Raw genomic sequence first — 43,010 nt, forward strand, 5'->3', positions numbered from 1 at the left:
TCGTTGAGCGGCGAGATGATCCGGCCGTCGTACTCGTAGCCGCCGTGACAGAGGTACGCGTGCCCGCCGATGACCTGGCGCAGCCGCTCCGGCCAGTCGACGAACGGCGGAAGTGCTTTGGTGGCGGGAAGTCCGAGCCGCACCGCCGCCGTCTGAGCAAGTCCTCTGCCCTCGACCACGGCGTTGACGAAGTGCGTCGTGCCGATCATGACCGCTTTGATCGCCGCGGCGGCGAACCCGGACGCCTGCCGCAGTCCGCTCACCGCCTCGACGATCCCGGTCGTCACGTCGGCCGTCGTCGCCCTCTTGCACTCGGCCAGAACACGGCGTCCCTCGACGAGAACGGCGTCGGTGTTGGTGCCGCCGACGTCGATGCCGATGTGCATGAGCGAAACCACCCCTCAGGCGGCCTTCGCCTCCCCGACCACCTTACGGTTGGTCGCCCGCCGCGTCCTCATCCGAAGCAGGTCCAATCGGCCGGCTGAGACGTACAGGGCGAACGCCAGCACGAGGGAGTTCAGGCTGGACTGCCCGAACGGCACCAGCTCACCGATGATCGCGGCGGCCGGCCAGATCACCACGGTCGCCGGCACCCACGAGGGCGCCGACCGCGGCACCATCGGCCGCGTGGAGATGATCTCGTTCCGCCAGCGCCGCACCAGGTAGTACTCGGCGATCATGATGCCGGTGACCGGCGGGAACACCACGCCCAGCAACACCAGGAAGTGGCTGAACTGCGCGACGATCCCCGCGGCGGCGAGGAAACTGCCCGCGCACCCGACCATCACGGTCACCTGCGCCCGGCTGATCCGCACCGCGAAGACGGCGTCGAAGAAGTTCACGAGCCCGAGCGACGCGGAGTAGAGGTTCCAGTCGTTGATCTTCAGCACCGCGGTGACCACGATCAGCGCGCCGATCCAGCCGCTCGACCGGCTGATGACGCCCGAGATGTCGGTGGTGCCCAGCCCGTGCGCGATGATCACGCCTGCCAGGCCGATGACGAACTCACCGGCCGTGATGCCCAGAACGGTCTGCTTGACGACGTCCCGCGTGGAGCGGTTGAAGCGCGTCATGTCCGGCGCGATGGCCGCACCGACGATGAAACTCCCGGTGACCAGCGTGACGGCGGTCAGCATCCCGATCGACGGCCCTGGCGCCGGGCTCGTCAAGGTGGCGCCGACATCGTTGACGTTGGTCAGCACGAGCCAGCCGAGCAACCCCAGAAACGCGGGTACGGCCACATAAGCCGTCCACGCCATCCACCGCACCCCGTAGGCCGCGATGATCGTGACGACGATCCCGAAGATCAACGACCACACCGGCGCCGGCAGCACCCCCGCGACGTCGGCGAGCGTGCCGCCCGCCAGCCCGGTCTGCACCCCGAACCACCCGGTGCAGGACAACGCGATGATCAGCCCGAGCACCGCCGATCCCGCGTGCCCGAACCCGGTCCAGCGCGTGAGGATCGCGGTCGACAGCCCTTCCCGCTGCCCGATGACGCCCACCGCGACTGCAACGACGTTGAGCAGTACCGCCCCGATCGTGAGCGCGAGGAAGGCGTCCCAGAACGTCATGCCGAACCCGAGTGTCGCGCCCAGCAGCAACTGGCTCAGCGCGGACGTCTGCCCGAAGCGCTGGGTCGCGACTGACAACCACGGGTGCCGCGCCTGGTCAGGGACACGGCTGAGGGCCTGGTCGTCATGCCCGAGAAGAGCGGCCATGAACGTCCCTCCGCCTGTGATCGACAACTCGGACAGTAATGGCCGACCCACGATCGAGCTACAGACAATGTGCACTGTCGGAGGAATCAACACGTTGCGATTCGCACAGGCCGCCTAATTCATCGCCAGCTTGATTCGCCGCCGAGCCACCAGCCGAGTGTGGTGCACATCGACCCCGACGCCGAGCCCAGGCCGCCGCTCGAACCGGTCGTAACTGCGGCTGAGCAGCCAATGAGCCGCCTCGGCCGTGATCGACTCCAACCGCACCTGCTGCTTGAGCCGCTCCAGCGCCTCGTCGACCTGACGCGTCAAGAACGCGTGCCGGGTGAGGCTGCCACTGATTTCATCGATCATGAAAACCATGGCATGCGGCTGCGCCCCGTAGGAATAGCTGCACAGCAGTGCCAGATATCCCGCGTCGATCGACCGATCGCCGATCCAGCACTCGCCGAACCGCAACGCCCCAAGATCCCACTGCGGCTCTCGTTGTGCTTGCGCCGCCTCCCGCGCCCACTGCGCAGGCCTGCCGGGCAACAAGTGCGCAAGCGCCGTGAGCATCGCCGCACTACGCCGGCTCGGCACCTCCTGGAGGTGCCGCACGACGACTTCCCACAACTCCTCGTTGTCCGCGAACGGACCCACGAACGCACTGACCTGCAACTCGACCTCGAGCGGATCGGTGAGCTGCGGCAACGGACGCCCGGCGTCCACCACCGCCTGCTGCATGGGGGTCAGCCTCGTCCGCACGGGCGCGAGGTTAGACCGAACGGCGCAACACGACCCCGTCCTTGATCCACGCCACTTCCCGGTTCACCACATCGTGATCCGCTGCTAGTGGAACCAGGCCCCGAACATCGAGTTGCGGGTCGTCCCGTTCATGCGTTCCCGCAGATCGATGGCCTGGCCCTCGGTGAGCAGGCAGAGGTAGTCGACGACCGCCCGCGCACACCGCGCCTGCGCATCGGCGTGGATCTCCGGTTCCACGTCCTCGTAGAGCTGGCGCAGCATCACCGGCACTCGCCGGCTGCGCGGGTTCTTCTTCAGACATGCCACCAGCTGGTCGAACAGCTTGCCGATGATCCGCCTCTGCCCCTCCTGCATCATGGCGAGGCCTGGGCGGTCGATGACGTAGAACCAGGTGAGTTCTTTGAGCGCCTCCACGGCGTACTGCGCCTCTTCGTGGATCCTGACGACACCGGAGTCGTCATCGAGGTAGACCGCGTCGACGAGCTGGGTGAGGTGCGTCGTGGTCACCTCGTTGAGCCAGGCGCGGTTCTGCTTGGTCTCCCAGTTCGGGCTGCGTCCCTGTCCGTTCAGCAGCTCCAGCACCTTGACCATGGCCTGCTCGAACAGCTGCTCGTCGAACCCCCGCTTGTTCGCGCGCCGATTCTTGCCCTGCTCGATCAGCTCATCACGATCCCGCCCCAGATCGTGCAACGGGATCATGCCCGCTCGGAAGTAGTCCTCGATGTCGTGCGTGGCGTAGGTGATGTCGTCGGCCCAGTCCATGATCACGGCGTTGGGGCACCGGACGTGCCGCTCGGATCCCTGGCGGGCCCAGGCGAAGTCGTCCCTCTCGCTGGCGTAGGCACCCCACTTGTCACCGCGCGTGCGATCGGTCCAGTGCTCGGGACATCCTTTCTTGCGGTCAGCGAACGTGCCGGGGTACTTGAGAATCGCGTTCAGGCTCGACCTGGTCAGGTCCAGGCCGGCGTGGGAGTCACGTCTGATGGCCAGCTTGGTGACGATGCGGAACGTCTGCGCGTTGCCCTCGAACCCTTCGAGACCCGGGATCGCCTCGACCCTGTCGTTCAACACCTCTTCGGCGATGTGACCGAACGGCGGATGGCCGAGATCATGAGCGAGGCCCGCGGTCTCCACGACGTCGGGATTGACGCCGATCTGCTCGGCCAGGTCCCGTTGGCCCGACGCGACGCATTGCGCGATCCTCCGCCCGAGCTGCGCGACCTTCAGGCTGTGCGTGAGGCGGTTGTGCAGCACGCGCTGCTCGCTCACCGCCGCGACCTGCGTGACGCCGGCCAGCCTGCGGAAGGCCGACGAGTAGAGCACGCGGTCCCGGTCGCGCTCGAACGGCCCGCGGTAGTCCGGTCGTTGGTTGTGTCGGTGCCTGCGATCGACTCCATCGTTTCCTGACATCGGTTCGCCCCTTGATCGTCTCCTTCCGACGTGTCCGAGCTCAGCTGTACTGTCACGTTCGCTGGCCTTTGACTGTCTGTTAGCCCTGATCGCCCTCTTCAACCGATCGGCGCAACACCTAGGTGTGGAAGAACTACGGTGGGTCTGCGCCAGATGGTCAACAGATCAACAAATCCACCAGCTACGGTTGGCCTCGTGACGACGTTCCCACGGGTGCCGGCGGACCTGTTCCGCTTCACCACCACCGAGCACGCGGAGCTGCACACCGCAGTGCTGCGCGCATTCGGCGTGGCGAACGAACGGCTGCAGACCGCTCTCACTCTCGACGACCTGCATCAGCTGCTCAGGGACATCGGCTGGTCCGAGCAGGTGACGGACGACGAGCTGACGGCGTCTCTCACCGCGTTACGCCAGTGGGGCCTGATCGACGCGACGCAGCAGCGGTACGGCCTCACCAAGCCGGGCGAGGCTGCCCAGGCCGGCATCCAGCACGCGCTGAACACCCTGACCAGCAGCGGTGCCCTGCAGACCGCCGTGCTCGACGCCATCGCGGACCGCCTGCGAGAACTCAGCGAACCGGCGGACGACCGCCGTACGTTCACGGCGTTGATGGAGCTCGAAGGCCACCTCGACACCCTCCAGGCCAACACCACGCGGTTCAACGCCGACCTGCAGCGGCTCCTGCGGGACGAGCAGGCCGACCTGGCCACGTTCCAGGACGTCAAGCGCACCACGATCACCTACCTGCGCGACTTCATCGCCGATCTGGACGCCCGCAAGCAGGGCATCCGCGACAAGATCGCCAGCATCGACGCCGGCAAGCTGCACGAACGCGCGCGCAACGGCGCCGACCTGTACCAGGACGAGAACTGGCTCGCCCAGCGCGAAGCTCAGTGGCGCAGTCTCAAGACCTGGTTCCACGACACCCCGGCGCGCGCCGACGAGCTGCAGGACGTGGCGCGGAAGGCGATCGTCCAGCTGCTGCGGGTGCTCGACCGGATCAGCGAGCGCAAGAAGCCGACGAACACCGCAGCCGATTTCAAGGCGCTCGCCCAGTGGTTCGCCAGGACCCAGACCGAGGACGAGGCGCACGAGCTGTTCAACGCCGCGTTCGGGTTGTGGCCCGCGCGGCACGCTCACCTCGCGCACGCCGACGGGGAGCTGATCCCGAGCGGCGAGCCGTGGCACAACACGCCGCCGGTGCCGGTGTCGCCGCAGCTGCGCAAGACCGGCAGGCAGGAGCACATCGGCAGCACCGGCAAGGTCCGCAACGTCGACGAGGTCCGCCGCAACCGCCGTGCACAGGCGGAGAAGGAACGCGCGGAGCTCGAGCACGCGTGGCGGCAGATCCAGACCGACGGAGCGATCCGGATCTCCACGCTCACCAGCCTCGACCACGACACGTTCCACCGGCTGATCGACCTGGTCGGGCGGGCGCTGGGCAGCGATCCGGACAGCACCGGCACGCGCACGGCGGGCACCAGCGACGGGCGGATGCAGATCAACCTGCGCAACGCCCGCGGCTGGGCGACCATCACCACCCAGAAGGGCCGGCTGAGCGGGCCCGACTACGTGATCGACGTGCAGAGCCGATGAGCAAGCTCGGGAACCAGCTCGCCCGGCTGGAAGGTGAGGAGGTGGCGCGCGGTGTGCGGATGCTGCTCGCCCGTCCGTTGCTGACCGCCGTGCACGACCCCGATGACTTCGACCTCATCAGAAGGCGCCGCGAACCGATCGTGAAGTGGTTCGACTACTACTGCGGGTGGCGTGTGCACGTCGAACCACGCGCCGGGTACGCACGCCTCTTCAAGACCACGCAGCGGCCTGACCGCACACGGCCCATGTTCGACCGTCGGCGGTACGTGTTGTTGTGCGTCGTGTGCGCGGAACTGCTGGCTGCACCCACGACCACAGCAGAAGCGCTTGCCGAACGCACGAAGCAGGCGATGGCGCTGGACGGCCTTCCGTCGTTCGACCCGAGCCGGCGCAGCGACCGGAACGCGTTCGCGGACGTGGTGAAGTTCCTCGAAGAACACAGCGTCATCGAGCACAACGAGCCGCAGCTCCGCGCCGATCCGATGCTGATCACCCGCCTGCTCGCCGCGCCGGTCTCGGCGTCCACAGTGGACACGATCGAGGACCTGACCCACGAGACCCGCTACGAGAACGCGCACCGCAGTCTGTGGCAGCGGCACTCCACCATGCGCAGGCTCATCGACGATCCCGTGGTGTACAAGGAAGATCTGACTGCCAGCCAGCTCGCGTTCCTCACGTCACCGAGCGGGCGCAAGATCGTCCAGACGGGTGTCGGGCTCGCCGGCTGCACGCTGGAGGAACGGGCCGAGGGGTTTCTCGTGATCGACGCCGACGCGGTCGCCACGGACACGAGGTTTCCGGACGACGACAGCAACGCGAAGGTTGTCGCGTTGTTGTTGCTCGACCGGTTGGCACAAGGTCCCGCACGGTTCGAGGACCTGGTCGAAGAAACGCGCGAGCTGCTCACGAAGTTCCGCAACTGGGGCAAGGCCTACCAGTCGGACGGCGGCGCGGGCAGGCTCGCGGCGGAAGGGCTCGAGTTGCTGGCAGCGTTCGGGCTCGCACGCACGGAGAACGGCACCGTTCGCAGGCTGCCCGCCGCAGCCAGGTACGCGGTGGAGGAGCTACATGACTGACCGGTGGCAACCCAGCCGCGCAGGGATCATCAACGTCTGGCGCTACTACGACGAGATCTTCTCGTTCTACCAGGGCCGGCTGTTGCTCAGAGGTCCCAACGGCACGGGCAAGTCGAAGGCGCTCGAACTGCTGTTGCCGTACCTGTTCGACGCGAACCTGCGGCCGCACCGGTTGTCGACGTTCGGCAGCGCGGACCGCACCATGCACTGGAACCTCATGGGTGAGGGCAACCAGGGCAGCACGCGCGTCGGGTACGTGTGGCTGGAGTTCGAGCACGGCGAGCAGTGGTTCACGTGCGGTGCGCGGTTGCAGGCCACCACGAACACGTCCAACGTCACGGCCACCTACTTCACGACGTCGTTGCGCGTCGGCGACCTGGCGTTGGTGAACGAGGCCGGCCGGCCGTTGACCAAGACGGATCTCGTTGAGGCGATTGGTGAACACGGCGTTGTGCACGCCTCACCGACCGACTACCGCCACACGGTGCGGACGACGTTGTTCCCCGGCGTGAGCGAGCAACGGTACGACTCGCTGATCACCGCTCTGTTGCAGCTGCGCACGCCGAAGCTGTCCGAGCGCCTCGACCCCAGCGTGCTGTCCTCGTTGCTGTCCAAGGCACTTCCGCCGCTGGACCAGTCCGACCTCACCGAGATCGCCGAGGGCTTCGAACGGCTCGACCGCCAACGCGAGGAGCTGCGGCGGCTCGATGAGGAGATCATCACCGCCGAACGGCTCGCGGACGTCCAACGCGCCTATGCACAACGGGTGCTCGGTGCAGCCGCACGCGCGTTGGAGTCGGCCACTGAACAGCTTGAAGACGCGACGCGTGCCGCGCGGATGAGCGAACGGCGCTATCAGCGCCAGGTCACGCTGACCGACGAGGCCTTCGAGCAGCTCGCGGCGCTGGGGCGGGAGGCGAGCGCGGTCGACGCCGAGATCGCCGGCATCTCCGACCTGCCCGCCTACCAGGAGGGCAAGCAGCTCGACCTGTTGCGGCAACAGCTTTCCGCCGCGAACCTCCGTGCCGCGGAGGCTGCCGCACACGCCGCGAAACTCCGTGCGCTCGCCGTCGCGGACGAGGAACAGGCCGCGCAGGCCAAGTCCGACGCGGCCGCTCGTGCCGACGAGGTGCGACGGTCGACGACGATCGCCAGGGAAGCCGCGGAACTCGCACGGATGCCGTCGGTGTTCGAGGCGATCGAGGCCGGCACCGACGCGCGTGCGGGCCGTCAGCTGCTCACCGCCGCCGTCGACGCACGTGAAGCCGAGATCAGCGCGGTCATGCGTGCCGTTGCCGCGCACGAGAGAGCCGTCGACGCACGGGATGCCGCTCGCCAACGGCTTGAGGAAACCCACGAGGAACTCGACCTCGCCACGGAGGCGGAGGCATCGGCGCAACGGGCGTTCGAGCAAGCGTTTGCGAAGTTCGGCGCGGACTTCGAGACGTGGGCGCACGGATGCTCTGAGCTGCATGTTTCCGCGCACAGCGAGGTCGCGGAAGCCGCCGCCATCGCTCGCGAGGAATTCAGCGGCATCGAGGCACGCCTGCACGAGACGCGCACGGCGTTGAGCGGTGAACTCTCGCAGTACAACGCCATCCGCGAGAAGCTCGCCAACCAGGTCGACGTGCCACCGCCCGCGCCTTACACCCGCGACGTCGAACACCGCGCTTCTGCCGTGGGCGCACCTCTGTGGCGTTTGGTCAACTTCCGCCCCGACACGCCACCGGCCGTGTGCTCGGCAGTAGAGGCGGCGTTGGAAGCGTCCGGGTTGCTGGACGCGTGGATCACGCCGGGCAACTCGTTCGGCCTCACCGACCACGACCGCTTCGCCGAACCGCTGCTCGCCGGCCCGGCCCCTGGCCCGACGCTGCTGGAGGTGCTCGTCACCGACGACGAGCGCTGCTACCGCGTCCTGGAAGGCATCGCGTTCGGTGAGACGGCCCCTCGCCACATCGCCGCCATCGGTGCAGATGGCACGTGGCGCCTGGCCAACTCACACGGCCGTTGGACCAAAGCCTCCCCCACCTATATCGGCTCGGACTCACGCAAACGCGCGCGGGCGGGCCGAATCGCGGAACTCACCGGCCTGATCGAGCAGCTCGCCACCGATCTGTCCGGTGTGGACGCCGCGCTGAACCAGATCGCCGTGCGCCGCGCGACCCTGGCGGGCGAACTCGCCAGGCAGCCGTCCACCGATCCGATCGAGATCGCCGAAGACCAGCGCACCAAGGCTCAGCTGCGGTGCGCGGCGCGGAAAGACGCCGTCGCGGCCGCTACCCGCCGGGTGTCGGACGCGGAAATGGCCGTGGCGGAGACCCTGCGCGGCATCGACACCGACGTCCCCGACGCGGAAGCGGTGTCGGCGTTCCGCACCGCGGGCCACCGCTGGCTGGACGATCGGCACGACGCCTTCGCGGCGGAAGCGCTGTCGCACGACGCCCTGAGCCGGGCCTCGGTGAGCAGCTCGCTCGCCGACGCGGCCGAGGAGACCGCCGGCGCCCGTCAACAGGAGGCCGCCGACCTCGCCATCACGCTGGACACCGTCGAACGGTCCGCGGGCTCCGAGTTCCACGCCCTCGACCAGCAGCTGATCTCGCTGCGCACCAAGGCACTCGATCTCACCGAGCAACGCGAAATGCTGCAAGACAAGCAAACAGGACTGGCGCGCACCCTCGGCACGTTGGAGGAGAAGCGCAAGGTGGACACCGCGCGCGCCACGGAAGCCACCATCGCCCGTGACGCGGCCGACGAGCGCTATCGCCACCTCACCAGCGGCCACCTGCCCGCCGACGCCGGTGACGTGCCGGACGACGTCGTGGACCTGAGGCTGATCCGCGACTCCGAGTCCCGCCTCGGCATGGCCGTGCACGAGGCTCAGCAAAAACTGGCCGGCCGCATCGGCCTCTCGCTGGACCCCGCCGACGACGTCATGGTCCTGAGCGCGACCCTCGACGGCGTGAAGATGGGCGCGCACGCGCTGTTGGAGACGTTGCAAGCCGAACGCGACCGCATGCGCACGCACATCACCGACGGCGAGCGCGACCTCTTCGACCAGACCCTCACCGGCGACACCAGAAGGCACATCGCGCAACGCATCCAGGGCGCCTCCGAACTCGTCGGCACGATGAACCAACGCTTGGAGCGCGTCCAAACCGCGTCCGGCATCCGCGTGCAACTCGACTGGCAGGTAGACCCTCAACTACCACCGGGCACCCGTGAAGCGCGCGATCTCCTCCTGCGCTCAGACCTTGATGCGGCAGAACGCGCGTTGCTGCACCAGTTCTTCCGCGAGCGCGTAGAAGAAGCGCGAGTCCACGACACCGCTACGGGCTGGGAACAACAACTCGCGCAGGTGCTGGACTACACGACGTGGCACCAGTTCGTCGTGAAGGTGGACCGCGGCGAAGGCTGGGTCCCCGTCACCAAACGCGTCCACGGCGCCCTGTCCGGCGGCGAGAAGGCCATCGTGCTGCACCTCCCGCTGTTCGCCGCGGCGGCCGCGCACTACCAGGCCACCCCGCACGCACCCCGCCTGATCCTGCTGGACGAGGTCTTCGTCGGCGTCGACGCCACCAACCGCGGCCAGCTGCTGGAGCTGCTGGTCAACTTCGACCTGGACCTGGTGCTCACGTCGGACCACGAGTGGTGCGACTACCAGGAGCTGACCGGCATCGCCATCCACCAGCTCACCACCGGCACCGACGGCGACGACGCCGTGACGACGGTCCGCTTCACCTGGGACGGCCACAGCCTCAAGGCTGATGACTGAACAACGACAGCAGCTCCCGCTGCTCCTCGGTGAGGACGAACGCCGGGTTGTGGCGGGGGTAGATCTCCGCGTCCTCCCACAACTGCCCGGCCACGCTGGACGCGGTGCCGATCTTGAGCCCACGAGCGCGCAGCTCGGCCTTCAGAGCCGCGGCGTCGAAGAGGTACACCGCGTCGATCACCATCGGCCTGGCCGTGCCGAGTGAGCTCTCGGCGGGGACTTTCGGACCGGTCAGCACGAGGTAGCGGTCCGGCCCGTCCTCGTGCAGGTCCACCAGGTTCTCGCGCTTCAGGTACCACCTGATGTTCACGGTCCGGCCGTCCGCGAACAGGCCGTCGACGGACTTGGCCGCGTGCACGTCCAACTCGATCCCGAAGACCTGCGCCGCGATCCAGTCGCCGATGTGTCCGGACAGCGCGGGCCGTCTGATGCACGCCGACAGCGCGGCGTCGATGCGGTTGCGCTCCCGGATCAACCCGGCCACCCACCTCACGTCGTTCATCGCACTCCTCCCACGAACTCACCGAGCAGCCCCGCGAACAGGTCCTCGGACACGATCGGGATCCCGTACGTGCGCGCCTTGTCCGCCTTCCCCGACATGGAGTCCGGATCCGCCGCGATCACCAGCGCGGTCTTCTTGGTGACCCCGCCCTTCACCGCCAGCCCCGCCGACAACGCCCTGCTCTCCCACACGTCCCGCGGCTCACGCATCTCACCGGTGAAGACGACGAGATCCCCCGACGAAAGCCGGACCTCACGCCGCCGCAGCACGTCGGTCACGTCAACGCCGAGCAGCGACGCGACCAGCCGGAGATCAGCCTGCTCGTCCGCGGACACCACGCCGTCCTCCCGCGCCACCTCGGCCAGCGCGCCGAGATAGCCGCGGTGCAGCCCCATCACCTCGGGCAGGCCCAGGCCGAGCGCGCAGGCGACGTCGAGCAGTTCCTCCTGCTCCTCCACGGAAAGGTGCCGATCGACCAACGCCCGGTCCAGCACGGCGAGGTAGTCGTCACCGCCGGGCGTCTCCACGCGCGGGAGCAGTCGCACGAGCTTGGCCAGGAAGTGCTGCTCAGCCGAATGACCATGACTGCGTTGCACGGCGAAAGCGCTGGTCCGCGGCACGTCCAGGCGCACCGGCGGAACGTCCCCGACGCGGTCCAGGCAGCGCGACAGCAGACCCGCGGACGCCCGTGCGTCGTGCAACGCGGAGTGCGCGGTGCCCATCGGCACACCGGCCGCCGAGCAGCACGCGGCGAGCGAGCGTGACGAGGCGCCGAGGAACCTGCCGGCGAGGTCCATCGTGCACAACCCCGTGGCCGCGAACTCGTGTCCCAGCGGGGCGAACTCCGCGTGCAGGAACCGCAGGTCGAACGACAGGTTGTGCGCCACGATCACCCGGCCAGAGAGGCGTGCGGCGAGTTCGCCGGCGATCCCCGCGAAGTCGGGCGCGCGGCGGACGTCCGCGGCCCTGATGCCGTGCACATGCTGGGCGCCGAGGTCGCGTCGTGGGTTGACCAGCGTGCACCACTCGTCGGTGCGGCGGCCGGAGGAGTCGACGTGGACGACCGCGACCTCGATCACGCGGTGGTGCTGACCTGGTGACAGCCCGGTGGTCTCGACGTCGACGACCGCGTACCCGTTTCCCATGCCGGGGCTGTCGTTCGGACCCGTGTCGTCCGTTATCCGTTGTCATCCGATAGGACTAACGCGAGGTCGCCACGGGTCGTGATGCCGAGCTTCGCGTAAGCGTTCGACAGGTGGTTGTCGACGGTCCGCACCGCGATCTCGCGTTCACGACAGGCCAGCGGTGCCGCGGTGATGCGAACCAACGCGGGCGTGCGCGCGCCCTCGCAGAAGCTGACCAACCGGCCGTACAGCCCACGACTGCCAGACGCCGCAACAGCTTCCGCCGCGAGCAGCATGAACCCGGCCTCCTCGAACCGCGCGGCCACGTTTTCCAACCCCGCGAAGTCGTTGCGCACCAACGCGTCCGCATGCGCAGCGAACACCGGTACCAGCAACCCCGTGGTCGTTGAGGCAAGCTCACGCAATCGTTCCAGAGCATCAGACGCGTGCCCGAGTCGTACGGCCTCGTCCAACAGCCGTGTCTCGCCCACGCCGGCAGGGCCCGCCACGATCAGCCCGGAACCACGCACCGCACGCCGGACCGTCGTGGATGATCAGCCGCTACGACGACGTCGTGCAGGCGCTCAGCCACCTCGGCCTCAGCAGCGCGATCATCCCGGGCGGCATGCTCAACCGCACCGACCCGCCGGAGCACACGCAGCTGCGCAAACCGATCGCGCGCGCGTTCTCCACACGCGGATGGAGGCGCTACGGCCACGCATCGAGCAGATCGCCAACGACCTCCTGGACGCATGGGAGACCGAGGACGAGGTCGACGTGATCGACACGTTCGCCTACCCGCTGCCCATCACCGTCATCTGTGAACTGCTGGGTGTGCCCGAAAGGGACAGAGAAGAGGTGCGCAACCTCACCGCAGAGCTGCTCGCACCAGCGACCATGGCGGAGGCCTACGGCAGGTTCGCGATGTACGTGCAGCGGCTCGTGGACACCAAGGAGCCCGGTGACGACGTCATCACCGAGCTGCGCGACGAACCGAACCTCGTGAACACCCTTGTGCTGCTCATCACCCGATCCTGACTCCGGAGGCCGTCGAGGAGCTCCTGCGCCACGACGGGCCGTTCGCGTTGGGGATCGCTCGCACCGCCACGTCCGACGCGGTGATCGGAGGGGTCACGATTCCGCGATCTTCGCAGGTCACCGTCTCACTTGGGGCGGCGAACCGGGATCCGTCCCGGTTTCCGGATCCGGACGCGTTGCAGCTGGGTCGAGACCCACACGTCACGTTCGGGCACGGGATCCACTACTGCGTGGGGGCGCGGCTCGCTCGCATCGAGGGGAAGATCGCGTTCGGAACGCTTCTTCGGCGTTTCCCGGAACTCGTGCTCGCCGCTGAGCCCGAGTGGCGGGAGTCATTCATCCGAGGCTTGGCGTCATTTCGCGTGCGACCGAAGCCTTGACGGCGGCACGGGCCGCCGACAGGTCGTCGACGGCGTAAATCTCCGGGCAGGAGGCGATGACGAGGTCCTTGTCTGACGCGACAGTCAGCAAAGAAACTTTCTCCGTCAACGACTTCGCTTGCCGCACAACTCCCTTGGCATCGACGCGGATCAACGTGACCCACGTCTCTGACCAGGGAAAGTCCACGACCGCGCTGGATTTACGCAGGCCTTCCACATCGAACTCGGCAAATCTGGGCATGCCACCAAGATAACGAGTGAAGGTTGCGGAAAGTCAAAGATCACCCTTTCACCGCAATGCCGCCAGCAGATGAGACAGGTTGACACCAACGGCGTCCGCCAACCGGCGCACGACTTCTGGAGCGGGTGCGAGTGGGTGTGTCTCGCGGGTGAACGGCAACCCTTCTCCACCCGAAAACTTCGATTGCGGGGTTACCGGAGCGAGGATCGGGTAGACCCGCCAGCGCGGCACCTTCGAGTCCGCCATCGCGAGCGTGTTCTCGTGCCACAGCATCACGGCGGATTGCCGGATGTTGCGCGCGAGGACACATCCATAGCCCGTGAGAGTGATCGCGCGCGCGGCCGCCCGAACCGGGTTGCGGAACTCCCCCTCCACGACCCACACGCCGTTCATGATCTCCGCGGTGAAACCTTCCGTCTCCAGTGCGGCGATCGTCTCGGCGTACTGGTCGTCCGCGGCGGCCGTGGCCAGTTCGACGACCTCCTGGACCTCCGAGGCCGTCACCACGCGCGCGCCGGCCTCCGTGGAGTGGTGCAGGAGCCGTTCGACGTGACGGTCCTCCGCGTAGGCCGCCCACTCCTGGGCCTTCTCCCACGCCGACCGTGCGATGACATCGGCCTCGGAACCGCCGCGCAGCCGTGCGTCCTGCAGCAGCTGTGCGAGCACCACGGCGATGACAGAGCTCACGAGAGCGTCGTCACGTGACTCGTCGTTCTCGGGCACGAGCGTGGCCACCAGGTCACGCAGATCCGCGCGCCAGCTCTCGTCGCCCGCCCACACGCCGATGGCGAGCAGGTTCAGGTAGTGATCCGCGATGGCCATCCGCACGAGCAACGGCTGAGTGCCCGCCTCACGCGCGTCGCGCCGAGCGGTCACCTTCATCTGCTGCCGTTCCGCGGGATCCGCCACCATGCCGACGCGGATCTTGTCGAGTTCGTCGAGGAAGTCGTCCCACCGGTCATCCGAAAACCGGGCGAAGACGTCGTCCACCTGATACCTCCAGCTCACAGTCGAGCGACGGACTCGAGTACTCGTCTGGTTCGCGCCACTTCATGCGCGCGAAAGACCGCGGCGCCCGCCAACGCCGCGATCGCGGTCGCGACGAGGGTTCCCTCGACGCGCTCGTGCAGTTCCACGCCGAGGGTCTCCCCGACGAAGTCCTTGTTGGACAAGGCCATCAGCACCGGCCACCCGGTCGCCACCAGCTCGTCCGTGTGCCGCACCAGCGCAAGGCTGTGCCATGTGTTCTTGCCGAAGTCGTGTGTGGGGTCGATCAGCACGCTCTTGCGAGGCACACCGAGCGCGACCACCTTCTCCGCGTGCGAGGTCGTCTCCGCGACGACGTCCGCCACCAGGTCCGGATAACTAACCCTATGCGGACGCGTACGGGGCTTCACACCGCCCGTGTGTGAGCAGACGTAGCCGGCGCCGTACTCCGCGGCGACCTCTGCCAGTTTCGGGTCCGCGCCCGCCCACGTGTCGTTGAGCAGGTCGGCACCGGCCTCGCAGGCGAGCCGGCCGACGTCCGCGCGCCACGTGTCGCTGCTGATGATGAGGTCCGGGTAGGCGTCGCGCACGCGTGCGATGAACGGCACGACGCGGCGCACTTCCTCACCGGAGTCGACGAGGTCGCCGGGGCCCGCCTTCACCCCGCCGATGTCGACGATGTCCGCTCCCTCGTCGACGACGCGGTGCACGGCCTCCATCGCGACGTCCTCGGCGTAGGTGGCGCCCTTGTCGTAGAACGAGTCCGGGGTGCGGTTGATGATCGCCATCACCAGTGCGTGGTCACGGACGACGGTCCGGCCGCGGAACTGGAGCTCGATCACATCCCGTGTCTACCAGGTGGTCCCCGACCTGTGCACATGGCGGACGTCTCATACTGCGTGGCGTGGAACTGATGAAAGCGGTCGACGCTCTCTGGCAGCGAGGCTGGCTGCCGTACGACGTCCGCGAGATCGTGTCGCGTTCGCTCGACGAGTCGGCTGCCTCTCTCGTGGTGGACGTGATCGCTTTGTCCTGTTCGCCTCATGTCGAGTCGACGGTGCACCCGCGGTGGCGGCGTCAGCTCGATGAGATCGGCGCCTCCGTGTGGTGGGAAGGCCCGTTGCTGGAGGCGTGGGCAACGCGCCACATCGAGACACGGGCGTATGCGTCTCGCACGGCCGCCGACCTGTTGGCGTTCCTCGGGCGGTTGCCTTCGCTGCCGCTCATCCTGCCGTTGCCGGGCGACAGGTTGATGTCGGCCGTGCGCGCGGGTCTGGACCCGAAGGTGCTCAACCGTGTGCGTGGGCTGCTCGCGAAGGCCGAGTCGACGTCGTTCCCCGAGGAGGCCGAGGCACTGTCGGGCAAGGCGCAGGAGCTGATGAACCGGCACGCCCTGGAACGGGCGATGCTCGACGCGGACCTGCCTGCGTTGGCGACGTCACGGCGGATGTGGCTCGACAAGAGCTACTTCAAGGAGAAATCGCAGCTAGTGCACGTGGTGGCCACGGCGTTCCGGTCACGAGCGGTGGCCTACGACGGGTTCGGGTTCATCGCGCTGGTGGGTGACGAGGTCGATCTGGAAGGCGTGGAACTGCTGTCGACGTCGCTGCTGGTGCAGGCGACGCGGGCGATGGTGGCGGTCGGCGGGAAGTCGGGGAAGGGCAGTGAGGCGCGCTCGCGGCCGTTCCGGAAGTCGTTCCTGGTGGCCTTCGCGTCCCGGATCAGCGAGCGGCTGACCGACACGCCGGACGAGGTCGTCTCGGACGAGCGGTTGCTGCCGGTGCTCGCGGACCGCAAGAAGGCCGTGGACACGTTGTTCGAGGAGATGTTCACCCGCACGCGCACCTCGCGCGTGACGGTGCGTTCGGCGGCCGGGTGGGGTGCGGGCCGTGCTGCCGCGGACGCCGCGGACATCGGAACCGGTCGGAAAACCGTGACATCCGGCTAGGCTGACGACGCCGCCCCGCGACCTAGGGTGGTGCACGTCCATGTTCGGGAAGTCTCTCGCCGTTGCCGCTGTGCTGGTGGTGGGCCTGTCGTCGACCGCGTCCGCGTCGTTCTCCCTGCTCAGACCTCTGACACGGGGCAACGGTGACTCCACGACTCCGGTGATCAGCGCTGACGGGCGCTATGTCGCGTTTCCCTCTCTCGCGTCGAACCTCGTGCACTCCGATCGGAATGGCGTCTCCGACGTCTTCGTGAAGGATCTGCGCACGGGCGTTGTGCGTTCTGCGTCGCACGGTGGCGACGGGCCTTCGTTCGACCCGCCTGCTTTGAGCGCGGACGGGCGCTTCGTGGCATTCGTGTCGTCCGCTACGAATCTCGTGGCCGGTGACACCAACGGCGTTGACGACGTGTTCGTGACCGACATGCGCACCGGACGCGTCTCACGCGCGAGTGGCGGCAACGGGCCTGCGTTCGGTAGTCCGGCGATCAGTGCTGACGGCCGTTATGTGGCGTTCCGGTCCGAGGCCTCGACGTTGGTGGAGGGTGACACCAACGGCGTGGCGGACGTGTTCCTGGCGGATCGGTCGACGGGTTCCGTGACGCGGATCAGCACGTCGGCCGCCGGGGTGCAGGGCGACAAGCTGGTGCACCACGGCCTCGCGATGAGCGCCGACGGGCGGCTCGTCGTGTTTCCTTCCGCCGCGACGAACCTGGTGCCGGACGACACGAACGGCAGCGTGGACATGTTCGCGAAGGACGTCGTTTCCGGTGTGGTGGAACGGGTCAACGTGTCTGCCACTGGTGCGCAGACTTCGTCATACACGCTGATGCCCGCTATCACGCCTGACGGCTCGCGCGTGTTGTTCGTGGCGTGGGGCGACACGTTGGTGCCCGGTGACACCGAGGACACGCCGGACATCTTCATGAAGGACTTGCGCACCAAGGCGATCACGCGCGTGAACACGCGTCCTGATGGGACGGTGTCGGACGCACAGCCGTACCAACCGTCGGTGAGCGCGAACGGCCGTTTCGTCGTGTACTCGTCGCTGGCGTCGAACCTCGTGCGTCGCGACACCAACAACGTCGACGACGTGTTCTTGAAGGACATGTCCACGGGCGCCGTCACGCGGTTGAGCGAGCGATTCGGCAGGCAGGGCAACAACTTCTCGGTGGCGCCGACCATCAGCGCGGACGGCCGCACGGTGGTGTTCGCGACGCTCGCGACGAACCTCTCCCCCGCGGACCCCACCCCTTCGAGTGAACTCCTCCTTCACAACCGCATCTGAAGACCCCCAACGCGAAAAAAGAGTCAGACCCCCTCCCTAACGTCGACCCCATGACATCCACCTTCCACAACGAGATCAAGCTCGGCGAGGTCAACTACCGGCTGAGCGCGACGACGGACTCGGACGAGTCCCTGGTGCTGGACCTGCTGGGGTCGCTCGACTCGGGCGAGGTGATCGCGGACGGCCGCCTTCGGCTACCGGTCGAGGGCGGCGCCACGATCGGCAAACTCCTCTCGCGGGTGCTGGGCGCCCACACGCGCCTGCGCACCCGTCCGTCCCGGCACCGCAACGCCAACCAGCCCTGGACCGAATCCCTCGACACCGACCTGCGCACCGCCTGGCTCGCCCCGGCCACCACCGAGGCCCCCGCACTGATCAGGACCATCGCCGAGACCATGGAACGCTCCGCCACCGCCATCCGGGCCCGTCTGCCCAGAGTCGGCTGCGATCCGGATGTTCCTGGCCGCGAACTCTCCGCGGCGGCGGCCGTCCTGCTAGGGGGAAAGTCAGGGGCCACTCAGGGCAAAACCTGATTCGCCGATCGCCCGCCCGGCGGACCCTGGAGTAGCAAGCACCAGCGTCTCAGGGGGTACACAGTGGAAATCGGCGGCTTGTTCACCGCGCTGCTCTTCGGAGCCATCATCGGCGGTCTGGGCCGCCTGGTGATCCCAGGCAGGCAACACGTCTCGTGGCTCGCCACCATCCTGGTGGGCATCGTCGCCGCCCTGCTGGGCACCGCGGCGGCCACCGTCCTGGGCGTCGCCAACACCCCGGGCATCGACTGGATCGAACTGGCGCTCCAGGTAGGCCTCGCCGGCGCCGGCGTGACCCTCCTCGCCAACCGCTCCAGGGCCAAACTCCCCCGCTGACCCCCGCACCAGGTGCGGGCGACCCCCAACGCCCGCACCACCCACCCGTCCATCAGGCCGCAGACCCGAGCCCGCCCTGCCCTCCGCGCGCCGCCACCGCGCCCGGACCGCACCGCAACCAACGGGTCCACGGCCTCCGCACCGCGCTGCCGGGCGCTGTGTGCGGTCCCGTTTCGGCCGCAGCCAGCTAACGTGCTCTGGTGCCGAGTTCGCTGAGCTACGCCGACGCTGTCACGTCACTGATCAACTTTCTCCGCGCACCAGCGAACTCCGACGGCCGCGCGCTGCTCGCGCTCGTCGGGGAACGGGCGGGGCAGCTGGGCAGGAGCGATCGAACCCGGTGCCGCGAGGCCGCACAAACCGTGGTGGTCGTGCTGGCGTTCGCCGAGGCGCTCAACGACGACAGCGTGGTCGACCGCATCGCGACCGCGCCGCTGCCACGGCTGTCGACCACCATGTCCTTCGAGGAGAACCGTCAGCTCCTGACCTCGCTGTACGAAGACCTGAGCCGTGGCACGGGCGCACCCCTCTCGTCCGTGACCGCAGCCGTGGCCAGGCACGCCACGTTGCTGAAACAACTGACCGGGGCCTTCCCCGAGCTGGAACGGTTGCGGGGCACGCCGACGCCCGCGGACCACGCATTGGCTCGGCTCACCGGGCTGTTCGGCGACGGCGAGCCGGCCGACGCCAGGGCGTCCGGACTCCACCGGCTCAACGCTTCCGCGCTGACCCTGCCGGTGATCCACGGCGACGCCGTCCCCGCCGGCGTACAGGTGCCGACACTCGAGGAAACCTATGTCGTGCCGGAATTCCAGGTCACCACCATGGATCCGTGGTCGGCTCCGGCCGAGCCGTCGTGGTGGCAGGACGTCCCTCAGCGCTCGGACCTCGACGGGTTGCTGGCGGGCTGGCTCACGTCGTCGGCGGGCACTGAGCGGCCGTTGCTGGTGCTCGGTGAGCCGGGTTCCGGCAAGTCGCTGCTCACGATGGTGGTCGCGGCCCGCCTTCCCGCAGACGAGTTCTTCACAGTCCGGGTGCCGTTGCGGGACGCGTCCGCGTCCGCCGACGTCCAGGACCAGATCGAGCAGGGATTGCAGATCGCCCTGGGCGAGCAGTTGACGTGGGCCGAGGTCAGCAGAGGAAGGGGGCGCGCCCTGCCGGTCCTGTTGCTGGACGGGTTCGACGACATGGTCGCCGCGAGCGGCGTCAGGCAAACCGACTACCTGCACCGGATCACCCGGTTCCAGCAACACGAGCAGGACCTGGGGCGGCCGGTGTGCGTGCTGGTCACGAGCCGGTTGACCACCGCGGCGAACCTGCACATCCCCCAGGGCTGTGTGGTGGTCCGGCTGCTCCCGTTCACCACCGGGCAGATCAGCCAGTGGGTGCACACGTGGAACGCGGCCAACCCCGGCCACGTCGCGCTGCCGCTGGACGACCTGCTGAGGTACTCGGACATGGCCGAGCAACCGCTGCTGCTGCTGCTCCTGATGCTGCACCACCTGGCAGGCCGCTCGATCGCGGAGACCGGCAGCAGAGGTCAGCTGTACGAGCAGCTGTTGTCCGGGATGTCCCGCGGGCCGGACAGCGAGTACGAGCTCGACAAGCTCGGGGTCACGGCGTTCGCGATGTTCAACCGCGGCCGGCAATGGATCACCCGGGACGAGTTGGACCACGACCTGTCCACACTGCTGGGCTATGAATCGCCGCCCAACGCCAACGCGCTCACGCCCGGCGAGACAACGCTCGGCAGCTTCTTCTTCGTGCAGGAATCCCGCGTCACGCGGGACATGCGATCGTCCACCTTCGAGTTCCTCTTCACGTCGTTCGCCGAGTACCTCCTGGCACGCCTCGTCTGGAACACCCTCGAAACCCTGCAGAGAGAGCTCGAAGCTCGCGCGCGGCGCAGAATGCACGTCGATGATTCAGAACTCCGCGCGCTGCTCTCCTTCTCGCCGCTGGCCCGATCGCGACCCGTCATCGGATTTCTGAGGGAGATGGCCAATGCCAGCGGGCACCGCGATCAGCTCGGCGAACTGCTGCGGGGGATCTTCGTCACGGCCGACAGCTACCGGGTCGCGCTGTCGTACGAACCGGTGCGCTTGTCCATGCCCAGACGACACGCGGTGTACGAGCTGAACCTCCTCACCCTGGCGGCGGTGATCTGCGACAGGGTCAACCTGGCGGCGTACGGGATCACCGACTGGCGCAGGACGATGGCGTTCTGGGAGTCACAAGTGTCCGAAATGGACTGGGTTGCGGTCGTCTCGCAGCTCGGCGTCGAGGACCACGACCAACTTGTCCTCGACAGCGGGACGCCGTTGCCCTCGTTGCTGCAGAGCGAGGGTCCCGTCGCACCGCCGGAACCCGAGCCGGAACCCGAACCGAGCGGCGTGTTCATCAGCTATCGGCGAGCGGACTCGGGTTTCGCCGTCCGCAGCATCGCCGACCGGCTCAAAGACCACTTCGGCGACGACAACGTCTTCATCGACGTCGACTCGATCGAACCCGGAGTCGACTTCGTCGACGAGCTCTCGGCGGCGCTGCGCAAGTGCGAGGTGCTGCTCGCGGTGATCGGCAACAGCTGGCTGTCCGCCCACGGGCAGCGTCTGCACGAGGACGACGACCAGGTGCGGATCGAGATCGAGACCGCGTTGCGGCGGGGCATCAGGGTGATTCCCCTGCTCCTCGAAGGCACGGAGATGCCGAGGGCGATCCAGCTGCCGGACGCCTTGCGCAAGCTCGCTTCCCGCAACGCCGTGCAGGTCCGCTACGACACGCTGCGGCAGGACATGAGCCACCTCGTCGAGGCGTTGGAGAAGGTCATGCGGCTGCCGCAGTGATCACCCACCCGGCGATCCAGTCGGGACCCGGTGTCACCATGGGGCATGACTGAGCACCGCCACACCGTCCTGGAAGGCACCCGGATCCGCCGCACCACCAACCCGGACGCCGGTCAGGTCGAGGCGGCCGTCCTCACCCTGGCGCGCGAAAGTTCCGTGGTCCTGTCCGAGTACCACGACGACAACACCTACATCCAGGTGTGGCAACGTCCGGACGGCCTGTACCAGCTGGAACACCGGGCGGGCTCGCCCCTCGAACACTTCCGGACGATCACGGTGTCCGCGGACAAGGTCCACGCGGCCTTCACCGCCTGGCTGCACGAAGAGGACGACTGGACCGGCGCGTTCACCTGGAAGACGATCAGCGAGCTGTTCTAGTCCGCAGCGGGTTTCAGCGACAGGTAGGCCGGCCGCAGCAGGTCGACGAGGTTCGCCGAGCGCACGGTGATCGGCACGGCGTCCAGCTGGTCGAGCACCGCGTCGGCGCGCACCACCGCGGTGGGGTCGCCGAGGTTGAGGTTCGACGTGGTTTGCCGCTGCCAGAACGTGTCCAGGCACTTCGTCAGCGGCGGCGCCTCCTCGCGGGCCGCTGCCGAGCGGGTGGTGCCGCGCAGCGTGCGGAGGCGTTCGAGGAGGTCCTCACGGCCGCGGCCGCGCCAGGCGAGGATCTCGAACGGGTCGTTGTCGAACGACTCGGCCAGCAGGTAGCAGGTGGCGGCGAGGTGCTTGCACGGGACTTCCCAGTCCGGGCAGGTGCAGTCCATCGTCAGTTCGCGCTGCGTGGCGGGAAAGAGCTGAAGTCCCAGCGACGCGAACAGCGTCTCGATGTCCGGAGGCATCTCTCCGGCCAGCAACTTGGCCGCGTACAGGGCTTTTCCGGCCAGGGCCTGCTCGATGCGCTGCCATTCCTGGGTGGTGAACGACTTGATCGCGATGCGTGTCTTGTACGGGGTCGGGCGCGAACCCTGCACCAGCGCGATGACCATGCTGGTGGACAGGGAAAGCGACAACACCTGGCCCTGCCGCGCGTAGTTGCGGCCGCGGGTCAGCCGGCCGCCCATGCCGAACGACTCGAGCACCTCGATGAAGCGGCGCGACCACCAGGTGACGCCGATGTCACCGCGCTTGCTCGTGGCCTTGATGCCGTTGTCCACCTTGATGGTCTTGCCGTAGCGCGGGCGTTCGCCGGACCAGTGCTCACTCACCGATGGCCTCCCCGGACAGCGTCAGCAGGTCGCGCAGCTGGGAGGTGGACAGCTCGGTGAGCCAGTTCTCGCCCGCTCCCACCACCAGCTGGGCCAGCGCGCGCTTCTCCTCGATCATGGCGTCGATGCGTTCTTCGAGGGTGCCGATGCAGACGAACTTGCGCACCTGCACGTTGCGGCGCTGGCCGATGCGGAACGCGCGGTCGGTCGCCTGGTCCTCCACCGCGGGGTTCCACCAGCGGTCCAGGTGGATCACGTGGTTGGCTGCGGTGAGGTTGAGGCCGGTGCCGCCTGCCTTCAGGGACAACAGGAAGAGCGACGGCCCCGAGCTGTCCTGGAAGCGTTCGACCATGCGGTCACGGGCGGCCTTGTTCGTGCCGCCGTGCAGGAACATCACCTCGGTGTCGAAGCGCGCTGCCAGATACGGCACGAGCATGCTGCCGAACGCGGTGAACTGCGTGAAGCACAACGCCTTGTCGCCCTCGGCGAGCACTTCCTCCAGCACCTCCTCCAGGCGCGCGAGCTTGCCGGACCGGCCGGCGATCCTGGAACCGTCGCCGAGGAAGTGCGCGGGATGGTTGCAGACCTGCTTGAGCTTCGACATCGTCGCGAGCACCAAACCCTTGCGCCCGATGCCTTCCGCCTCCTCGATCTTCTCCAGCATGTCGTTGACGACCGCCTGGTAGAGCGAGGCCTGCTCGGTGGTGAGGTTGCACAGCTGGCGCATCTCGACCTTGTCCGGCAGGTCGCTGATGATGCGCGGGTCGGTCTTCACCCGGCGCAGCACGAACGGGTTCGTGATCTTGCGCAGGCGGGCGGCGGCGTCCTGGTCGTTGTGGCGCTCGACCGGGACGGCGAAGCGGGCGCGGAACGTGTTGACCGTGCCGAGCACGCCGGGGTTGGCGAAGTCCATGATCGACCACAGCTCGGCCAGCCGGTTCTCGACCGGCGTGCCGGTCAGCGCGACGCGGTGACGTGCCTTGAGCTGACGTACTGCCTGGGACTGGCGGGTCGCGCTGTTCTTGATGTTCTGCGCCTCGTCGAGCACCACCCGGTCCCAGGTGAGGTCGCCAAGCGCGTCGGCGTCGCGGGCGGCCAGGGCGTAGGTCGTGAGCACCAGATCGTGGCTCTCGACTGCCTCGCGCAGCGCGTCGCCGTCCAGGCGGTCCGCGCCGTGATGCACGTGCACCGACAGTTCCGGGGTGAAGCGGGCGGCCTCGCGTTGCCAGTTTCCGACCACCGACATCGGGCAGATCAGCAACGTCGGCGGGCGCTTGCCGTGCGAGCGGTTCAGCGCTTCGAGTGCCAGCAGCTGAACGGTCTTGCCGAGCCCCATGTCGTCCGCGAGGCACGCCCCCAGGCCGATCTTGTCGAGGAAAGCGAGCCACGCCAGGCCGCGCTGCTGGTACGGACGCAGCCGCGCGAGGAAGTTCGCCGGTGGCTCGACGGGTTCGATCTGCTCGTCGGCCTTGCCGGACAACAGGTCACCGAGCCAGCCGTCGGCCTCGACCGAGATCAGCGGGAGCGGCAGGCTTTCGTCCTCCTCGGTGAATCCACTGTGGAGCATGACCTCGGCCGCGGTCATCTGACCGCCGCCGCGCTTGAGAAACGCGAGCCCGGCGGCGAGCCGCTTCTGGTCGACCTGCACCCACTGGCCGCGCACCTTCACCAGCGGCACCTTCGCCCTGGCCAACTCGGCGAGCTCGGCGTCGGTGAGCGCGTCCTCGCCGAGGGCGAGCTCCCACTTGTAGTCCACAATGGACTTCAAGCCGATCTCGCTCTCCTTGGCGACGGTTCCGGCCGTGCCGCGGCTCTTCGTGCTGAGTTTCAGACCCAGTTTCGTCGTCTGCTGCCACCACGACGGCAGCAGCACGCCGAAGCCGGCCTGCGCCAGCACCGGTGCCGCGGTCAGGAACCGGTACGCGCCCTCCGCGTCGACCTCCATCTCGGCCGGGTGCGACCCGCGCAGCGCCTCGTCGAGGTCGGGGTGCAGCCTGCTCGCCCGCCCCAGGTCGGCCAGCAGGTGCTCCTGCGGTGCCGGGATCCAGCGCCGCAGCACACCGTCGTCGGCGAACCACACCTGCGCGGCGGGCACCAGCACGCTCGGCTCGTCGACGGCCTGCAGCAGGAACTCGATCGCCCACTCGTCCTCGTCGCGCTGCTCGGGCGAGCGCAACCGGAAGCACGTGCGCACCGGGCTCTCGTTGCCCGCGCTCTGCCGCCACCGGTCGAGCTGTTCGCGCAGCTCGTAGAGCTCCACCGGGTCCGCGTCGAACGCCGGCTCGCCGGTGAGCGCGGCGAGCCACGCCTCCGCGGTCGTCTCCCGGCCACGTCGCTTCGGCGCGAGCCCCGTGCCGTCGAGCCGGTCCCGGACCTGCTCGTCGACCGCGGTCGTGAGCGCCGCGCGGACCAGTTCGGCCGGGTCGCTGACGATCTCCTCGCACCGGCAGGCGGGCGGCATCGCGGCCTGCAACGCCGCGAACCGCGCCGAGTCCGTGCCCGACAGCACCGGCACCCACCGCGCGACGGCCTGGTCAGCCGCGACCGACGGCAGCACACGACCGCGGTCGACGAGGTCGGCGGCGAACCCTGCCACGTCGAACACGAACCGCGCGGAGTCACTCAGCCGCACCTCCGCGGCGGGTTCCGGCCTGGCGGTGAACCGGATCGTGGGCACGCCCCACTGCCGCAGCTGCACCTTGCCGCGTTGCGCCCGTCCCGTTGCCAACGGGTCGCGCACCAGTTCCGGCGAGGCCATCGGCCCTGATGAGAAGGACGGCAGCAGCAACGCCCTGGTGATCGTCTTGGGTGCTTCCTGACCGAGCGCGGCGGCCAGCGACTCGGCCGTCGCCGCGAACGGGTGCGGTGCGTCCCGTCGAGCGCTCTCACTGCGTGCGGGCAGCACGGAGTCCTCGGCCCACAGCGCGAGGACGCCGTCGGTCGTGCACAGGCCATGCAGTACGAGCACCTTTGAACCCTATGTGCTCACATTGGTGCCATGGTCGAAGACTCCCCTGTCGTGCTGGACGGTCAGTCCCTCGGCGCCGACGACGTGGTGCGCGTGGCGAGATACCACTCCCCAGTGGCTCTGCACGCGGACGGCCTCGCACGCCTCGACGCGTCGTGGCGCGCCAGCCAACGTCTCGTGGTGCGACGACAGGTGTACGGCCGCACGACGGGCGTCGGCGCGAACCGCGACCAGATCATCAGCACTGAAGGCTGGGCCGAGCACGGTCTGCGTCTGCTGCGCAGCCACGCGGGCGGTCTCGGCGGCATGCTCCCCGAGGAACAGGTGCGCGCCATGATGGTGGTGCGCCTCAACCAGCTCCTCGCGGGCGGCGCGGGGGTGCGCCCGGCCGTGGCCGACGCCCTGCTCGCCGCCCTGAACAGCAGCTGCTACCCCGGCGTGCACGAGTACGGCGCGATCGGCACGGGTGACCTCACCGCGCTGGCCGAGACCGGCCTGACGCTGCTCGGCGAGCGCTACTGGCTCGGCTCGACGCAGACCCCGGACCCGATCGAGCTCGACTCTGGCGACGCGCTGGCGTTGATCAGCAGCAACGCCCTCACCATCGGCATGGCGGGCCTCGCCTGGCAGGACGCGCACCAGCTGCTCAAGGCCACCCACGTCGTCGCGGCGCTGTCGTTCCTGGCCGTCGACGGCGCGGTCGAGGCCTACGACGAACGCGTCCACCTCGGCCGCCCCCACCCCGGCCAGGTAGCGGTCGCCGCCGAGATGCGCCGCCTGCTGGCCGAGCCGTCCCGCCCGCCGGCCCGCATCCAGGACCCGTTCGGCTACCGCTGCTTCCCGCAGATCCACGGCCCGGCCGTGGACGCCGCCACCGACCTCGGCCGAGTCCTCGACGTCGAGTTCAACGCGGCCGCCGAGAACCCGCTGATCGTCGCCGACCAGTTCGGCCCGGACGACGACGCCGCCTACCACCACGGCGCCTTCCACAGCGCGTACCTGGGCCAGGCCCTCGACCGCCTGCGGTTGTCGATGCTGCACACCGGCCACCTGTCGACGGCGCGCCTCACCACGCTGGTGGAGCCGAACTTCACCGGCCTGCGCCCGTTCCTGGCCGAGGGCGTGCCCGGCAGCTCGGGCGTGATGATCCTCGAGTACAGCGCCAACTCCGCGCTGGCCGAGGTCCGCACGCTCGCCGAACCCGCGAGCATCGGCAACGCCGTGGTGTCGCGCGGCCAGGAGGAGAACTCGAGCTTCGCCTTCCAGTCCGCCTCCCAGGCCCTGCGGTCGCTCAGCGCGTTCCGCCTGGTGCTGGCCTGCGAGGTGGTCGCCGCCGTCCGCGCCCTGCGCCTGCGCGGCGTCACCCCGGAAACGCCGGCCCTGCGCGCAGCCTTCGAGACCGCCGAGTCGAAGCTGAACCCGGAGATGTCCGACCGCCAGCTAAGCCCGGACGTGGAGGTGGCGTCCGCGCTTCTAGACGACTTCGCCACTTTTTAGGGCCATTGCGCGAAATCCCGGCCTTGATCTCCACCTTACTTGAGCTTCTACGGTGAGTGTGACCAAGTTGATCGAGGTGGGGATGTGGTTGTGGTGCGTGCTGTCCGTGTGCACGAGTTCGGTGGGCCCGAGGCACTTCGCCTGGACGAGGTGCCCGAACCGGTGGCAGGCCCTGGACAGGTGGTGGTCGGCCTGACGGTCGCAGACGTGATCCTGCTGGACACGCTGCTGCGCCGCGGCTGGGGAGGCGAGTTCTTCCCGCGCCACCCGCCCTACGTCCCAGGCGGAGGCGGCGCCGGACACGTGCTGTCAGTAGGCGAAGGCGTGGACCCGGCCTGGCTGGGCCGCCACGTCGTCGGCCGCGGCCAGTCCGGCTACGCCGAGCAGGTCGTCTTCGCGGCCGACGAGATCGTCGAGGTCCCGGAAGGCCTGAGCTCGATCGAGGCAACGGCCATGCTGCACGACGGCGCCACCGCGGTACTCCTCTCCCGTCGCACGAAGATCGCCGAAGGCGACTGGGTCCTGGTGGCGGCAGCCGCGGGCGGCGCAGGTTCACTGCTGGTGCAACTGATGCGCGACGCCGGCGCCCGAGTAGTCGCCGCGGCCCGCGGCGAACGCAAGCTGGCACTGGCCCGCGAACTGGGCGCGGAACTGACCGTCGACTACTCACTCGACGGCTGGCAGGACCGGGTCCGCGACGCGACGGGCGGCGTCGCCGTGGCCTTCGACGGCGCGGGAGGACCACTCGGCAAGGCCGTGTTCGAGACCGTCGCCACCGGCGGCACCTTCATCACCTACGGCAGCTCGGACGGTTTCGCCGACATCGACCCCGACGTGGCAGCCGCAGCCGGGGTGCACGTGGACAACGTGCTGGCGGCAGGAGCCCCCGCCCCGGCGACCGTGCGCGAAGTCCTCACGGAGGCGCTCACCCTCACCGCCGCCGGCCGCATCCGCCCGGTGATCAGCGCGACGTATCCGCTGGCGGAGGCCGAAAAGGCGCACCGGTCGCTCGAAGAACGGGCTACGCTCGGCAAGTCGCTGCTGCTCGTCTAGCCGGGAGTTTCACCCGATCGAGGCGTCCTGAAACAGCGTTACCAATCCCTCGCATAACGAGGAAGCGCGCGGGCCGGCGAACCGAAGAAGCACCGCCGACTTCCAGGGCTGACGACTGCCGGGTTGCGCCGCCATCCCCGGTACGGCGCAACCCGGCTCAACCGTCAGCCGCCGGCCACCCGGCACGACCCGGCTCAGCCCAGCCCGACCCGGCACGACTCAGCCCGGCACGACCCAGCCGGACCCGGCGCGGCTCAGCCCGCCCCGCCCTGGCCCAGCCCGACCCGGCCCAGCCCGACCCGGCCCAGCCCGACCCGGCACGACCCAGCCCGACCCGGCACGACCCAGCCCGACCCGGCACGACCCAGCCCGACCCGGCACGACCCAGCCCGACACGACCCGGCTCAGCCCGCCCCGGCACGACCCAGCGCAACCCGGCTCGGCTCAAGTCAGCCGCCCGCCACCGACGGCAGGATCTGGATCTCGGCGCCGGCCGGGAGCGGGGTGGCCGGCCCCGACAGCCGGCGGCACTCCTCGCCGTTGACGTAGAAGTTCACGTAGCGGCGCAAGGTGGCGCGTTCGTCGCGCAGCCGGCGGTCGAGCCCGGGGTAGGTGTCGGCGAGCACGTCCAGAGCACCGCCGAGGGTGGCGGGCTCGGGGACGTCGACGTCCACGTGGGACGCGCCGTCGGTCGCGGCGCGGAGGACGCCAGGGATCAGGACCGTCACCTTCATGCCGGCACCTCCGCCGGCGCGGTGCGCAAGGCTCCGGGGAGCAGGACCGTCACCTTCACGTGGGGAGCACCGCCGCTCGCACCGACATCACGTCCGGCAGGTGGGCGGCCACCTGGTGCCAGGTGTCGCCCTCGTCCGGGCTCGCGTAGACCTCGCCCGAGCGGGAGCCGAAGTAGACGCCGGGGACGGGGGCGTCGTCGGTGCACATCGCGTCGCGCATCACGGCGGTCCAGAAGTCGTCGGGCAGGCCGGTGCCGAGGGCTTCCCACGACTGGCCGGCGTCGCGCGAGCGGTAGACGCGGCACTTGCCTTCCGGTGGGAAGCGGCGGCCGTCGGCCTCGATCGGGAACGTGAAGATCGTGTCCGGGTCGCCGGGGTGCACGACCATCGCGAAGCCGAAGTCCGTGGGCAGGCCTTCCGCGATGGACTGCCAGGAGTCGCCGCCGTCGTCGCTGCGGTACACGCCGTGGTGGTTCTGGGCGTAGAAGCGGGAGGGCGAGGCCGGGTGCTGGGCGACCTTGTGCACGCATTGGCCGAATTCCGGCCACGGGTCCGGGAAGAAGTAGGCCTTGATGCCCTTGTTGCGGGCCTCCCAGGACTTGCCGCCGTCGGCTGTGCGGTAGACGCCGCCGGTCGACATCGCGACGAGCAGGCGGTCGGGGTCCACCGGGTCGGGCACGATCGTGTGGACCGCCTGGCCGCCGAAGCCCGCTTCCCACTCCGGGCGGTGCGGGTGGTTCCAGAGGCCCTCGACGAACTCGAACGAGCGGCCGCCGTCGGAGGACTTGAACAGCGCGGACGGCTGGGTGCCCGCCCACACGACTCCCGGCTGGGACGCGGGGGCCGGTTGGAGTTGCCACACGCGTTCCAGCGCGGCGCCGTCGACCGGGAACGCGATCGGCGGCGAGGAGGACTCCTCCCAGGTGGCCCCGAGGTCGTCCGAGATGGACACTCCGGGGCCGAAGTGCGGTGACGCCACGCCGGCCAGCAAACGCACGCCGGAGCGGGTGTCGAAGGCGACCGCGTACACCTCCTGCATCGCGTGGTGCGGTCCGTCGACCTGCCAGTTCACCCGATCCTCGCTGCGGGCGAGCCACAGCCCCTTGCGCGTCCCGATCGCCACGACCACCGTCATCGCAACACAGCCTCCCAAGCGCCGAATGTGATGCGGAGCACGTTACGCCGGGGGTCTGACAATTTCCGGCCGCCGGAGAATCCCCACGTAGACCGACAAGTTACTCACTGGTAGCGTCCGAACGGAGACGAAGGAGGCGCCAGTGCTGCTCGACCCGAACCACTACGACCCCGCCCACCTCGACGACGAGACCCGCCGCCTGCTCAGGGCGACCGTCGACTGGTTCGAGGCCCGCGGCAAGCGGCAGCTGATCGCCGACGCGCAGGACAAGGTCTGGTACACCGAGTTCCTGGACTTCGTGAAGCAGGAGAAGCTCTTCGCCACCTTCTGCACGCCGGCGAGCGTCGACGGCACCAAGCGCTGGGACGCCGCCCGCAACGCCGCGTTCAGCGAGGTGCTCGGCTTCTACGGCCTGCAGTACTGGTACGCCTGGCAGGTCACGGTGCTCGGCCTCGGCCCCATCTGGATGAGCGGCAACGAGGAGGCCAAGCAGAAGGCGGCGGCACTGCTCGACAGCGGCGCGGTCTTCGCGTTCGGCCTCTCCGAGAAGGAGCACGGCGCCGACGTCTACAGCACCGACATGATCCTCACGAAGACCGACGACGGCTACCGGGCGAACGGCAGCAAGTACTACATCGGCAACGGCAACGTCGCCGGCATGGTCAGCGTGTTCGGCAAGCTCGCCGACTCCGACGAGTACGTCTTCTTCGCCGTCGACAGCCAGCACGAGAACTTCAAGCTGGTCAAGAACGTCGTCGACAGCCAGATGTTCGTCAGCGAGTTCCGCCTCGACGACTACCCGCTGACCGAGAAGGACGTCCTGCACCGCGGCCCCGACGCCTTCTCCGCCGCGCTGAACACCGTCAACGTCGGCAAGTTCAACCTCTGCACGGCCAGCATCGGCATCTGCGAGCACTCCTTCTACGAGGCGATCACCCACGCCCACAACCGGATCCTCTACGGCAACCCGGTCACCGACTTCCCGCACGTGCGCCAGAACTTCGTCGACGCCTACGCGCGCCTCACCGCGATGAAGCTCTTCGCGGACCGCAGCGTCGACTACTTCCGCAGCGCCAACGAGAACGACCGCCGCTACCTCCTCTTCAACCCCATCACCAAGATGAAGGTCACGAGCGAGGGCGAGAACGTCATCGACCTGCTCTGGGACGTCATCGCCGCCAAGGGGTTCGAGAAGGACACCTACTTCACCCGCGCCACCGCCGACATCCGCGCGCTGCCCAAGCTCGAAGGCACCGTGCACGTGAACCTGGCCCTGGTGCTGAAGTTCATGCCGAACTACCTGTTCAACCCCAAGGCCTACGACGAGGTCCCGACCCGCCACGACGCGACGGACGACGACTTCTTCTGGCACCAGGGCCCGGCGCGCGGCCTCGGCAAGATCCAGTTCCACGACTGGGAGCCGATCTACACCGAGCACGCCCACCTGCCCAACGTGGCGCTGTTCCACGAACAGGCGAACGCCATCAAGACCCTGCTCGCCACCGCCGCTCCCGACGAGAACCAGCAGAAGGACCTCGACTTCCTGCTGAACCTCGGCCACCTCTTCACCCTGGTCGTCTACGGCCAGCTGGTGCTGGAGCAGGCCAAGATCACCAAGACCGACGAGAGCGTGCTCGACCAGATCTTCGACGTCCTGGTCCGCGACTTCGCCGGCTACGCGACCGCCCTGCACGGCAAGCCGAGCAGCACCGAGGCCCAGCAGCAGTGGGCGCTCTCGCAGATCCGCAAGCCCAACGTCGACCAGGCTCGCTTCGACGCCGTGTGGCAGCAGGTCGTGGCGCTCTCCGGTCAGTACGAGATGCGCCCGTAACGCACCCAATCGGGACGCAAGGGGGCAAAGCGACGAGCTTTGCCCCCTTGACGTACGTGTTCCACAAACGTTTACATGAGACGCCGCCGCACTCCACAGCCAAGGGAGCGCGTGCACGTGGACCACCGCAGATGGCGTACAGCAGCAGTAGCCGTCCTCATCGCCGCCGGCACCCTCATATCGCCTGCCCAAGCCCAAACCGCGCGCAAAGACGACGGCCTCGCCCTCACGCCGCCGATGGGCTTCAACAACTGGAACACCACGCACTGCCGCAACGACTTCAACGAAGAGATGGTCAAGGGCATCGCCGACATCTTCGTGAACAAGGGCCTGAAGGACGCCGGCTACGAGTACGTCAACATCGACGACTGCTGGGCCCTCCCGCAACGCGACGCACAGGGCGACCTCGTCCCCCACCCGGTCCGCTTCCCCAACGGCATCAAGGCCGTCGCCGACTACGTGCACGGCAAGGGCCTCAAGTTCGGCATCTACACCTCAGCGGGAACCAAGACCTGCAACAAGGACGGCGGCTTCCCCGGCGGCCTGAACCACGAGGAACAGGACGCGAAGCTGTTCGCGAGCTGGGGCGTCGACTACCTCAAGTACGACAACTGCAACAACCAGGGCGTGGACGCGAAACTCCGCTACACCAAGATGCGCGACGCCCTCCACGCCACCGGCCGCAAGATCGTGTTCAGCCTCTGCGAGTGGGGCCAGAACAAGCCGTGGGAGTGGGCGAAGGACGTCGGCCACCTGTGGCGCACCACCGGCGACATCAGCGACAACTGGAACTCCATGGTGTCGATCGCCAAGCGCAACATGGAGCTCGCCGACTTCGCGGGCCCCGGCCACTGGAACGACCCGGACATGCTGGAGGTCGGCAACGGCGGCATGACGGACCTCGAGTACCGCAGCCACTTCAGCCTCTGGTCGATCATGGCCGCACCGCTGCTGATCGGCGCGGACCTGCGCAAGGTCACGCCGGAGACGTTCGAGATCCTGGAGAACCGCGAGGTCATCGCCGTCAACCAGGACAAGCTCGGCGTGCAGGGCAAGGTCATCCGCAACCAGGGCGGCAACCACGTCCTGGTCAAGCCGCTGAGCAACGGCGACAAGGCGGTGCTGCTGTTCAACGAGAACGACAGCGCTGCCAACATGTCCGTGACAGCAACGGAACTCGGCCTCACCAAAGCAGGCGGCTACCAGGTCCGCGACCTGTGGGCCAAGACCACCACGCACACCGCCGGTTCGATCAGCGCGGCACTCCCGCCGCACGGAAGCGCCATGTTCCGCGTCAGCGCGGCCCAGAACTGGTACCTCTACCCGCCCGCCATCACCACGGCCGCGGACGGCCAGGTCCTCTACCCCGGCGCGCTGCCGATCGTGCAGCCAGGCAGGTCCGTCACCTACACGACGTCGGTGAGCAACACCGGCCGCCTGCCGATCGCCCTGGTCCAGGCCACCCTCCAGGTCCCCCAGGGCTGGACCGCGAAGGCGACGTCGAGCAGTTTCAAGGCGATCCTGCCGGGCGAGAAGACGTTCAAGACAACCTGGCAGGTGACGGTCCCTCAAGACGCGGCCTCAGGCCGGTTCCCGGTCAAGGCGAGCTTCACCTTCCACAGCCCGCACGAGAACAACCCGGTGACCAGGCAGTACTCCACCGAGGCACTGGTACCCGGCGCGGCACCGAAGGGCGACCTGTTCGTCAGCGACCTGAAGTGGCTGCGCAGCGCCAACGGCCACGGCCCGGTCGAGGTGGACACCACCAACGGCGAGGCCAAACAGGGTGACGGCGGCCCGATCACCATCCGCGGCAAGGTGTTCACGAAGGGCCTCGGCACGCACGCCCCCGCGCACGTCGAGTACTACACCGGCGGCAGCTGCTCGAAGGTGACCGCGACCATCGGCATCCAGGACAACAAGGTGAACCCGCTGAGCCTCGTGAGCTACGAGGTGTGGGCCGACGACAGGAAGGTCTACGACAGCGGACCGGTCAGCGGCACGGACGCCGCGAAGTCGTTGGAGGCCAACGTCTCCGGCGCGACCGTCACGCGCCTGGTCGTGCTGGACGGCGGCAACGGCAAGTCCTACGACCACGCGAACTGGGGTGACCTGAAGATCACCTGCTAGTCCGGCGACTGGTAGCGCTCCAGAGCCGCGATCATGAGTTCGAGCCCGAATTCGAACTCATGATCGTGGTCGTAGGTACCCAGTTCGTCGATCACCTCCGCGGACAACGGAAACGCCGACGTGTCAATGTCCTCGTACGGCGACAACGCGATCCCGCCGAGCTCCGGCGAGGTCGCGACCTCCCTCATCAACGTGCCCAGCAGGTAGGACACCATCGCCCGCATCATCCCGACGGCGATCTTGCCCCGGAAGCCGGCTTTGTCGAAGTTCGTCAGCGCGGCCTCGATCGTCCGGAACCCCGCCTCGGTGCTCAGCCGCCGCGTCGCCAGCATCACGAACGCCCGCGGGTGTTGCAGCGCCAGCTCCCGCACGGCGCGCGCGTGGGCCCGGATGTGGTCGCGCCAGTCGTCGCTGTCGACGTGGTGCGGCCGCGCCTCCGCCATGATCCGCTCGGCGGCGAGGTCGACCAGCACGGCCTTGTTCGGCACGTGGTTGTACAGCGACATCGTGCCGGCGCCCAGTTCGGAGGCCAGGCGCCTCATCGAGACGGCCTCCACGCCCTCACGTTCGATCAACCGCACGGCCGCATCCACGATGCGCGCGCGGGTCAGCGGTTCACGTGAGGAGGACACTGGCGGAGACCATACGACGTGGAGTAGCTTCCCTGCGACGTACGGCGTACGTAGGAGGGTCGGCCGGCATGACCGAGTCCAAGGCGCTCAGAGCGCTGCGCGAGGCGATCGTCCTGGAGCACATGGAATGCCAGAACGACTTCGACTTCGACACGTCTCTGAACGCGTTTCCGCACCCGCGGTACGAGATCATGGCGTCCGGCCAGGTGCTCGACGGCGTGGACGAGGTGCGCGCGTACTGGCAACGCACCATGGCGACGTTCCCGGACCAGCGCAACAAGGTCATCGACGTCCACCACGCCGATGACGCGGTGGTCGTCGAGTTCGAACTGTCGGGAACGCACCTGGGCAGCCTCCTCGGTGAGGAACCGACGAACAAGTCCTTCAAGGTCCGGATGGTGGGTTTCTTCCTGTTCGAGAAGGACGTCCTGGTCTGCGAACGGGTGTACGGCGACAGCGCGACCGTCATGAGCCAGCTCGGACTGCTCGCCGCCCCCGACGAGTACACCGGGCCCTACTGAAAGACCACCCGCACCTCGCCGACGACCTGACCGCCCCCGAGCACCGGCACCGACAGGTGTTCCTTGGCGGGTGACACGTCGTAGCCGAGCTGCGCCAGCGCCGTCAGCCCGATCGCCGTCGTGGCGCGGGGATTGCCGTCGAGCACCTTCACCGCCACCGCGTGCCCGGCCGCCGTCGCCAGCACGAGCACACCCTCGGCGCCGCCCTTGGCGACCACACCCGGCAGCAGCTGCATCACCACGGTGTTCACGTGCCCGGTTCCACCGACGTACTCGGGAAACTTGCGCATGGCATCGGCAACGGGCGTGCGCACCAGGCCTTGCATCGCACGCGCCAAGCCGTGCAACGTCAACCCGAACACGGGCGCACCGCAACCGTCGATCGCGGTATGCGCGACGGACTCGCCGGACAGGTCCTCCACCGTCCGCAACACCAGCTGCTGCAACGGATGTGTTGGCTCCAGATAGGTCTGGGTGGGCCACCGGGCGGCCACGCACGCCGCCAGCATCGCCGCGTGCTTGCCGGAACAGTTCATCCGCACCCGAGACGGCTCCGTCACCCGCTGCCGCGTCGCTTCGTCCTCCGGCCAGGACGGCGGGCAGCGCAGCAACCCCACCGGCAACCCGCCGAGCAGCTGCATCACCAGCTCGACGTGCCGGTTCTCCCCCGTGTGCGACCCGGCCGCGATCGCCAGCGCGGGCCCCGCGAGCGGCGCCCCGGCGGACAGGCACGCCAGCGCCTGGAACGGCTTCATGCACGATCGAGGCAGCACCGGATCCGTCACGGCCCCAACGGAAACCCCGGCCTCACCGGACGGCAGCAGCCCGACGACGCTGCCGTGGTGCAGGCTCTCCACGAATCCGTTCCGCGTGACCTCGGCGAGCAGTGCGGGCACGGGAAACCTCCAGGCGGTGCGCCAGCCTGGACAACGCCAGGTTGACCACCAGGTAGATGAACGCCACGACGATGAAGGTCTGGATCAGCAGACCGTTGTAGTTCGCGAGCACCCGCCCGTTGAACAACAACTCCGTGTAGGACACGACATACCCCAGCGAGGTGTCCTTCAACAGACTGACAGCTTGGGTCACCAGCAACGGCGTCATGTGCCGTACGGCCTGTGGCAGCACCACGAACCGCGTCACCACACCGTCCGCCATGCCCAGCGACAACCCGGCCTCGCGCTGCCCCCGATCGACGGACTCCACGCCCGCCCGGAAGATCACCGCGTAGGACGCCGCGTGCGACAACGCCAGCGGCACCACGAGCTTCCAGAACAGCGGCAGGTTCACACCGAACGACGGCAGCACGAACAACATCACGTACACCAGCAGCAGCACCGGGACCGTGCGCATGACCTCGGCATAGGCGCGGGTGAACCGGTTGGGCCGCAACGCGAGCAGCAACCCTCCCGCCATCGCCAGCACCCCCGTCGCGAACGCCGCCACCACCGTCGACCACAGGCCCCCGAGCAGATAACGCCACACGGGCCAGGTCAGATACGGCTGCCACCGAACCGGGTCGAGCTGCCCGTTCGCCGCGAACTGCCGCAACCCCAACGCGACCAGCCCGGCGAGCACCAGCGCGGACACCACCGAGACCCAGAACACCCCGCGCCGGAAACGCGGTCCAGGAGCGTCGAACATCAGGCCAGCCGCCGTTCCAGCACCCGCGCGCCGAACCCGATCCCGGCCGCCAGCACCAGGTAGCAGAGCCCGGCACCGGTGAAGACCAGCAACGGCTGGGCGAGCTCCAGGTTGATCCGTTGCGCCGCACGGGTCATGTCCACCACCCCGACGACACCCGCCAGCGCCGTCGCCATCGTCAACGCGATCGCGATGTTCGCCAACGGCTGCACGACCCGGCGTCCGGCCTGAGGAAGGATCACGTGCCGCAACGACTGCCGGAACGACAGCCCCAACGCCCGTGCGGCCTCGCCCTGCCCCGAAGCCACCGAATTCACGCCAGACCGCAGCGCTTCCGCCACGAAAGCGGCCTCGTACAGTGCGATCGCCGTGAACGCCGTCCAGAACAACGGCATCTTCAGCCCCACCTCGGGCAGGCCGAACACGAACAGCACCAGCCAGGCCAGCAACGGGATGTTCCGCCACACCTCGACGTAGACCGTGCCGACCCCGCGCAGCAACGGCACCGGCACGATCCGCAGCACCGCGACCAGCAGACCGACGATCACCGCACCGGCGAACGACAGCAGGGTCAGGGCGATGGTGTTCAGAAAGCCTTCGAGGACCAGGCTCATGAGGCGATCGCGGGTGGCGCCGGCGCGTCGCCGGTGACCACGGTGCCGATCGTCTGCTTCCAGACGTCCTGCCACACCCCCGACTTGCCGATCTCCCGCAGCCAGTCGTTGACGACCTTCGTGAACTCCGCGTCACCGTGCTTGATGCCGATGCCGTACGGGTCCTCGGTGAACGGCTCACCGACCAGCTGGAGCTCGCTGTCCTTCGACGCGTCGGCGACCAGGATCGCCTGGTCCTGCACGTAAGCCTCGCCGCGGCCCTGTTTCAACGCGGTCAGGCACTCGGGGTCCGAGCCGAACTCGACGATCTTCGCGGTGGGGGCGGCATCGCGCACCGCCTTCACCCCGGGGGTGTTCGCGCCGACGATCACCGTCTTTCCCGCCAGGTCAGCGGGTTTCGCGATGCCCGACGTGCCCTTGCGCACGGCGATGGCCTGGCCGGACTCGTAGTACGGGCCGGCGAACGAGACGCGCTCCGCCCGTTGCGGGGTGATCGTGTAGGTCTGGATGATCACGTCGACGGTTCCGTTGGCCAGCAACGGTTCGCGGGTCTCCGAAGTAGCGCTGAGCACCTCGGTGTCGGCCTTGCCCACGAGGTAGTGCGCCAGCAGTTTGCCCAGGTAGGCGTCGAAGCCGGTGAGCTCGCCGGTGACCGGGTCGAGCTGCGAGAGCAGTGGCGCGTCCTGGGAGCCGCCGATGAGCAGCCTGCCGCGCTTCTTGATGCGGTCCACCGCCGAGCCAGGTGTCACCTGACCTGTGTAAACGGGCGCTTTGGCGAGCAGGGCGTCGATCTTGCTCCCGCCCGGCACCGCGGACCCACCGCCCGAACATCCGGCCACGAAGAGCAACACCGCTGCTACGAACAGTCTCCCCATGCCCCGAAGTTACTGATCGCGTTCGAGCGGGCACAAGATACGACAAAGCCGCTTGTCCAATAGTGGACAGGCGGCTTGTCAGATCAGATGCGCTGATCAGTCAGACTCAGACGGCGCGAACGCCCTGGGCCTGCGGGCCCTTCTGGCCCTGACCGATCTCGAACTCGACCCGCTGGTTCTCCTCGAGCGACTTGTAGCCGTTCGCCTGGATCTCCGAGTAGTGGACGAACACGTCGGCGCCACCGTTGTCGGGGGAGATGAAGCCGAAGCCCTTCTCCGCGTTGAACCACTTGACGGTGCCCTGTACTGCCATCTTGCTACTTCTCCTCTAACAGGTGCCGGATCGCGCTCGCGACCACCGGGTCAAGTCACCAGCGGCACCTTCTCCGGAACCTGGAGAAAACACTCACTCGCGACCTCGTTCCGCGAGCGGGGTAATCCACGAACACGAAACGTACGACCTTGGACAGTGAACCATGACCTCCCGCCCCCAGTCGAGCACTCGATCTCGCTGCTACCGTGAGATTCCAAACGACCCCCGCGGAGGTCTTCGTGCCGGAGCAGCCCACGTTGTCGATCACGGCCGCGATCGCGCCAGAAGTCGCTGGTGGCCTGCATTCGCTCGCCGAGAAGCACCTGGCGAAGGCCGGGCAGGAGGACCACCGGCGGACCGGCGACGTCATCACGAACACCTTCACCGGCACCTCCTCCGGCACTGTGATCCAGATCGGCAAGGTGCACGGACAGGTCAACGACAACCGGGGCCGGTAACCTGGTGGGTCGTTGACCCAGGGGGCCGTGCTTGACCGGCAGCGAACGACTGCTCTTCTTCTTCGTAGGCTTGGTGACCACGTTCGTGTTCATCCGCATCAGCGTGCGGTTGATCAGGGCGAAGGTGCGCTGGTGGCCGCGCAACATCGTGCACGGCGACACGCACGTGCATCACGTCGTGTTCGGCACGGTGCTGCTGCTGTTGTCCAGCGTCACGAGCCTCGTCATCCCGGACGACCTGCACGGCGCCAGGCTGGCCGCCGCCGCGGGCCTCGGGGTGGGCGCGGCGCTGGTGCTGGACGAGTTCGCGCTGATCCTGCACCTGCGGGACGTGTACTGGATGAAGGCAGGCCGGCTGTCCGTCGACGCCGTGTTCCTCGCGATCGGCCTCACCGGGACGTTCCTGCTCGGCGCGCGCCCGCTCGGCTACGACGAGGTGCTGCAGCTCAACCCGGAGACGACGCCGACCGACACGTTCACGCTCAGGGTGATCGCCATCGGCGTCAACCTGTGCTTCGCGATCGTGGCGCTGCTCAAGGGAAAGATCTGGACGGGTCTGCTCGGCCTGCTCGTGCCGGTGGTGCCCGCGGTGGGCGCCGTGCGGCTGGCCCGGCCTGGTTCGCCGTGGGCGCGCTGGCGCTACAAGGAGGGCTCGCGCAAGCTCACGCGGGCATACCGCAGGGAGGCGCGGCTGCGGCAGCCCATCATCCGCGCCAAGATCGCCGTGCAGGAGTTCATCTCGGGACGTCACGACCTGCCCGATCAAGACAGGCCGTGACGGCGGCTCATCACCCTCCGAGGATGTCCTGCTGCGCACAGGCCGCGGCGAGGTCTCCCGAGCACAGTTCCGCCGGCTTGACGATGCCCTCGGTCACCAGCGTGCGCACGCTTTCCTTCTTGATCAGCGTCGCGCCGAGCAGCACCGACTTGATGTCGCGCCGCGCGACGGGATCCCGCAGGTTGCCGGTGGCGAGGTCATCGGCACCCTCCAGGTCGCCGCGGGCGATCGCGATGGCCAGCCGGGCCGCGGCCTCGGCCTCGTCGCGCACCGGCTTGTAGACGGTGACGCACTGGTCGCCGCGCAGCACGGCCCGCAGACCGTCCACAGTGGCGTCCTGTCCGGTGACCGGGACCTTGCCCGCGAGGTTCTTCTTCTTGAGCACCCCGATGACCGCGCCGGCCAGGCCGTCGTTGGCCGCGACCACGCCGTCGACCTTGCCCGCGTTCTCGTTCAGGATCTGCTCGAACAGCTGCCCGCCGAGGTCGTTGTTCCAGTCGGCGACCGCCTGGGACTTCACGAGCTTGAGCGCGCCGCTGTCGTACTTCGACGAGAGCCGTGACTTCTGACCCTGGGTGAACAACGTGGCGTTGTGGTCCGTCGGCGCGCCCTCGATCTCGATGATCTGCGCACCCGGCTTGTCGCCGAGGCACGCGATCAGCCCGTCCGCCTGGAGCTGGCCGACGTTCACGCTGTCGAAACCGACGTGGTACTCCGCCTGACCGCCGAGTGTCACGCGGTCGTAGTCGATGACCGGGATGTTCGCGGCTTTCGCCTTCTTCTGCACCGCGAGACCACCGGCCGCCGACAACGGCGTGATCATCAGGACCTTCACCTTGCGCCGGATCATCTCGTCGGCGATCTGCGCGAACTTCGCCTCGTCGCCCTCCGCGTTCTCCATGAACGGTTCGATGTCCGCGTAGTTGAACGCCTGCGTGAGCAGGGGGCGATCTTGCTCTTCCCAGCGCGTGGAAGTCGTTCGGTCGGGAAGGATTACCCCGACGATTGGTTTGGGTCCACGCGTGGGCAGCGTCGGAGAGCCCTGACCTGCATCACCGCAGGCCGAGAGGAGAAAGAGCAGGCACGCCGACGTTGCCATTACCCGTCTTCGCATAATCGCGAAGTTCATCGCTTGAATGTTGTTAAGTCAAGATTTCTTCCCACCCATTACGCTCCGCTTCCGCTCGGCTACAGTTCGATTCCGTACGAAAGGCGCTGATGCGCAGCGAAATTTCGTGTCAGTGTGTCTGACTTGGGCGGCAATCGGGGGCCGCGCCGTGTTGTTGGATCCAGCCCTGACCGGGTGTGAGGAGACAGCTAGGTGAGAACGCGCAGAACCGTGATGGCGGTGGCGGCAACGGTGTCGCTGATCGCCGCGGGTACTTCGGCGGCGGGGGCCGCACCGGCCTCGGCCGCGGGCCAGCAGGACACCGAGTACACCGTCCTGATCGAGGACCCCGGAAACCGCGACTTCGCGATCGACGCCGTGCACGCGGCGGGCGGCGAGGTCGTGCGGGACAACCAGGCAATCGGTGTGCTGACCGTCAAGGCGCCCGCGAACGGGTTCGTGGAGAAGGTTTCCGCTTCGGACCAGATCGTCGGTGCCGCACGCACCAAGCCGATCGGTCACGCTCCCGTGGCGCAGGCGGAGAAGGCCAAGCGGGAGAACGTCGAGAAGGAGAACAAGGCAGCACAGGCGAACAAGGCGCCCGCGGAGTCGAAGTCGACGGCGGGCATGGACCCGCTCGACGGTGACCTCTGGGGCCTGAACCTCGTTCGCTCCAACATCGCGCGGGCCAAGCAGGCCGGCGACAAGCGCGTGTACGTCGGCGTTCTCGACACCGGCGTGGACGGTTCGCACCCGGACATCGCGCCGAACTTCAACAACGAGCTTTCGCGCAACTTCACCGTCGACATTCCGAACGACTCCGACGGTGGCGTGTTCGACGGCCCGTGTGAGTTCCGCGGTTGCGTCGACCCGGCCAACTGGGACGACGGCGGCCACGGCACGCACGTCGCCGGCACCATCGGCGCCGCTGCCAACGGTTTCGGCATCTCCGGTGTCGCGCCGAACGTGTCGCTGGTGAACATCCGCGGTGGCCAGGACGCCGGCTCGTTCTTCCTGCAGCCGGTCGTGGACGCGCTGACCTACGGCGCCGACATCGGCCTCGACGTGATCAACATGTCGTTCTACGTCGACCCCTGGTACATGAACTGCATCAACGACTCCACGGCGTCGGCCGAGGAGCAGCTGGAGCAGCGCACGATCATCGCGTCCGTGCAGCGCGCGCTGAACTACGCGCACCGCAAGGGCGTCACGCTGATCGGTGCCGGTGGCAACAACCACGAGGACCTGGGCAAGCCGCGGACTGACACCGTCAGCCCGAACTACCCGCCCGGCCACAACCGGCCGCGTCCGATCGACAACGCCACCTGCCTCAACCTGCCGACCGAGGGCAACCACGTCATCTCGGTCTCCTCGCTGGGCCCGTCGACCGCCAAGGCCGACTACTCGAACTACGGCCTCGAGCAGACCGCGATCTCGGCTCCCGGTGGCTACTTCCGCGACGGCCTCGGCACGCCGTGGTACCGCACCAACGAGAACCTGATCCTGTCGACCTACCCGCGCAACGTCGCTCTCGCCGAGGGCGCGATCGACGAGGCCGGCAACATCACCCCCGCCGGCCTGGCCGCGGGCGTGAAGAAGGCCGTGCAGGGCGACAAGGTCGGCTACTACCAGTTCCTGCAGGGCACCTCGATGGCCGCCCCGCACGCCGCTGGTGTCGCCGCGCTGATCGTCAGCCAGTACGGCAAGAAGGACAAGGGTCGTCCCGGCCTGACCCTCGACCCGGACAAGGTCGAGAAGGTCCTCTACAAGACCGCGATCCAGCGCGCGTGCCCGAACCCGCGCACTGTTTCGTACGTCAACGTGGGCCGCTCGCCGGAGTTCGACGCCACCTGTGAAGGTGACTCGAAGTTCAACGGCTTCTACGGTCACGGCATCGTGGACGCCTACGGTGCTGTCACCCGTGGTGGCCAGTTCCTGTAAGTCGTTGTAACGCAACAAAAGGCCCCCGGTGTCT

40 protein-coding genes (1 of these 40 running past the window's edge) are annotated in these 43,010 nt (G+C 68.2%); 19 read left to right on the forward strand and 21 right to left on the reverse strand.

The window, feature by feature from the left end:
• The 4 genes from SK803_RS28055 to SK803_RS28070 form a co-directional block, all read right to left on the reverse strand.
• Positions 1-386, reverse strand: partial view of a hydantoinase/oxoprolinase family protein gene (locus SK803_RS28055; protein ID WP_319969112.1) — the 5' end (the start) only. It extends 1,177 nt beyond the left edge of the window; 386 of the gene's 1,563 nt are visible here — the first part of the coding sequence; it begins with the start codon at positions 384-386; the stop codon falls past the left edge of the window.
• A 15-nt stretch (positions 387-401) separates the two neighbouring features.
• Positions 402-1,721, reverse strand: a complete 1,320-nt coding sequence (locus SK803_RS28060) for a purine-cytosine permease family protein (RefSeq protein WP_319969113.1) — start codon at positions 1,719-1,721, stop codon at positions 402-404.
• A 114-nt stretch (positions 1,722-1,835) separates the two neighbouring features.
• Positions 1,836-2,468 carry a hypothetical protein gene (locus tag SK803_RS28065; RefSeq protein ID WP_319969114.1) on the reverse strand — a complete coding sequence of 211 codons (633 nt, stop codon included), beginning with the start codon at positions 2,466-2,468 and terminating at the stop codon, positions 1,836-1,838.
• An 84-nt stretch (positions 2,469-2,552) separates the two neighbouring features.
• Positions 2,553-3,878, reverse strand: a complete 1,326-nt coding sequence (locus SK803_RS28070) for a deoxyguanosinetriphosphate triphosphohydrolase family protein (RefSeq protein ID WP_319969115.1) — start codon at positions 3,876-3,878, stop codon at positions 2,553-2,555.
• A 195-nt stretch (positions 3,879-4,073) separates the two neighbouring features.
• Between SK803_RS28070 and SK803_RS28075 the strand changes: the two genes are divergently transcribed.
• The 3 genes from SK803_RS28075 to SK803_RS28085 are packed head-to-tail and all read left to right on the forward strand — an operon-like array spanning position 4,074 to position 10,322.
• The gene (locus SK803_RS28075; RefSeq protein ID WP_319969116.1) at positions 4,074-5,474 is read left to right on the forward strand and encodes a TIGR02677 family protein; all 1,401 of its coding nucleotides are present in this window, start codon (positions 4,074-4,076) and stop codon (positions 5,472-5,474) included.
• Positions 5,471-6,550: a TIGR02678 family protein gene (locus tag SK803_RS28080; RefSeq protein ID WP_319969117.1), complete on the forward strand. Its 1,080-nt coding sequence runs from the start codon at positions 5,471-5,473 to the stop codon at positions 6,548-6,550. The genes SK803_RS28075 and SK803_RS28080 overlap by 4 nt, the downstream gene beginning before the upstream one ends.
• Entirely contained in the window at positions 6,543-10,322 is a 3,780-nt protein-coding gene (locus SK803_RS28085; RefSeq protein ID WP_319969119.1) for an SbcC/MukB-like Walker B domain-containing protein, read from the forward strand. Before SK803_RS28080 ends, SK803_RS28085 begins: the two co-directional genes overlap by 8 nt.
• Here SK803_RS28085 and SK803_RS28090 read toward each other — a convergent pair.
• Genes SK803_RS28090 through SK803_RS28100 form a run of 3 tightly spaced genes read right to left on the reverse strand, consistent with a single transcriptional unit; the run spans position 10,306 to position 12,439 of the window.
• Positions 10,306-10,824 (reverse strand): hypothetical protein, encoded by a 519-nt coding sequence (locus tag SK803_RS28090; protein WP_319969120.1) that lies wholly within the window; start codon positions 10,822-10,824, stop codon positions 10,306-10,308. The two genes, SK803_RS28085 and SK803_RS28090, sit on opposite strands and share 17 nt — an antisense overlap.
• Positions 10,821-11,969: an exonuclease domain-containing protein gene (locus SK803_RS28095; RefSeq protein ID WP_319969121.1), complete on the reverse strand. Its 1,149-nt coding sequence runs from the start codon at positions 11,967-11,969 to the stop codon at positions 10,821-10,823. The genes SK803_RS28090 and SK803_RS28095 overlap by 4 nt, the downstream gene beginning before the upstream one ends.
• 32 nt (positions 11,970-12,001) lie before the next feature.
• Positions 12,002-12,439: a MalT transcriptional regulator family protein gene (locus tag SK803_RS28100; RefSeq protein WP_319969122.1), complete on the reverse strand. Its 438-nt coding sequence runs from the start codon at positions 12,437-12,439 to the stop codon at positions 12,002-12,004.
• Between the two features lie 208 nt (positions 12,440-12,647).
• On the opposite strand from SK803_RS28100, the gene SK803_RS28105 reads away from it, so the two are divergent.
• Positions 12,648-12,986 carry a cytochrome P450 family protein gene (locus SK803_RS28105; RefSeq protein ID WP_319969123.1) on the forward strand — a complete coding sequence of 113 codons (339 nt, stop codon included), beginning with the start codon at positions 12,648-12,650 and terminating at the stop codon, positions 12,984-12,986.
• A 47-nt stretch (positions 12,987-13,033) separates the two neighbouring features.
• Positions 13,034-13,366, forward strand: coding sequence for a cytochrome P450 (locus tag SK803_RS46590; RefSeq protein ID WP_406601589.1), 333 nt, complete (start codon positions 13,034-13,036; stop codon positions 13,364-13,366).
• Here SK803_RS46590 and SK803_RS28110 read toward each other — a convergent pair.
• Genes SK803_RS28110 through folP form a run of 3 tightly spaced genes read right to left on the reverse strand, consistent with a single transcriptional unit; the run spans position 13,323 to position 15,436 of the window.
• Entirely contained in the window at positions 13,323-13,607 is a 285-nt protein-coding gene (locus SK803_RS28110) for a hypothetical protein (protein ID WP_319969124.1), read from the reverse strand. The genes SK803_RS46590 and SK803_RS28110 overlap by 44 nt on opposite strands.
• 48 nt (positions 13,608-13,655) lie before the next feature.
• On the reverse strand, positions 13,656-14,597 hold the full coding sequence (locus tag SK803_RS28115; protein WP_319969125.1) for a hypothetical protein: 942 nt from the start codon (positions 14,595-14,597) through the stop codon (positions 13,656-13,658).
• A gap of 14 nt (positions 14,598-14,611) precedes the next feature.
• Positions 14,612-15,436, reverse strand: coding sequence for a dihydropteroate synthase (folP, locus tag SK803_RS28120; RefSeq protein WP_319969126.1), 825 nt, complete (start codon positions 15,434-15,436; stop codon positions 14,612-14,614).
• A gap of 71 nt (positions 15,437-15,507) precedes the next feature.
• Between folP and SK803_RS28125 the strand changes: the two genes are divergently transcribed.
• From SK803_RS28125 to SK803_RS28150, 6 genes are all read left to right on the forward strand, one after another.
• Positions 15,508-16,542: a DUF2786 domain-containing protein gene (locus tag SK803_RS28125; protein ID WP_319969152.1), complete on the forward strand. Its 1,035-nt coding sequence runs from the start codon at positions 15,508-15,510 to the stop codon at positions 16,540-16,542.
• A 40-nt stretch (positions 16,543-16,582) separates the two neighbouring features.
• Positions 16,583-17,827, forward strand: a complete 1,245-nt coding sequence (locus SK803_RS28130) for a TolB family protein (RefSeq protein WP_319969127.1) — start codon at positions 16,583-16,585, stop codon at positions 17,825-17,827.
• A 50-nt stretch (positions 17,828-17,877) separates the two neighbouring features.
• Positions 17,878-18,360, forward strand: coding sequence for a hypothetical protein (locus SK803_RS28135; protein ID WP_319969128.1), 483 nt, complete (start codon positions 17,878-17,880; stop codon positions 18,358-18,360).
• Positions 18,361-18,423: 63 nt separating this feature from the next.
• Entirely contained in the window at positions 18,424-18,696 is a 273-nt protein-coding gene (locus SK803_RS28140) for a GlsB/YeaQ/YmgE family stress response membrane protein (protein WP_319969129.1), read from the forward strand.
• Positions 18,697-18,896: 200 nt separating this feature from the next.
• On the forward strand, positions 18,897-21,539 hold the full coding sequence (locus SK803_RS28145) for an NACHT domain-containing protein (RefSeq protein ID WP_319969130.1): 2,643 nt from the start codon (positions 18,897-18,899) through the stop codon (positions 21,537-21,539).
• A 45-nt stretch (positions 21,540-21,584) separates the two neighbouring features.
• Entirely contained in the window at positions 21,585-21,917 is a 333-nt protein-coding gene (locus tag SK803_RS28150) for a hypothetical protein (protein ID WP_319969131.1), read from the forward strand.
• Here the strand turns inward: SK803_RS28150 and SK803_RS28155 are convergent.
• Together SK803_RS28155 and SK803_RS28160 are read right to left on the reverse strand one after the other, a co-directional pair.
• The gene (locus tag SK803_RS28155) at positions 21,914-22,744 is read right to left on the reverse strand and encodes an SWIM zinc finger family protein (RefSeq protein ID WP_319969132.1); all 831 of its coding nucleotides are present in this window, start codon (positions 22,742-22,744) and stop codon (positions 21,914-21,916) included. The two genes, SK803_RS28150 and SK803_RS28155, sit on opposite strands and share 4 nt — an antisense overlap.
• On the reverse strand, positions 22,737-25,712 hold the full coding sequence (locus SK803_RS28160) for a DEAD/DEAH box helicase (protein ID WP_319969133.1): 2,976 nt from the start codon (positions 25,710-25,712) through the stop codon (positions 22,737-22,739). Before SK803_RS28160 ends, SK803_RS28155 begins: the two co-directional genes overlap by 8 nt.
• A gap of 30 nt (positions 25,713-25,742) precedes the next feature.
• Between SK803_RS28160 and SK803_RS28165 the strand changes: the two genes are divergently transcribed.
• Both SK803_RS28165 and SK803_RS28170 read left to right on the forward strand, forming a co-directional pair.
• A complete protein-coding gene (locus SK803_RS28165; protein ID WP_319969134.1) occupies positions 25,743-27,209 on the forward strand; it encodes an aromatic amino acid ammonia-lyase in 1,467 nt (488 codons plus the stop codon).
• Between the two features lie 93 nt (positions 27,210-27,302).
• The gene (locus SK803_RS28170; RefSeq protein WP_319969135.1) at positions 27,303-28,262 is read left to right on the forward strand and encodes a zinc-binding dehydrogenase; all 960 of its coding nucleotides are present in this window, start codon (positions 27,303-27,305) and stop codon (positions 28,260-28,262) included.
• A gap of 449 nt (positions 28,263-28,711) precedes the next feature.
• Here the strand turns inward: SK803_RS28170 and SK803_RS28175 are convergent, their stop codons facing one another.
• Positions 28,712-28,996 carry a MoaD/ThiS family protein gene (locus tag SK803_RS28175; protein ID WP_319969136.1) on the reverse strand — a complete coding sequence of 95 codons (285 nt, stop codon included), beginning with the start codon at positions 28,994-28,996 and terminating at the stop codon, positions 28,712-28,714.
• Positions 28,997-29,051: 55 nt separating this feature from the next.
• Complete coding sequence (locus SK803_RS28180; RefSeq protein ID WP_319969137.1) at positions 29,052-30,131, reverse strand: WD40/YVTN/BNR-like repeat-containing protein; 1,080 nt, start codon at positions 30,129-30,131, stop codon at positions 29,052-29,054.
• A 142-nt stretch (positions 30,132-30,273) separates the two neighbouring features.
• Between SK803_RS28180 and SK803_RS28185 the strand changes: the two genes are divergently transcribed.
• Positions 30,274-31,962, forward strand: a complete 1,689-nt coding sequence (locus SK803_RS28185) for an acyl-CoA dehydrogenase (RefSeq protein WP_319969138.1) — start codon at positions 30,274-30,276, stop codon at positions 31,960-31,962.
• A 117-nt stretch (positions 31,963-32,079) separates the two neighbouring features.
• On the forward strand, positions 32,080-34,092 hold the full coding sequence (locus tag SK803_RS28190) for an NPCBM/NEW2 domain-containing protein (protein ID WP_319969139.1): 2,013 nt from the start codon (positions 32,080-32,082) through the stop codon (positions 34,090-34,092).
• Here SK803_RS28190 and SK803_RS28195 read toward each other — a convergent pair.
• Positions 34,089-34,724 carry a TetR/AcrR family transcriptional regulator C-terminal domain-containing protein gene (locus SK803_RS28195; protein ID WP_319969140.1) on the reverse strand — a complete coding sequence of 212 codons (636 nt, stop codon included), beginning with the start codon at positions 34,722-34,724 and terminating at the stop codon, positions 34,089-34,091. The genes SK803_RS28190 and SK803_RS28195 overlap by 4 nt on opposite strands.
• Positions 34,725-34,792: 68 nt before the next feature.
• Between SK803_RS28195 and SK803_RS28200 the strand changes: the two genes are divergently transcribed.
• Positions 34,793-35,245: an ester cyclase gene (locus tag SK803_RS28200; RefSeq protein ID WP_319969141.1), complete on the forward strand. Its 453-nt coding sequence runs from the start codon at positions 34,793-34,795 to the stop codon at positions 35,243-35,245.
• On the opposite strand, the gene SK803_RS28205 is transcribed toward SK803_RS28200, so the two are convergent.
• The 5 genes from SK803_RS28205 to SK803_RS28225 all read right to left on the reverse strand — a co-directional run bounded on the left by SK803_RS28205 (position 35,239) and on the right by SK803_RS28225 (position 38,691).
• Positions 35,239-36,141 carry an asparaginase gene (locus tag SK803_RS28205; protein WP_319969142.1) on the reverse strand — a complete coding sequence of 301 codons (903 nt, stop codon included), beginning with the start codon at positions 36,139-36,141 and terminating at the stop codon, positions 35,239-35,241. The two genes, SK803_RS28200 and SK803_RS28205, sit on opposite strands and share 7 nt — an antisense overlap.
• Positions 36,053-36,889, reverse strand: coding sequence for an amino acid ABC transporter permease (locus SK803_RS28210; RefSeq protein WP_319969143.1), 837 nt, complete (start codon positions 36,887-36,889; stop codon positions 36,053-36,055). The genes SK803_RS28205 and SK803_RS28210 overlap by 89 nt, the downstream gene beginning before the upstream one ends.
• Positions 36,889-37,503 carry an amino acid ABC transporter permease gene (locus SK803_RS28215; protein ID WP_319969144.1) on the reverse strand — a complete coding sequence of 205 codons (615 nt, stop codon included), beginning with the start codon at positions 37,501-37,503 and terminating at the stop codon, positions 36,889-36,891. The genes SK803_RS28210 and SK803_RS28215 overlap by 1 nt, the downstream gene beginning before the upstream one ends.
• The gene (locus tag SK803_RS28220) at positions 37,500-38,378 is read right to left on the reverse strand and encodes a glutamate ABC transporter substrate-binding protein (protein ID WP_319969145.1); all 879 of its coding nucleotides are present in this window, start codon (positions 38,376-38,378) and stop codon (positions 37,500-37,502) included. Before SK803_RS28220 ends, SK803_RS28215 begins: the two co-directional genes overlap by 4 nt.
• Before the next feature lie 106 nt (positions 38,379-38,484).
• Positions 38,485-38,691 (reverse strand): cold-shock protein, encoded by a 207-nt coding sequence (locus SK803_RS28225; RefSeq protein ID WP_045310925.1) that lies wholly within the window; start codon positions 38,689-38,691, stop codon positions 38,485-38,487.
• Positions 38,692-38,897: 206 nt separating this feature from the next.
• Between SK803_RS28225 and SK803_RS28230 the strand changes: the two genes are divergently transcribed.
• On the forward strand, positions 38,898-39,149 hold the full coding sequence (locus tag SK803_RS28230; RefSeq protein ID WP_319969146.1) for a hypothetical protein: 252 nt from the start codon (positions 38,898-38,900) through the stop codon (positions 39,147-39,149).
• Positions 39,150-39,222: 73 nt separating this feature from the next.
• Entirely contained in the window at positions 39,223-39,927 is a 705-nt protein-coding gene (locus tag SK803_RS28235; RefSeq protein ID WP_319969147.1) for a hypothetical protein, read from the forward strand.
• A gap of 10 nt (positions 39,928-39,937) precedes the next feature.
• Here SK803_RS28235 and SK803_RS28240 read toward each other — a convergent pair whose 3' ends face one another.
• Positions 39,938-41,041: a sugar ABC transporter substrate-binding protein gene (locus SK803_RS28240; RefSeq protein ID WP_406601592.1), complete on the reverse strand. Its 1,104-nt coding sequence runs from the start codon at positions 41,039-41,041 to the stop codon at positions 39,938-39,940.
• Between the two features lie 228 nt (positions 41,042-41,269).
• Between SK803_RS28240 and SK803_RS28245 the strand changes: the two genes are divergently transcribed.
• Positions 41,270-42,976 carry a S8 family serine peptidase gene (locus SK803_RS28245; protein WP_319969153.1) on the forward strand — a complete coding sequence of 569 codons (1,707 nt, stop codon included), beginning with the start codon at positions 41,270-41,272 and terminating at the stop codon, positions 42,974-42,976.
• Positions 42,977-43,010: the final 34 nt, after the last annotated feature.

This window comes from Lentzea miocenica (assembly GCF_033949945.1).
GTDB lineage: Bacteria > Actinomycetota > Actinomycetes > Mycobacteriales > Pseudonocardiaceae > Lentzea > Lentzea miocenica.

Coding starts and splice junctions, on each gene's coding strand:
- SK803_RS28245 (WP_319969153.1), top strand. CDS start 41,270: ATGGCGGTGGCGGCAACGGTGTCGCTGATCGCCGCGGGTACTTCGGCG.
- SK803_RS28165 (WP_319969134.1), top strand. CDS start 25,743: ATGGTCGAAGACTCCCCTGTCGTGCTGGACGGTCAGTCCCTCGGCGCC.
- SK803_RS28180 (WP_319969137.1), bottom strand. CDS start 30,131: ATGACGGTGGTCGTGGCGATCGGGACGCGCAAGGGGCTGTGGCTCGCC.
- SK803_RS28135 (WP_319969128.1), top strand. CDS start 17,878: ATGACATCCACCTTCCACAACGAGATCAAGCTCGGCGAGGTCAACTAC.
- SK803_RS28150 (WP_319969131.1), top strand. CDS start 21,585: ATGACTGAGCACCGCCACACCGTCCTGGAAGGCACCCGGATCCGCCGC.
- SK803_RS28225 (WP_045310925.1), bottom strand. CDS start 38,691: ATGGCAGTACAGGGCACCGTCAAGTGGTTCAACGCGGAGAAGGGCTTC.
- SK803_RS28200 (WP_319969141.1), top strand. CDS start 34,793: ATGACCGAGTCCAAGGCGCTCAGAGCGCTGCGCGAGGCGATCGTCCTG.
- SK803_RS28090 (WP_319969120.1), bottom strand. CDS start 10,824: ATGAACGACGTGAGGTGGGTGGCCGGGTTGATCCGGGAGCGCAACCGC.
- SK803_RS28240 (WP_406601592.1), bottom strand. CDS start 41,041: ATGCGAAGACGGGTAATGGCAACGTCGGCGTGCCTGCTCTTTCTCCTC.
- SK803_RS28210 (WP_319969143.1), bottom strand. CDS start 36,889: ATGTTCGACGCTCCTGGACCGCGTTTCCGGCGCGGGGTGTTCTGGGTC.
- SK803_RS28130 (WP_319969127.1), top strand. CDS start 16,583: ATGTTCGGGAAGTCTCTCGCCGTTGCCGCTGTGCTGGTGGTGGGCCTG.
- SK803_RS28125 (WP_319969152.1), top strand. CDS start 15,508: ATGAAAGCGGTCGACGCTCTCTGGCAGCGAGGCTGGCTGCCGTACGAC.
- SK803_RS28080 (WP_319969117.1), top strand. CDS start 5,471: ATGAGCAAGCTCGGGAACCAGCTCGCCCGGCTGGAAGGTGAGGAGGTG.
- SK803_RS28070 (WP_319969115.1), bottom strand. CDS start 3,878: ATGTCAGGAAACGATGGAGTCGATCGCAGGCACCGACACAACCAACGA.
- SK803_RS28060 (WP_319969113.1), bottom strand. CDS start 1,721: ATGGCCGCTCTTCTCGGGCATGACGACCAGGCCCTCAGCCGTGTCCCT.
- SK803_RS28105 (WP_319969123.1), top strand. CDS start 12,648: ATGGAGGCGCTACGGCCACGCATCGAGCAGATCGCCAACGACCTCCTG.
- SK803_RS28175 (WP_319969136.1), bottom strand. CDS start 28,996: ATGAAGGTGACGGTCCTGATCCCTGGCGTCCTCCGCGCCGCGACCGAC.
- SK803_RS28085 (WP_319969119.1), top strand. CDS start 6,543: ATGACTGACCGGTGGCAACCCAGCCGCGCAGGGATCATCAACGTCTGG.
- SK803_RS28110 (WP_319969124.1), bottom strand. CDS start 13,607: ATGCCCAGATTTGCCGAGTTCGATGTGGAAGGCCTGCGTAAATCCAGC.
- SK803_RS28220 (WP_319969145.1), bottom strand. CDS start 38,378: ATGGGGAGACTGTTCGTAGCAGCGGTGTTGCTCTTCGTGGCCGGATGT.
- SK803_RS28095 (WP_319969121.1), bottom strand. CDS start 11,969: ATGGGAAACGGGTACGCGGTCGTCGACGTCGAGACCACCGGGCTGTCA.
- SK803_RS28215 (WP_319969144.1), bottom strand. CDS start 37,503: ATGAGCCTGGTCCTCGAAGGCTTTCTGAACACCATCGCCCTGACCCTG.